We start from the raw sequence: 57,671 nt of genomic DNA, 5'->3' as shown, positions 1-57,671 counted from the left end.
TGTTCATTGGGAGAATGGCTGGTTTGTGGTAGGTGGGGGTACGAATGGTGTTGAATTCAATTTTCTGCTGATCTTCTGTTTTATGAATCTTGTGTTCCCGGAAATCCGTTTGAAAATCTTTCAAAGTTAAATTATAATGTGTGGGTTATTTTAAACCACAAAGTCACAAAAGTTTTTGAACACTTAAGTATTTTTAAGTTATAAGTAAACTGTTGATAAGTGCACTGAAGTTTTATGAAAATCTATGATTTTCTTATGGTTGAACCATTAAGGAGGAATTAAGGAGATAAGAATATTAAGAAGGAGCTTCGCTTTAAGTAACTGCTTAAACAAGTCTTTGATTTTTTCCTTAAATCTTCTTAAAACCTTCATTATTCTTAATGGTTTAAAAAATATTGTTTAAACACAAAGTCACAAAAGTTTTTTGAACACTTAAGTATTTTTAAGTGATAAACAAACCGTTAATAAGTGCACTGAAGTTTTATGAAAATCTATGATTTTCTTATGGTTAAACCATTAAGGAGGAATTAAGGAGATAAGAATATTAAGAAGGAGCTTCGCTTTAAGTAACTGCTTAAAAAAGTCTTTGATTTTTTCCTTAAATCTTCTTAAAACCTTCATTATTCTTAATGGTTTAAAAAATTATGGTTTACCGTAAAAGTTAAAGATTAATATAGCATTGGTAGAATGCCTGACACAAAACACGTAGTTTATAGACTCGTGATTGATTTTTGTAGCCTTTATATTTTTATATTTGGCTGAGCGATATTACTTTGTATTTTTAATGATTATAAGCTTGAAATCTAACAGAACATCTAAGCTACAGGTTCATTTGCTTTTCTGGATATTGTATTATCTGCTGGAAGCTTATCTCGATTTTTACTGGTCCCGATATCAGTTTCCGGATTTCAAATGGCAAATACGGCTTCAGAACACCCTGATTCTGGAGCTTGGCTATTTTCTGATCAAAATGCCGCTTGCCTATTCTTTATTGCATGTGTATGAGAAAGTCCATACCCGGAATTTCTTCAAATATCTTCTCTATGCTCTGATTGTGGTAATTGCCGTGCTGGGTCACCGTCTTTTTACCCATTATATTATTTACCCCTATATTTATGAAGCTACAGAGACTCTGGATGGTAAGCATCCTTCGGGATTTATCAATGGCTTTGTGGCATTCAACTCTTTTATGGATCTTATTTTTATGGTAGGGCTTGTCTTTGGCGTAGAGATTACCAGACAGAAAAATCTTTTGAAAGACCAGATATCCCAGCTGAAATCTGAAAAACTGGATCAGGAACTGACAATGCTGAAAGCGCAGATCAATCCGCACTTTCTTTTCAATACCCTGAATAATATTTATGGTATGGCCTTAAAAAAAGCAGATGAAACTCCCGATGTTATCCTCCAGCTTTCAAAAATAATGCGGTATAATATCTACGAAGCGGCAGAAAAAAGAATTTCTATAGAAAAAGATATTGAAAATATTAAAGATTTTATACAGATCCAGAAGATCAGGCACCATCATCTTACGGTAGACCTTACAATACATCTGGATAATCCTTCACAGGAAATTTCACCTCTTATACTGATACAGTTTGTAGAAAATGCTTTTAAACATGGGGTTTCTGAGAGTCTGGGAGAAACATATATTAATATTGATATTCAGCTTAGAAACGGTATTCTTACCTATTTCATTGAAAATTCAAAAGAGGAAAAGCCTAATGAACATTCCACCAAAATAGGACTGAAAAATATCCGCAGGCAGCTTGAGCTTCTTTATCCTAAACATCTCCTTTCTGTTGAAGATAAGAGCGATCGTTATATTGTAAAACTAATCATAGGTTTCCATGGGACAATCAGCCACTAAAAAATACAACTGTCTTATTGTAGAAGACGAACCCATTGCCGCAGAAATTCTGGAAAATTTCATATCCAGAGATCCGGAACTGAATCTGGTAGGAAAATGTGCAGATGCAGTATATGCCAGCAGCCTCTTGAATAGACATCAGGTAGATCTGATGTTTCTGGATCTTCATCTTCCGGTTGTAAAAGGTTTTGATTTTTTAAGAAAGTTAAAGAATCCGCCGTTCGTTATTGTAACCACGGCCTATCATCAGTATGCTGTAGAGGGATATGAGCTGGATATTGCAGATTATCTGATGAAACCTATCCCTTATGACCGGTTTACCACTGCAATTGGAAAATTCAAACACTTAATGGATGCAGAAGATGCATTGCTTGAAGTAGCTGACCGGGAATATATCTTCATCAACAGCGGAAAAAAACAGATCAAAATTATTCTCCAGGATATTTTCTATATTGAAAGTTTAAGGGAGTACATTAATATTCATACGAAAACAGAAACCCTTACGTTTAAAATGCCCATCAGCAAAATAGAAGAAAATTTAAATCCGAAGCTGTTTGCCCGTATTCATAAATCTTATATTATTTCTCTGTCAAAAATTGAGATGAAATCTGCAAGCCTCATTCAAATCAATGGAAAAAAACTTCCGATCGGGAGAACTTATAAACCTTCTTTGGAACTTTAAATAAATTTTGTAAATAATTATTGTACAATACATTAAATACAATCATCAAAACCTGTAGGTAAAGGGTGTGTATATTTTACCACCCCGTCAAATCTTCGATTTTCCATCCCTCCGGCGGAGGTGAATTTTGCTGCCTCGGATGCAATATTGCGATAATAAAAAGAGCAATTTCTCATTTGAATAAGATAGGTATGTTCTATCGTTGATTGTTAACGCATTGCTCATCACTGATTGCTTATTACTCATATTTTAGTAGACGTTATTCCGCCGTTGATATATGCCTTTCATGATAATCTTCACCAATTATTGAATTTTGATCATATAACAAGAAAAAATCAATAATTATGAAATATCAGTTAAAGCTTTTAAGTGCGGGAGTCGCTTTTTTTATAGGAAGCGAAACCTATTTCAGCCAGGCAAAGCAGGATACCCTTAAAACACAGAATATAGAAGGGATCGTGGTTACCGCACTCGGAATTAAAAGAGAGAAAAGATCATTGGGCTATTCAACACAGGAAGTCAAAGGTGAGGACATCAACCGGACTCCTACAACTAATTTCCTGAATAACCTTTCCGGAAAAGTGGCAGGACTTGAGATCAGACAATCTACTAATTTCGGAGGTTCCGTAGATGCTGTTTCCAGAGGGTACAAATCTATTCTGGGGGATAATCAGGCACTTTTTATAGTAGACGGTGTTCCCATTATCAACCGGAATATCAATACTACAAGCCAACTGAACGGATTTTCAGGTTATGATTACGGAAGCCCTGTCTCCGATATCAACCCGAATGATATTGAAACGGTGAATGTACTGAAGGGTGCTGCCGCAACAGCTTTATACGGTTCAAGAGCTCAAAACGGAGCCATTATCATCACAACCAAAAAGGGCAAGAAAAATACCCAGGGAATCGGGCTGGAATATAGCGGAAGTATTTCGGTTTCCACCATTGACCGCTCTACATTTCCTGAATATCAGACCCAATACGGACAAGGATATGCCGGAAACCTGTTTCAGGAATACAATAATGCTCCTTTTGTTCATACGTTTCAGGATGCTTCCTATGGAGCTCCTTATGATCCCAATCTCATGGTCTGCCAGTATGATGCATTCATCCCGGACTCTCAAAATTTCGGAAAAAAGACGCCTTGGGTAATGGCGAAAAACGGTCCGATCACTTTTTTTGAAAAAGCCTTTAACCGTACGAATAATATTGCATTAAATGGCGGAAATGACCGTACAAACTTCAGATTAAGCTATTCCAACACGTATGCAACGGATATCATGCCCAATTCTTCTCTGAGCAAAAATAACTTCGGGGGTAATGCTTCTTATAAAATTACAGATAATCTTACAGCTACTATTTTTGCCAATTATATTGTACAGAGCACCAAAGGAAGAAATACTACAGGATATGGAGATAACATTATGGGAAACTTCCGCCAATGGTGGGCAACCAATGTAGACCTTCAGTATCAGAAATACCTGTATGATACCTTCAGTAAAAATTATACCTGGAATATCAAATCTCCGGTCAACCTTTCTCCCGCCTATTGGGATAACCCTTATTTTACACGTTATCAGAATTACCAGAATGATAAAAGGGAGCGTTTTGCAGGTAATTTCAGCCTCAGCTATGATCTTTCAAAGAAAATTAATATTCTGGGAAGGGTAGGTATTGACGGCTATAGCATGATCCTGGAAGAAAGAAGGGCTGTGGGGTCAGTTCCTGCTTTTTTCAGTTCCAATATCATAGAACAGCCTTCAGGGTATGCCGTGACTAATCTTCGCTTTACGGAAACCAATTATGACCTGATTGCCACCTATAAAGATAATATTACTGATGATCTCAGTATTCAGGCATTGGCAGGGGCTAATATCAATGCACAGTCAAGTTATTCCAATGCACAGACTACAACAGGAGGGCTTTATATTCCAGGGCTTTACACCATATCCAACTCTGTAGCAAGTCCGGCAAGACCTATTATTACGGATACTTCAAAGTACATTTACGGGGTCTTTATTCAGGCTTCTTTAGGCTATCAGAATACCTATTATCTGGAAGGAACTTTCAGAAGAGATCAATCCACAGCATTACCAAAAGCAAATAATGCCTATTATTATCCTTCTGTTTCTGCGAGTGTCGTATTTTCCAATTTGCTGAAGCAGCAATGGCTGAGCTTTGGGAAATTACGGGCAGCTTATGCGGAAGTAGGCTCAGATACGGCAGCAGACCAGCTGAGAAACAGATTTATTGTACAGACTTCCTTCGGAAACAATCCTGTTTATTCCTATAATACCACTTTGAGAAATGCCGATCTTCTTCCCCAAAAACTGAAAAATTTTGAGCTAGGAACCAATATGCAGTTTTTTAAAAACAGAGTCGGGATCGATCTTTCCTGGTTCAGAAATATCGCATTTGACCAGATACTTCCTCTGCCGGTTTCCCTGTCAACAGGTTCCGGGGCCAAAATTCAGAATACAGGAGAGCTTACCACTAAAGGTATCGAATTATCACTGAATCTGACCCCGTTGAAATTCAAAGATTTCAGCTGGGATCTGCTTCTCAACTGGTCTAATCCTAAAACCAGAGTAACTGCTTTACGGGAAGGAATTGAAAACATCACCATCGGTGCATTACAGGGCGGAATCAGCATCAATGCCTCACTCAACGAAGATTATGGAAGCATCTGGGGATCAGATTATGTTTATGATCCTAATGGAAACAAGATCGTGGGCAGAAACGGTGCATATCTACATACGGATGATTCCAATCATAACTTCGGAAGTTTTCAGCCGGATTTTATTGCCGGACTGAACAATTCTTTTACCTATAAAAACTTCAATCTAAGCTTCCAGATCGACTGGAAAAAAGGTGGAAAAATATTTTCCCTGGACCAATACTATGGTAGTGGTACCGGTCTTTATCCTGAAACGGTAGGATTGAATGACCTCGGAAACCCTGTCAGGAATACGCTGGCTAATGGCGGAGGTGTAATTTTACCGGGAGTGATGCAGGATCCCAATAATCCAGGACATTATATTCCCAACACGATTCGTCTGGACCGTTCCATATCCAGTCAGTATTTGGGTACAGATCCTCCGACAGCTGCATTTATCTACGATGCAAGCTTTATAAAGCTCCGTCAGGTCTCCGTTTCTTATACTTTCAACAAAAATTTCTTAAAAAACTCAGGAATTCAGGGGCTTACCGTAGGGTTTACAGGAAGTAACCTATGGATCATCCATAAAAATCTTCCTTATTCTGATCCTGAGGCGGGAATTTCTTCGGGAAGCATCCAGGGATATCAGTCTGGTGTAATGCCTTCCACAAGGAATTTTGCATTCAATCTGAAAGTTAATTTTTAAAAACTATTACAATGAAAAATACATTTATATTAGGCTCTTTCTTAACGATATTAATGGCAGGATGTACAACAGACGACGTCAATACGGATCCGCATGTTGCTTATTCTATGAGTCCGGAACCCCTGATCACCTATGCAGAAAAAGAGCTGAGTGATTATATGACCACTCCCAGTGTGAACGAAAACAATTTTCGCCTTATCATGCAGTACTGGCAGGAAACCACCTATGTAAACGAAAGTAATTATAATTTTACGGAAAGAAACGTGTCCAATACTGTATGGGCTGATAATTATGTAAATGTCCTTAATAATCTTAATAAAGCCAAGGAACTGATAGAACAGTACCAGCCTGTTCCTTCAGAATTGGGGGCATGGCCTGCTAAGAAAAAAAATCAGCTTGCCATCATAGATATCCTTTCAGTATATACTTTTCAGACGCTGGTAGATACATTTGGTGATATTCCTTACAGCCAGGCTCTCAACCAGGAACAGTTTCCGCTGCCTGTGTACGATGATGATACCAAGATCTATGAACACCTCATCAGCCGTCTGAAAACGGATATTAATAATCTGGAGGAAGGAAAAGGAGCCTTTGGGGCCGGGGATATTATCTATGGAGGTGATGTCGTAAAATGGAAGAAATTCGGAAACTCGCTTCTCCTGAAGCTGGGAATTGCAGTTTCTGATGTTAATCCTACACTGGCACAATCTACAATTAATGCAGCCATTACCGGTGGAATAATCACTGATGAGTCTCAGAACGGAGTTTTCAGGTATCTTCCTGAAATATTCAATCTGAGTCCGATATTTGAAAACCTGGTGGTTACAGGACGTGATGACTTTTTCGGAGGTAAACCTTTTGTGGATTTTCTTAATAACACCACAGATCCCAGGGTGGCAAAATATTTTCAGGATGTAAACGGGGAGTATATCGGACAGGTCATTGGGACGGGCGGAAGTTTTTTAGATTTTTCTGCAGCAGGGGTTTTTGCTTATACCCCAACCACTCCCGGCAATCTTATCACGCATACTGAAGTGGCTTTTTATCTGGCTGAAGCTGCTGCCAGGTTTGGAATTGGCGGAAATCCTGAAACCTTATATCAGAATGCGGTTCAGGCTTCCTTCAGAGAATGGGGACTTACAGCTCAGGAAGCCCAGGATTATCTTACCATGAACCCCTATAATGCTGCCAACTGGAAGAAATCGATCGGGGAGCAGGCCTGGGTTGCCATGTATAACCATCCTGTCGTTTCCTGGAACTTTTACCGCAGGTTAGATTATCCGGCGTTACAGGCGCCTCCTACAGCCATTGCCAATGCTGACGGAAAGGTCCCTGTGAGACTTCAATATCCAACCTTAGAGGCAACAACCAACGGGAGCAATTATGCCAAAGCATCCACAGCGATTGGAGGTGACAGGCTGACTACCAGAGTTTTCTGGGACATCCACTAAATATTTTTTTTATTTTTTCATATCAATAATTTTGTACGACTTTTATTGTGTAACTGCTTCTGTTAAAAGAAGCAGTTTTTATTATAATCATCCATTGGTATCATTATTTCAAAAGTCAATTCAAAAAATCCTTACCAATCAATTCATAGATCACAGATCTTCATTGATAGATATTTTTTCCTGATCTCTACCTATTTCTTCAAATTTGAAATATAAATCATCAACAGCTGAATCATGAAAGGAAACAGAATTTTGAAAAAAGCAGCGATATTCTTTTTATTATGGATGACAGGGAATACGGCTTTTAGCTGTAAGGACAACAAAACCGGAGATTCATCTCCATCTGTAAGCTATAAAGACCAGAAAGAATCAGGGACACCAGAACATATTGTTGAAACCAAAGCAGAACTGGTGGGCAATTATTAAAAACTAAAGTAATAATTAGAAATATAAATGTGGTTGGTTGAATATTCTCGCATTGAATATGATCTGGCTTAATGAGTATCTGCTCTTAAGCCATTTTTGTTTTTATTTCAGAAAGCATTGTTCAGGCTTTATTAGGTTTACTCACATATTTATTACCCTTCACAAAGAAACGCCAGGGCAGGAGAGCGTCTTCTTGTGCATAAGAAACCCCTATACGGGGACCTGCTATAATTTCATCAGGATCATACCGAATTCCGTGATCTTCTATCCAGATTTCATTTCCTGTCAGATCTTTTTTATTAAAGTTTCTATCGATTCCCAAAGCTTTTGCCGCGGAACCCGGACCTGAAGAAATAGCAGCTCTGGAAGCCGGCATACTGCGTCTGAACTCCATTGTTTCTTTACCAATCAATGGTTCTACAGCTCTGATCAGTACCGCATGAGGCTCATCTTCCACTGAAGTTACCACATTAAAGAGATGATGAATTCCATAGCATAAATACACATAAGATACCCCGCCATGACTGTATAATGTTTCCGTACGGTCTGTCCGTCTGCCTCCATACGCATGCGAAGCCTTATCCTTTACTCCAAAATAAGCTTCTGTTTCTACAATAATCCCGGCAGTAACGGCACCATTAATTTCTGTAAAAAGGACTTTTCCCAAAAGGTCCTGAGCCAGAAAAAGAACATCCTGATCAGCATAATAGGAGAGCGGCAGTTTCAAAATGAATCGTTTTAACAGTTATTCAATCAAAATTAATGATATTTTATTTAAAATAAAGGGAGAACAAAGGGAATGAGCACAAAAGATACCACAAAAAGCACGTTTTCAACTATAAGTGATGTATTTGGCATATCCATTGTTATTTTTATGACAACATCATTCACACCACTATAAAAATATAGGTTTTGACACTTTTTATTCCCTGGAGCAATCCGGGGAGTTTTTTTATTAATATCAGATGTATTTTAATTCAACAATTTCGAAGATCCAATAAAAAAGCCTCACATTACTGCGAGACTTTGGTTCTTTATTTTATCTTCCTCCCGGAGGACAGTGTTCTTTTAAGTATTTTGTAAACAGGGTAGCCAGATGCAGTGATGTTCCTTCTCCTTCACTAATAGAATGCGTCCGGTTAGGGTATGACATCAGCTGGAACTGTTTGTTGTACTTTACCAGCTCATTAATGTATACTTCCGTATTCTGATAATGTACATTATCGTCTCCCGTACCATGCACCAGCAGCAGGTTTCCTTTCAGGTTTTTAGCATAGGCAAGAGGAGAGCCGTTGACAAAATCTTCCCTGTTTTCCTGTGGAAGTCCCATATACCTTTCCTGATAGATATTGTCATAGAACAGTTGATTGGCCACGGGAGCAATCGCAATCCCGGTCTGGTAAATATCAGGGTATTGTCCTAAAAGATTAAGGGTGGAAGAACCTCCGCCGCTCCATCCCCATACAGCAACTCTGGATGTATCTGCATACGGCCATTTTGCAAATAAAGCTTTCGCTCCCATTGCCTGATCCCGAATATTAAGCTGTCCTATTTTACGATAGACCGATTTTCTCCATTCACGTCCTTTGGGAGCAGGAGTTCCCCGGTTTTCCAGAGAAACATAAAGATATCCGTCTTCAGCCATATCACCTGTATATAAATAATTCCAGCCTGTGTAGAAACTATCGGTCACGGTTTGTGATCCCGGTTCGCCATATACAGTGAAGACAACAGGATACTTTTTACCGGGATCAAAATTTTTAGGTTTTACCACCCATCCGTCTAATGTGACCCCATCCTGCGTTGTGATCTGGAAAAACTCTGCTTTAGGTTTTGCAGGATCAGCTTTGACCGTTCTTTTTGCTGCAACCAGTTCTTTATGATCAGGAAGTGATACAATGGCTCCTGCTGAGAGTGAATGTACACTGCTGTTATTAAACACTGCAATTTTGCCATTGGGTGATATTGTATACTGATTAGAGCCTGAATATGCTTGAGGCGTTAATCTCTGCGCTTTTCCTCCTTTCATACTTACTTTATATAAATATTTCTGAGCGGCATTATCAGGCGAAGCTAAAAAGTAAATCTGTTTGTTCGGAATATCAAAAAATTCAGGTTTTATAACATCAAAAGCGTCTTTGGTGATCAATGTTTCCTTTCCATTCATATCTATTTTATAAATATGTCTCCATCCGTCTTTCTCAGAAAGCCATAAGAATTCTTTTCCATTGTCAATCCAATCCCAGCCACTCGGATCATTGCTGTTCCATCGGGATTTGATGTCAATCCATGCAGCATCTGTTTCCGTATGGATGGTTTTACTCTTCCCGGAAGCAGCATCAGCAATGATAATTTTACTTTGATTCTGTTTTCTGTTCAGCTGCTGCAAAATAACGGATTGAGAATCCAGCACCCATTCCATTCTGGGAATATAATTTTGTACTTCATCACCTGCAATATCTGCTTTCTTTGAAGACTTAGCCGCCAGATCGTAAAACCAGATGCTGCATCCCGACGGATTTTCGCCTACTTTCGGATATTCTACAGGAACGGTAAATGAATACAGGCTATCCGTATTATTAATCATCAGAAAATTCTTTGTACTGCGGGCATCCAGCTTCCAGTAGGCAATTTTGCTTCCATCGGGAGACCATCTGAAACCATCCTGAGTACCAAATTCTTCTTCATAAGCCCAGTCAAAAGTACCATTGATCATTCTGTCTGTTCCATCAGAGGTAACCGGGGTAACCTGATTGTTGGCAAGATCTTCAATATAGATATTATGCTTCGATACGTAAGCCACTTTTTTGCTGTCCGGAGAAAACTTCGTAAACATTAGTGAAGCAGCAGGTAAACTTTTTCCAAGCTGGGAGAGTTTTTTTGTGTTTTTGTCAAAAATCCAGTAGTCCCCACGGGTGTTGTCACGCCATACTTTTTGAGTATTGGTAAAGAGCAGTAAGCTTTTCCCATCAGGAGCTATCTGAAAGCTTTGTACCTTTAACGGATTAGTGCTACCGGCAGGAATCAGTTCATTGGTGCTTAAAAAAGTCTGGTTTTTCCCGGGGTTCAATACATCAACAATCTCAATACCATTTTTGGTGAATGAGTAATAAGCATTGCCATCGGAAGTCCATTGTATCTTTTGTGCTGCCAATGGAGACAGGCACAGAAAATATAATGCAATGGCTGTTAGTTTTTTTATGTTCTTCATATATACTATTTGAATTAAGCCAGATGTTCAGCTCTGTAATTTTCAATTTCTTTAACGGTCTTGATCAGTCCGTTCCCGAGAAGCCTGTAGCTATCATCAGTAATAAGGAAATCATCTTCTACACGGATTCCTCCGAAATTTCGGTATTCATTTACTTTATCATAATTAATAAAGTCTGCGTTTTTATTTTCCGACTGCCAGATGTCAATCAGTTCCGGAATTATGTAAATACCTGGTTCAACGGTTACTACAAATCCGGATTCAAGGGCTTTTCCTAAACGTAAAGATTTCAGTCCGAATGTTTTCGTGTCTTTAGGTTCTTCCTCCGTGTAACCGATATACTGCTCGCCGAGATCTTCCATATCATGTACATCAAGTCCCATCATATGCCCGAGCCCACACTGAAAGAATAGGGTATGAGCATGATTCTTAACCGCATCTTCAGGATTTCCTTTCATCAATCCGAGATCAATAAGCCCTTCTACCAGATGCTGTGATGCTTTCAGGTGAATATCTTTGAATCGTATTCCCGGCTTCAAAAGGTTTTGCGCCTGATTAAAAGCATTTAAAACTACTTCATACATGTCCTTTTGCTTCGTTGTAAAAGTCTTGCTTACAGGGAACGTCCTCGTAAGATCGCCTGCATATCCCATAGCAGTTTCCGCACCGGAATCATTCAGGAAAAGATCGCCTTCTTTCATGGTATTGAGACGATAATGATTATGCAGAATTCCTCCGTTGATCGTCACAATCGGAGGATAAGACATCTGGCATTCTTTGTTGGCCGCAAGATATTGGATCGCATTCGCAATTTCATATTCTTTCATTCCTGGTTTTGCGGTACGCATTGCTAATAAATGCATTTCATTGGACACATTCACTGCCTGTTCAATCTGTACAATTTCCTGAGCTTCTTTGATGGAACGCTGTTTTACAACAGCTTTAATCATTTCTACAGAAGGTTGCAGTTCTGTAATTTTAATCCCAAGAAGGTCTCCCAGTACAATTTTATTGGAAGACTGATAGGGAGGAAGATAATGTACTTTTCTTCCTGAAGCCTTTGCTTTTACAATATATTGAGAAAGCTCTTCATAAGGTAAAGTTTCCTGTACTCCGGATTTCAGACTTTTCTCTTTCAAGGTTTCCTGTCTACCCATCCATACAATATCATCGATACTTAGTTCATCTCCGAAAACAATGGTCTTATTTTCATCAATATCAATAATCGCTGCAATGCGGGGTTCCTGAATTCCGAAATAGTATAAATAGGTACTGTCCTGACGGAAATAATAAGGATTGTGTTCAAAGTTCACAGGATTCTCTATATTTCCAAGAAATAATAAGATTCCGTTAGACACATTTCTTTGTAATACTGACCTTCTGTCTTGATAAGTTTGTGCTGAAAACATATATTATGAATACTTTTTATTTTAAAAGTTTAAAGTTACGATTTTGTACTATTTATAGCTATTTATTCATTAAAATTAAGAATATGTAAAATTTGTATTTTAATATGATATTCAATGTTCATATTTTGCTTAACTTCAGCAATATTTTAACCTTGGTAATCTAATAACCCGGTAAAGCATTCATATTATGATGAAGAGTCTCCAGTTTTCTGTCCCTGCTGATACCAATAAAAGCATCCGCATTCAGGAAGATATAATGCCTAATTTCTATCCTTATTTTCACCGTCATACAGAAACACAGATCATGTGGATTCTTAAAGGGCACGGAACACTGGCCATAGAACAGAATCTCTTTACTTTTGAGGCTGGTGATATTTTCTATCTCGGAGCCAATCAATCCCATGTTTTCAGGGGTAATTTTGAGAAAAACGAAAAGCAGAAGGTTCATGCCATCTCTATTTTCTTTGATCCTCACAAAAAGATTGCTGCATTTTTCGATTTACCTGAATTTGAGGAACTTAAAAATTTCATCGGTCATTCGGAAGTAGGTTTCCAGGTAGCAGCCAAGCTTAAAAAAAGTATAGCAGAAGATATTGCTGCGCTGCAAAAAACAAAAGGAGTAGATCAGATTATCGATTTTATCAGGATTTTAAATCATCTTATGCAAAACAGACATCTTCATATTCCATTATCTTCAGAAAAGAAGCTTCCGGATCATATTTCTGATACGGACCAAAGAATTATAGATGCCCAGAATTTTATTAAGAAAAATTTTGCCCAACATAAACTTACCCTTGACCTTATTGCCAAAGAAGCCTGCATGACACCTCAGGCTTTTTGCCGGTCTTTTAAAAAACGTACCCGCATTACTTATATTGAATACCTCAATGAACTTCGTGTACAACGGGCCTGCAGACTATTAACTGCCAGTAATATGTACAGTATTTCATCTGTTGCTTTTAACAGCGGTTTCAATAGCCTTACCAATTTTAACCGGGTCTTCAAATCCATTATGAAATATTCACCTAAGGAATATCTGAAGCATTATAAAGAGGCTACCATAGAGCAATAAAAAAACAACATGTTAAAATACGGTTAGAACCTATTAAAATATTAACATTTACCGTTTTGAAATTCTGCTAGTTTTGAATAAATATTATTTGATATGAGTACAAAACTAAACTGGGAAGGTATTTTTCCTGCTGTATTAACGCCTTTTACAAAAGAGGGTGAGATAGACTTTGAAATGTTTGCTGTCAATACAGAAGCCCAGATTAAAGCAGGAGTTCATGGAATTATCCTTGCAGGAACATTAGGAGAAGCCAGTGCTTTGGAAACAGAAGAAAAATTTGAACTGCTGAAATATGCAAAAAAGATAACACAAGGTAGAATTCCTGTTATTCTTAATCTTTCTGAAAACACCACCAGAAATGCAGTGAACTTCGCCAAGAAAGCAAAAGAATTTGGGGCAGACGGCCTGATGCTTCTTCCTCCTATGCGTTACAAAGCCGATAACCATGAGGTTGTTGAATATTTTAAAGCCGTGGCTTCCGCTACCGATCTTCCTATCCTTATTTATAACAATCCTGTAGATTATGGAATATATGTTTCCCTTGAAATGTTTGAGGAGCTTATTGAATATCCAACGATTCAGGCTGTAAAAGAATCAACAAGAGACCTGGCGAACGTAACCAGAATGATCAACCGTTTCGGAAAAAGGATCAAAATTCTTGGTGGGGTAGATACGATTTGTCTGGAAACCCTGATGCTTGGAGCAGACGGTCTTGTGGCAGGTCTTGTAGATGCATTTCCTAATGAAACCATGGCGATGTACAACCATGTGAAAGCCAATGAATATGATAAAGCAGTAGCAATTTACAGATGGTTTATGCCATTGCTGGAGCTGGATATTCACCCTAAGCTTATCCAATATATTAAACTCGCCGCAACAGCAGAAGGGATAAGCAATCCGTATGTCAGAGCTCCACGTCTTGAACTTCATGGAAAGGAAGCTGAAAAAATTCAAAAAATCATTGAAGAAGGCAGAGCTAATCGTCCGGCACTATTAATTCCAGAAATACAGCTATGATGGAAGAAACATCAACACAAAATATTGATCAAAGAATCCAGAAGGCTACTGACGCCTTTCAGTTTCTTAAAAGCACGACCGTCACTGAACGGGCAGAATTTATGAATGCTATCGCTGATCAGATTGAATCTTTGGGAGAAGAACTTTTAGCTGTTACTCATGCCGAAACTTCATTGCCTTTAGCCAGACTAATTGGTGAAAAAGCCAGAACTGTAGGACAATGGAGAAGCTATGCTAAAGCTGTTGCTTCCGGGACATATACAGAAGCCCGAATTGATCTTGCCCAGCCTGAAAAACAAAAAGGAGATCTCAGAAAATACAATGTAGGCATCGGACCTGTAGTGATTTTCGGAGCCAGTAATTTTCCTTTTGCATTTTCTACTGCGGGAGGAGATACTGCCAGTGCCATCGGGGCAGGCTGCCCTGTCATTATAAAAGCACATCCGGCACATCCTAAGACTTCACAAATGATGGCGGATGCTATCACCGCAGTTGTGAATGCATTTGGATGGCCTGAAGGGATCTTTAGCCATATTACCGGAACATCCTATGAGATCGGAACTTATCTGACCCAGCATCCTGATATCCGGGCTGTAGCATTTACCGGTTCTTTCCAGGGCGGAAAAGCTTTGTTTGATATAGCAAACCGTCGTGAAAACCCTATTCCTGTATTTGCGGAAATGGGAAGCATTAATCCTGTATTTGCTTTTCAAAACCTCCTTGAAACCAAGGCAGAAATATTAGCCAAAGAATATAGTACTTCTTTAACGTTAGGAGCAGGACAATTCTGTACCAATCCGGGAGTGTTTATTGCTTTGAAAGGAAAACCTCTTGACCGTTTTATCAAGGCATTAAAAGAGGAAATTCAAAACATGGCTCCTGCTAAAATGCTTCACAAAGGGATATTTGAAAGTTTTGAAAAAAACAGAAATAGGGCAACACAACAGACAGATGTTGAAATAATTGCTTCATCAGAAGCAGATAATAATCAGGGAAGTGCTTCAGTGATAAAGACAAATGCCGAAACCTTCCTCAATAATCCTGTATTGAGTGAAGAAGTCTTTGGCCCGTTTGGTATTGTTGTAGCGTGTGAAACAGACGAAGAGATAACGAAGATCACCCAGCAGTTAAAAGGGCAGCTAACCATCACCATTGCCGCTACCCATGAAGAGGTAAGGGATAATACGATGCTGATCAATCTTCTGAGAGATAAATGCGGAAGATTATTATTCAACGGAATGCCTACAGGAGTTGAAGTTGTGTATGCTATGCAGCATGGAGGGCCGTTTCCTTCCACTACAGACTCCCGTTTTACTTCTGTGGGACCGGATGCTGTTAAACGCTTTGTCCGTCCTATTTCTTTTCAGAATTGGCCGGATGAATTTTTACCGGAAGAGCTAAAGAATGACAACCCATTACAAATCAGCAGAATAGTAGATGGAGCAGTCAATTCAGGATCATTAAAATTACAGACAATATGAACAGAACATTTTTTTGTATAGATTCTCACACCTGTGGATGTCCTGTACGCCTTGTTGCAGGAGGAGCACCCATTTTAAAAGGAAATTCCATGATGGAACGCCGTCTTCATTTCATGAAAGAATACGACTGGATAAGAAAGGGATTAATGTTTGAGCCCCGTGGTCATGATATGATGAGCGGAAGTATTCTGTATCCTCCTGCTGATGAAAATAATGATATCGGAGTTTTATATATAGAAACCAGCGGATGTCTTCCTATGTGCGGACACGGAACAATCGGAACCGTTACCATTGCCATTGAAGAAGGCCTTGTTGTTCCTAAAATTCCCGGGAAATTACGACTTGAAACTCCTGCAGGTCTTATTCTCATTGATTACGTACAGGAAGGAAAAAAAGTAAAATCAGTAAAACTCACCAACATAAAGTCTTTTCTGTATGCAGAAAACCTGGAAGTTGAATGTCCGGATCTTGGATTAATAAGGGCTGACGTAGCTTATGGCGGAAACTTTTATGCCATTATCGATCCTCAGGAAAATTTCAGAGATATTTCTGATTTTACGGCCAGCCAGCTCATCCATTATGGAAAGATTATCCGAAAATTACTCAATGAAAAATATGAATTCTTCCATCCTGAAATTGAACATATTAGCGGATTAAGTCATATTCAATGGACAGGCAATCCTACAGATCCTAAAGCCAGTGGAAGAAATGCAGTGTTAGTAGGAGAAAATGCTCTGGATCGTTCTCCATGCGGCACAGGAACTTCTGCAAGAATGGCTCAATGGTATGCTAAGGGAAAACTGAAGAAAGGAGAAGAATTCATTCATGAAAGCTATATCGGTTCCCAGTTTATCGGCAGAATTGAAGAGACCGCTACTTTAGATGGAAGGCCCGCAATTATTCCGTCAGTAGAAGGCTGGGCAAGAATTACCGGGTACAATCAGATTATTATTGATGATGAAGATCCTTACTGGCAGGGTTTTCAGGTAATGTAAACAAGCGTATGGCACAGAATAAAGGAAAAGCACTGATCATCGGTGCAGGAATAGCAGGATTAAGCTCAGCGTATTATCTTTTACAGAAAGGCTGGCAGGTGGAAATTCTGGAACAGAATGATCTTACCAACAATTGTTCTTATGGAAATGCAGGAATGATTGTACCCAGCCATTTTACCCCATTGGCAGCACCGGGCGTAGTTGCTCAGGGAATCCGTTGGATGTTCGACAGTAAAAGTCCGTTTTATGTAAAACCTTCACTCAATTCCAGGCTGGTATCCTGGGGATTGAAGTTTTTGAAACATTCCAACCAGAAACATGTTGATCATTCTGCTGCTGCCATCCGGGATCTTAATCTTGCTAGCAGCAAATTGTATAATGAAATTGCCAAAAAAGATGAATTTGATTTTGAGCTCAATCAAAATGGCATCCTAATGCTCTATAAAACAGAGAAAGTAGCAGAAGAGGAAACCGAACTGGCTTACAAAGCCATCAATATGGGATTACCTGTTGATATTCTCGATCGATCAGAAATTCAGGAACTGGAACCCAATGCCCGGCTGGACGTAATGGGTGGAGTGAATTATAAATGCGATGGTCATATGAATCCCATGAAACTGATGAAACAAATGATCTCTTATCTTAAAAATAATGGTGTCATTTTTCATACTCATCATCAGGTAACAGGCTTTAAAACTTTTGGAAATACTATTAAAACAGTTATTGCCAATGGTAAAGAATTTACGGCAGACCAATATATCATGACGGGAGGCTCATTCTTGCCGGAACTTGCTCAAAAAGCAGGGATTAAAATTCAATTAATGCCCGGGAAAGGATATTCATTCATGCACCAACCGGAAAATCCTCTCAATACATTAGAACATGCCGCCTTATTGCTTGAGGCTAGAGTAGCAGTAACTCCTATGAACGGGCAGATCCGTTTTGGCGGAACGATGGAGCTGGCCTCCCATAAGGATAAAATTAATATGAAAAGGGTGGAAGGAATCGTTCAGTCCATTCCTAAATATTTACCCGATTTTCAGGTTGAAACACCCAAAGAATCTGAAATTTGGTTTGGATACAGACCCTGCGCTCCGGACGGTCTTCCGTATTTAGGCAGGTCTTCCCAATTAAAGAATCTCATTATTGCTGGTGGCGGCGGAATGATGGGATTAAGTCTCGGCCCTGTTTTCGGGAAAACGGTCTCCGAAATTGCCAATGACCAAAAGCCAACGGTTGAGATCAAGATATTCAACCCTGAAAGATTTAGTTAAAAAACACCACACACCACATAAAGTTAAGCACAAAACAATTTGATTATTCAAATAATTTATTAACAACCAAATCCAAAAATTTATGAAAAAATTTAAATTACTAGCACTTGTTTCCCTATTTCCAATAATAGGTTTTGCACAAGAAAAAAGACCTCATGAGTGTAAAGCTGATGAAATGATGAAAAAACATTTTGAGCGGCATCCTGAATCTAAGGCTGAATATGAAAATTTTGAGAAATATACTCAAGATTTCATAAAAAAAATGGGTTCAGACAAAAGATCATTGAGTAACAGTATCAAAAACCCAACCTACATCATCCCTGTGGTTTTCCATGTATACGGAGAATCTCAAAGTGATGTAAAAGTAAATTACCAAAAAGTAGTTGACTTACTGGAACAAATCAACTTAAATTTCAATGGAATTAACACTGATTCAAATACTGTAGATCCTGACTTCCAATCCATTAGAAGTTCATTAAGCATTGAATTCCGTTTAGCTAAAATTGACCCCACCGGAAAAGCAACCAGCGGAGTGGTATTTCATCCTTTCAAAGGTGGATATGGCAATGGTGGCGGGTATGATGCACAAATTGGTGCAGATGCCTGGGATAATACAAAGTATATGAATGTGTATATCCAAAATGATCTTTATGCTGATAAAGACCTATATAACTCAGGAGTTGCCTGGTATCCGGATTCATACATGACTTCAGTAAATACAGCCAGAGTTGTTTATAATGGACGTTATATATTCAATGCTGCAGGAACAGTAGCTTCAAATGAGTTTTCTGATACATTCACTCACGAATTTGGGCACTGGCTCAATCTTCAACACACGTTCAATGTTCTTTGTTCAACCGGAAATCCTGGTAATGATGGTGATGGAGTTGCAGACACCCCTGTAGAAAATAATTCTTCCGGATTAGGATGTACAGCTGGCAACAATTGTCTTGGACAGAAAGTAAACGTTGAAAACTATATGGGATACAACGGATCTGCCGGTTGTTATAAAATGTTTACCATTGGGCAGGTCAACAGAATGATAGCCGCATTGAATCATCCTTCAAGAACAAATTTATGGCAGCCTGCCAATTTAGCAGCAACCGGAGTTGCCAATACTCCGCCCAGGTTAACACTTAGCAACAGTACATTTACAGAAAACTTAAACAATAATGGAGCAGTGTCATTAGATGGAACAGTAGCCTCTGCTCCTACATCAACAATTACATTAAATTCAGCAACATTTGCTGTACCAAATGGAACAACTCTTGTTTCGGGAACCCATTTCACATCTTCATTACCAGCAGGACTAGCTGCAAGTATAGTAGTTACAAGCCCTACTACTGCTACACTTACCATAAATGGCGCGGCAACCAGTCATCCAAAAAGTCAGGTCCTGAATTCATCAATTACGTTCCTGAATCCAGCTATAACAGGTGGAGCAGCTTCATTAGGATCAACAACAGCTTTAGCATTAACTTTCTCTTATAAAGATCCTTATAAAATAGTGACCGGAACTCCATTAGAAAGCTATGCCAATCCAACAGCAACAACAGTAACAACCAACTCCGGAGCAACTTGGAAATATTTTATCATTAACCCGGAACTTAGTGATGATGCAGGATATGGCGCCTGGTATTATGCTGCCAATCAGTTAAAATTGGAAACTTATTGGAAAGGATTAGTTTGCGAAACAGGAACCAGAAATATCAGTTTAATTCCAGCCTGTACTACCATCACTAATGCAAATAATATAGGGTATCCACTTGGTACTCCCGGACAACTGGATGTGTATACTCCTACCTATACTACCTGGTCCGGAAAAACAGCTTATGTTGGTTTTAGAAATCAATTCGATGGCTACAGCATTAACGGTTATTTCAAACTGAGTGTGGGGGCAAATGGTTCAAATTATTCTGTAACTGAGTTTGCATACAACACACAACCATTTGGCAGCATCACAACGCCTTGTAATATACTGTCCAATAAAGATATTCCGACAACAGGCCCGGAAACTTCTGTTTATCCTAATCCGGCTTCTGATGTTTTGAATATTAAAACAAAAGGAGAAATTAAATCAGTTACTGTTTATGATTTGTCCGGAAGAAAGATTAATGCTCCGGTTACTGGCCATAAAGTTGATCTTAAAAACTGCCAGAACGGAACTTATTTAATTGATATTGAAACTTCTTTAGGGAAATCCTCTCAGAAATTCATTAAAAAATAGGATCAAACAGTATATCGCTAGAAATTTGTCAAACATCCATATTTTACCTGTATTTTTGATATGGTACAGGATTAAGATGAGCTCAATGAGCTCATCTTCTTTTTTCAGCAATGATCGGTTTATTTTAAGCCCATTTTTTATATTAAATGGGTATTAAGTCATAATTTCAGATTTATTTACCTAATTTTATTCATGTATTAAACATTTACATTCTATTCATTCCTATGAAATATAAAAATGACACGATCATTATCCGTGAATTTACGCCCGAAGAGTTTCCTTTGTTCTCCAATCTTTTTGACAATGAAAACGTTACTCGCTATCTGCCTTACAAAACTCATGAGGAGTATAAAGAAATGTTTGATAAAGCATTGGCAGACTACAAAGAAGGACCATTCAGTAGATGGGGGATATTCAACATCCAAACTGATGATTTTGTGGGAATGTGCCTTGCCAGAGTATTTTTGGACAATCCGGAACAGATAGAAATAGGGTATACCTTAGACGAAAATTATTGGGGAAAAGGACTTGGTACAGAAGTCTGTAAAGCACTTATTGACTATTGTTCCTCACTTAATCATAAGAAAAATATCGTGGCAGTAACCGATCTGGATAATATTGGGTCTCAAAAAGTACTTTTAAAAAGCGGTTTCAGTAGAGTTGAAAATCTTGAGCGAGAAGACAGAGAACTGGCTTATTTTATATTACAGAAGGAGTAAACTTGTGTCTCAAATTACAAACGAAGGTCTTGCAATTCCCCTCCTGTAGAGGGGTGGCGAAAATTCAAAGAATTTTTGACGGGGTGGTTCACAGCATCCACATCAAAAACTTCTTCATCACAAAACATTTCATTTATCAGATAATTTATCATAACTTGCAGGAATTATGATGTCGAAACGTTGCAAATATGCGCTTAAAGCAATGGTCAGATTAGCAAGGAATTATAACCAGGGCTTTCTGCCAACTTCCGTTATTGCACAGGACGAAAACATTCCCAAGAAATTTCTGGAACAGATTCTTCTAGAGCTTAAAAGAGCCAAACTTGTCAACAGCAAACAGGGTAAAGTAGGAGGGTATTATCTTTTAAAATCACCCGATGAGGTGTCATTAGCAGATATTTACCGTATTTTTGATGGGCCTATTGCCCTTACCCCATGTGTGTCTTTAAATTTCTATGAAGCCTGTGACGACTGTGTAGATGAAGCAGTCTGTTATCTGAGAAAAGAACTGATGATTGTTCGTGAAAAGACCAGAAAAAGCATGATGGAAGCCACTCTTACTAAATTTATTACAAAGAAATAAAAAAAATTTTATTTAAATTCTACTATTTTGATAGGAGTTATAGAATTTTGTATATATTTGCAAGACTTAAATCTCAATTCAAAATGAATAACAGTCTGGAAAATGAATTCGAAAAACTTGTGAAAGAGGCTGATGAAGCTTCTTTTCAAACCAATGCACTGCAAATACTGACTGAAAGATTCCCTGGTAAAGTGATCTTTTCAACCAGTTTCAGTTACGAAGATCAGGTCATCACTCATCTGATTAAAGATTTAAATATTGAAATATTCACCCTGGATACGGGAAGACTTTTCGAGCAGACCTACGAAACCTGGACTTCAACAAAGGCTTTCTTTAAAAAGAATATCAAAGCCTATTATCCGGATATGGAAGAGCTCAGAGAATTTGTTACAGAAAATGGTCCGGATTCATTCTATCAATCTGTAGAAAAAAGGAAAGCATGCTGTACCATCCGAAAGGTTCATCCTTTAAGAAAAGCACTGGAAGGCTATGAAGTCTGGATCACAGGTCTGAGATCTGAACACTCTGCCAACAGACAGAATATGCCTCAATTAGAATGGGATCCGGATAATAAGATCATCAAATTTCATCCCATCCTTCACTGGACGACGGAACAGGTGACAGCGTATGTTAAAGATCATCATTTACCTTACAATCACCTTCATAAAAAAGGATTTGTAAGCATAGGATGTGAGCCCTGTACCAGAGCGATCAAAGAAGGAGAAGATTTCAGAGCAGGCCGTTGGTGGTGGGAAGATGCCAACAAAAAAGAATGCGGTCTGCATATTCATCAATAAAAAAAGAAAAAAATGTCAATATATCAGTTAAATTATTTAGATCAGTTAGAAGCCGAATCTATTTATATATTAAGAGAAGTAGCAGGTCAGTTTGAACGTCCGGCCTTATTATTCAGTGGAGGAAAAGACAGTATTGTACTCGCTCACCTAGCAAGAAAAGCATTTCTTCATGGGAAAATCCCTTTTACATTTGTACATGTAGATACCGGACACAATTTCCCTGAGGTATTGGAATTCCGTGATCAGCTGGTAGATCAGCTGAATGTGAATCTCGTAGCAAGAAAAGTTGAGGATACCATAAAAAGTAAAAAGTTAACCGAATCTAAAGGAAAATTCCCAAGCAGAAACTGGCTTCAGACCTACACTTTATTAGACACCATAGAAGAATTTGAATTTGATGCCTGCATCGGAGGAGCCAGAAGAGACGAGGAGAAAGCCCGTGCAAAGGAAAGAATATTCTCTGTACGTGACGAATTCGGACAATGGGATCCTAAACTTCAGCGTCCAGAACTTTGGAACATTTTCAACGGAAAAATCCATAAAGGAGAAAATGTAAGGATATTCCCGATCAGCAACTGGACAGAGCTTGATATCTGGAATTATATCCGCAAAGAAAAAATTGCATTGCCATCCATTTATTTCTCGCATGAAAGGGAGGTGGTAGACCTTAACGGACAATGGCTGGCGAATTCACCTTATGTGCTTTTAGAACCGGGAGATATTATTGCCACCAAAAAAATACGCTACAGAACGGTAGGAGACATGACCTGTACCGCAGCCGTAGAATCCAGCGCAGCTACAATAGATGCCGTAATCGAAGAAATTGTTGCCACCAGAATTTCCGAAAGAGGAGAAACCCGTATCGATGACAGGGTAACGGAAGCGGCCATGGAAGACAGGAAAAAAGGAGGCTATTTTTAGATAAGCAATCAGCATTGAGTAATAAGTAATCGGATACACCGTATTTACTACTTAAACATCAAAATATTACTCATTGCCCATTACTCATTATTTATAACAAAAATCGGATGGATATATTAAGATTTATAACAGCAGGAAGTGTAGATGACGGTAAAAGTACCCTTATCGGAAGACTGCTTTACGATAGCAAAAGTATTTTACAGGACCAGTTGGAAGTCCTTGAAAAACATTCTAAAAATAAAAATGAAGACGGAGTAGACCTTGCCCTTTTAACGGATGGTCTGCGTGCAGAAAGAGAGCAGGGAATCACCATTGATGTTGCCTACCGCTATTTTTCAACCGCAAAAAGAAAATTTATCATTGCTGATGCTCCGGGCCATGTACAATATACCCGGAATATGATTACCGGAGCATCCAATTCCGAACTGATGGTCATTCTTGTCGATGCAAGAAAAGGAGTGATTGAGCAGACCAGGAGACATTCTATCATCGCTTCATTATTAAAACTAAAAAAAGTAGCCGTAGCCATCAACAAAATGGATATGGTAGATTATTCGGAGGAAGTCTTTGAAACCATAAAGTCTGACTATGCCAAAATAGCAGAAAATCTTGGACTGAATGACGTAAGCTATTTCCCAATCTCAGCACTGAAAGGAGATAATATCGTCACCACATCATCCAGAACAGAATGGTATCAGGGAAAATCACTTCTGGAATATCTTGAGGAGGTAACTTTACACGAAGAAAAAAATAATGGAAGCCGTTTTCAGGTGCAGTATGTCATTCGCCCTCAGACAGAAGATCTGCATGATTACAGAGGGTATGCAGGGCAGATTCTGAGCGGTACATTCAAAAAAGGAGATGAGATTCAGATTCTTCCGGCAGGTTTAACCAGTGAGATCTCTAAAATTGAAATCCATGGCGTAGAAAAAGAAGAAGCGTTCGAAGGTCAGCCGGCTGTTATTCATATCACACACGATCTGGATATCAGCAGAGGAGATCTCTTTGCAACCGGAGAAGAGCTTCCGGCCGTAGAAAAAGATCTGGAAGTTCTTCTGTGCTGGCTTGATCAGAAACCGCTTCAGCCCGGCAATAAATACCTGCTGCAGCAAAACAGCAGACTGGTAAAAGCCATTGTGAAAGAGGTAGACTATAAGATCAATGTCAATACGCTTAACCGTGAACCTATAGAAAGTGAAATCAAACTGAATGAAATTGTAAAAGTTACGCTGCGAACGGCACAACCTTTGGTCTATGACAGTTTTATCAATAATAAAACAACAGGGTCTGCAATTTTGGTAGATGAAACTTCTAATTCAACTGTTGCAGCCTGTATAATTCAATAGAAAAAATGGCAATTTCCGATAATTTAATTGAAAAAATTCATCAAAGCAAAAGTAACAATACCCACGGATTCTTTGATAAAGTGAAGACTAAGAAATGGGTAAAAGACCTCTATGAAGTTCTTTTTCTTCCACAGAATGACAATACGGAAGATCACCTGAAGAAAAGTTTTGAAACCCTGCAGGAAACATTTTCCACCCTTATTGATGCTGTAGCAGAAACCCAGGAAGATACTGAAGAACAGGTGAACCGGTTTTTCAAAGCCTTACCCGTTCTCTATGATCAATTGGTGCTGGATGCAAAATCAATCCTGGAATTTGATCCGGCTGCAGAATCTCTGGAAGAAGTATATCTTGCCTATCCCGGGTTTTTTGCCACGTATGTATACCGTATTTCGCATCAGCTTTGGGAGCAGAAGGTAAGAATACTGCCCCGTGTCATTTCAGAATATGCTCACAGTAAAACGGGAATTGATATTCATCCGGGAGCCACCATTGGAAAATCTTTTTTCATTGATCATGGAACAGGAATTGTGATCGGAGAAACAACCATTATCGGAAACAATGTCAAAATCTATCAGGGAGTAACCCTCGGAGCTTTAAATGTTTCCAAAGAAAAGGCCAACCAGAAAAGACATCCTAATATTGAAGATGATGTGATTATCTATTCGGGAGCAACTATTTTAGGAGGAAATACAACAATAGGCAAAGAAAGTGTCATAGGAGGAAATGTATGGATCACTCAGGATGTTCCGGCCAATTCTCTGGTTTACCATAAAAGTGAAATAAAAATAAAAGATAACAGCTCCCTGCCGGAATCTTTAACCTTCGTTATTTAAAATAGTAAAAAAATAAAAATTATATTGATATGAAATTTCAGAATGCATTAGAAACAATCGGAAATACTCCCATTGTAAAGATCAATACATTGTTCAGTTCAGATCATGAAGTCTGGATCAAGCTTGAAAAAAACAATCCCGGCGGAAGCATTAAAGACAGAATTGCACTGGCAATGATTGAGGATGCAGAAGCAAAAGGACTTTTAAATAAAGACAGTACCATCATAGAGCCTACCAGCGGAAATACAGGAATAGGACTGGCATTGGTTGCTGCAGTAAAAGGATACAAGCTTATTCTGGTAATGCCGGAAAGCATGAGTATTGAACGTAGGAAGATCATGGAAGCTTACGGAGCTGAATTTGTTCTTACTCCAAGAGAAAAAGGAATGAAAGGAGCTATTGAAAAGGCCAGTGAATTAGCTGAAGAAACACCCAATTCGTGGATTCCGAGACAGTTTGACAACCCTGCCAATGTACAAGTACATGTAGAAACCACTGCTCAGGAAATTTTAAATGATTTCCCGGACGGACTGGATTACATCATCACAGGAGTAGGAACCGGAGGCCATATCACAGGAATTGCAAAAACGGTAAAAGAAAAATATCCCAACGTAAAAGTATTTGCCGTAGAACCGGAGCTATCTCCCGTACTAAGCGGAGGAAGCCCTGCACCGCACCCGTTACAGGGATTGGGAGCCGGATTTGTTCCTTCTATACTGGACATCACCCTTTTAGACGGAGTTGTCACAGTAGGAAAGGACGAAGCCTATCAATATGCCATCGATGCTGCAAAAAAAGAAGGCCTTTTTGTAGGAGTTTCTACAGGAGCAGCTTTGGCAGCCATTGCAAAACATTTACCTGAAATACCATCTAACGCTAAAATCCTTACCATCAATTATGATACCGGAGAAAGGTATCTTTCTGTAGAAGGACTCTTCTAAATCCTTAACTAACAAAGACTTCAATGAAAACAAATATAAAATCACCAAAGGTTTACCTTATCGGTGCAGGGCCCGGCAACCCTGAACTGATTACCGTAAAAGCAGTAAAAGCCATCTCTCAAGCAGATGTCATCTTATGTGACCGCCTTGTAAGTCCTGAGATTCTGGAAACTTACGCCAATGACAATACAGAAGTGATCTACGTAGGCAAAGAATGCAGCAAAAATGCATCTACTCCCCAATCTCATATCAATACCTTAATGGTGGAGTATGCCCGTCAGAATAAAACCATTGTAAGGCTCAAAGGAGGTGATGTTTCCATATTCTCCAATATTCTGGATGAACTGCAGGCTTTAAAGCATAATCATATTCCTTATGAGATCATTCCGGGAATTACAGCAGCTTTAGGAGCAGCAGCTTTTGCAGGGATGCCTTTAACAGCAAGAGGATATTCAACTTCTGTACGGTTTCTCACCTATTATAAGTCAGAAATCCTTGATGAAAATTACTGGAAAGAACTTGCTGTAACCGGTGATACCCTTGTTTTCTATATGTCGAAAGGAAATCTTACGGCTCTTGTAGAGAAGTTCAATGAACTTGGAGTCTCTGCCGACAAAAAAATAGCAGTGATCGAACAGGCTACAACTCCTTATCAGAAAGTGTATACCTCTTCTTTTGATGATTTTAATAGCCGTTTTGGCAACAAAAACTTCGCCTCACCATCATTGGTCGTGATTGGCAGGGTGGTCAATTTGCATGAAGAGTTTTCATGGCTGGAAAATGCTGAGCAGGAAGGTCTTTATTTTAAATCGGTAGAAAACGGAAGTCTCATCCCAACCACTCAAAATTTCTTTGAATATGCTGTCTGAAACTAAATTAAATGTATTAAAACAAATATCCGGTGATCTTTCCCGTGATGAAGCGATATGGGCGAGCGGATATTTAGCAGGTATTGCCGGAGGAACATTATCAACGGCGACACTTCCGCCTCAGCAACAGGATATTCCTGTACAGAATGCCGTGAAAAAAATAACCCTGGCATACGGCACGGAAACCGGGAACAGTAAAAAACTTGCTACAGCCCTTGCAGGTATCGTGAAGAAAAAAGGACTGCAGGTAAAACTGGCTGATCTTTCCCAATACAAACCCAAAGATTTGGCGAAAGAAGAGTTCTTTTTTGTAGTCATCAGCACTCAGGGAGAAGGTGAGCCGCCAGCTTTAGCCAAAAAGTTCTACGATTATATTTATGAAAATGAAATTAATCTCAGCGGATTAAAATATGGAGTACTGGCTTTGGGAGACAGCAGTTATCCTCTGTTCTGCCAAACTGGAGAAGATGTAGATTCACGCTTTGAAATATTGGGAGCCCAGCGTATCATTCCATTAAAGAAATGTGATATTGATTACGAGCAGGAAGCTTCTCATTGGATAGAACATGTATTCGAAACGGTTAATAAAAATGCTGCTCAGAGTACAAAAAATGTTTCAGCTCAAAAGGTTTCTACCGGAAGAAAAAAAATTCAGGGAAAAGTTTCGGCGATCATCAACCTGAATGATATTACTTCTGAAAAAGAAACCTACCATATAGAAATTGAAACGGAAGATAGCATTGTCTATCAACCTGGTGCGGCTTTAGGTATCATCCCGTTCAATTCAAAAACTGTAGTGGATGAAATTATTACATTGACAGGTATTGATCCGAAGAAACACATTGAAACGGCAAAAATTACGGGCAGCGTAGAAGATCTTTTATACAAACATCTTAACATCAGCTATCTGCTAAAGTCCGTAGTGGCACAATATGCCAGAATAACAGGACATTCCATACCGGAAGTTCGTTTAAGTCTGCTTGATCTTCTGAGAATTTATCCGGTTAAAAATGCTGAAGAATTTGAAGAAGTCCTTCAGATTCTGACAGGTCAGGCTCCCCGGCTGTATTCCATATCTTCTTCTCCGGAAGCTCATGGAGATACAGAAATTCATATCACAGTAGCTAAGTCGGAGTTCTTTATTGATCATCAGAAGCATAACGGATTGTGCAGTGGCCTTCTTAGTGAATTCAAAGAAGGAGAAGAGATAGAGTTCTACATTCAGGAAGCAGCACATTTTAAATTGCCGGAACCCGATAAAGATATTATTATGATCGGGCCCGGAACAGGGATCGCTCCTTTCAGATCATTCCTCTGGGAACGTGATGCCATAGGAGCAGAAGGCAGAAACTGGCTCTTCTTCGGAGACCGGAATTTTGTCTCAGATTTCCTTTATCAGGCGGAACTTCAGGATTTTCTTAAAACCGGCAGTCTGGCGCATCTGGACCTTGCTTTTTCCAGGGATACGGCAGAAAAAATATATGTTCAGCACAGACTGGAGCAAAAAGCTCAGGAAATTTTCCACTGGCTTGAAGGAGGAGCAACTCTATATGTATGCGGAACTAAAGAGCCCATGAGCCGGGATGTGGAAAAAACACTCCTGGATATTATTCAGAAGGAAGGAAAACGCAGTAAAGAAGAAGCCGTTCATTATCTGGAAGACCTGGAACTCAGTGGCAGATATGCGAAAGATGTGTATTAAACAATATCAGATTTGTAAAAATTAAAAAAGAAAAAAATTTATGAGCAATAAAGATAGCCTTTCCCCGGTAGAAAGGATTAAAACCAGTAGTAACGGGCTCAGAGGATCTTTAAAAGAGAGCCTTACTGATAATTTTACCGGAGCCATAAGGGAAGATGATCAGACTCTGATTAAATTTCATGGAATGTACCAACAGGACGACAGAGACCGAAGGGAAGAGCGTGTCTCTAAAAAACTGGAATGGCTGTATTCTTATATGATCAGACTGAGGCTTCCCGGTGGCTTTTTAACTCCGGAACAATGGGTAGGATTGAATGAAACCGCTGAAGATTATTCTATGGGAACCATAAAGATTACCACCAGACAGACGATTCAGCTGCATGGAATCTTAAAATCTCATTTAAAACCCACCATTCAGAGTTTCAATCTTCAGCATCTTGATTCCATTGCGGCTTGTGGGGATGTCAACAGAAATGTGACCTGTACCGCCAATCCTTCCGAATCGCCATTACATCAGCAGGCATATGAGCTGGCAGGCAAGATAAGTGAAATGTGTCTTCCAAAAACCCAGTCTTATTATGATATCTGGATAGATGATGAAAAAATTGTTGACAGAAAGGCTGAAGAAGATCCTTTATATCAGGACAGATACCTTCCGAGAAAACTGAAAATAGGAATCGCAATTCCTCCCAATAATGATGTAGATGTCTTCATCAATGATATCGCTTTGATCGCCATTATTGAAAACAATCAGATCGTCGGTTACAATATTGCAGCAGGAGGAGGATTAGGGGCCACTCACGGTAATGAAGCCACTTACGCACGTCTTGCATCCATTCTTGGGTTTGTAGATACCGAAGAAAAAGTATTGAAGGCGGTCTATGAGATCATTACGGTTCAAAGAGATTTCGGAAACAGAAGTGACCGAAAATTATCAAGATTAAAATACACGATTGATAAACTTGGTATCGATCAGTACAGAGCCGAAGTGGAAAAAAGAACCGGGTTCAGCTTTGAGCCGGCCAGAGAGTTTAAATTTGAACAAAGAAAAGACCGTTACGGGTGGATCAGGAATCATGAAGGGAAATGGTTTTATACCCTGTTCGTAGAGCACGGAAGAGTTCTTAATACTCAGGAATATCCATTGAAAGCCGGATTACTCAAGATTGCCCAGACTGGTAAAGCCAATTTTCGTTTTACCTGTAATCAGAACCTTATTCTGGCTGATATTGATGAAAAAGATAAACCTGAAATTGAACATATTTTAAAAGAATACGGAATTTCGGATTATACCAATACAGCAAGTGCTTTGCGTAAAAACTCTGTAGCCTGTGTGGCTTTAAATACGTGTTCACTGGCCCTGGCTGAAGCACAGCGCTATCTGCCTTCACTGGTTACCAGAATAGAGCCTATCCTTGAAAAATACGGACTTATACAGGAAGATATTACCATCCGTATGACCGGCTGCCCTAATGGCTGCGGAAGATCTCCTAATGCTGAAATCGGGTTTGTGGGAACTGCCTATGGGAAATACAACCTGCACATCGGTGGCGACAGATTAGGGATGCGTCTTAATACAAAATATAAAGAAAATCTTGGCGAAGAAGAGATTCTTGCCACTCTGGATGAGCTTTTCGGGATTTATGTACAAAAAAGACTGACAGAGGAAACTTTTGGTGATTTTTCATACCGTTACTTACATACCTTAAATTAATTATATGGCTAATTTTCATTATGATCTGAAAAAAAACAAAAAAACTCAACCCCTTCTTTTAGGCAAACGAATGTGCATGTGTTGTTAATTCTCAGATAACAATACATACAAAGCTGTTTGAAATTTTTGACCCATTATGGAAGTTGAGTAAACTGTCATTGCAAACCGAAAGTGAAGCAATCTCAGCTATTCTATTAACGGCTTAAACCACCCCGTCAAAAATTCTTTGAATTTTCGCCACCCCTCCATAGGAGGGGAATTTTAAGCCTCTCAACTGTAATACTAAACAATATTGAAAACTTTCATTATAGAAGTTCAGACAGCTTCATTCTCAACCTTAAAATGAAGATAAATGAAAAACAAAAAACAGGGGAAACTTTTACCAAAAACAGGCATTATCGCCTTTACTTTTCTATTTTTTAACCTGGCAGAAGCCCAGCAGCAGCTTATAGAATTAAGCGGAATCATCAAAAACACAGGAACCCGGAAAGGTCTGGATTCTGTAAAAGTACAGATCGAAAATACGGAAGATACCTCATTCACAGACCCGCTTGGAAATTTTAAAATAAGAACAAGGGTAACCATTCCGTTCCGGCTTGTTATCAATAAAGACGGGTATACTCCACAAACCGTTGAAGTTCTTTCTCCTTCCAGTAAAATAACCGTTGGGCTGAATCCTCAGAATACTATTATTGATGCAGTGGTCATTTCAGCATCCAGAACTCCTGAAAAAATATTAAGATCTCCTATAGCCATTGAAAAGATTGATATCAGAACGATCAGGGAAAGCCCGGCCGCTTCCTTTTATGAAACTCTGGAAAATGTAAAAGGATTACAGCTGCTCACTTCCAGCCTTACTTTAAAGATTCCGAATTCCAGGGGATTCAATTCGCCTAATAATTTCAGGTTTATGCAGCTGGTAGATGGGGTAGATGTACAGTCTGCAACGCTGGGAGTTCCATTAGGAAATGCCATAGGACCTACAGAGCTCGATATTCAGTCTATGGAAGTCACTCCGGGTGCCGCTTCTGCCCTCTATGGAATGAATGCCATCAACGGCCTGGCAAGTCTTCAGACCAAAGATCCGTTTACTTCTCAGGGATTAAGTGTTTATTTCCGGGGAGGAGTCAATCATGTGGATAATATCAACCATAAAATAAGTTCATTGGGAGAAAGTGCCCTCAGGTTTGCCAAGGTTATTCATAAAAACTGGGCTGTAAAGATCAATGCATCTTACTTCAGCGGGACAGACTGGCTTTCCAATAATCTTACCGACCAGAATCCCAATTCACTCGTTACCGCCAATCCGAATTTTTCATTACAGAACAATCCGGCCGAGGATCTATGGAATAAATACGGTGATGAAAGGAACAACAGGGTTGCTGTAAAAGTAGACTATAACGGGAAACCCACCACGTTTAATGTTTCCAGGACCGGTTATCTGGAAAAAGATCTTGTAAGCCCGGAAGTTAAAAATATTAAGTTTGATGCGGGATTATACTATCGTTTCGGAGATCAGTGGAAAGCCTCCTACGTTTACCGTTACGGATTATTGGACGGAACATTTCAGAGAGGGAATAAAATTCGTTTACAAAACGCTACGGTGCAAAACCATAAGGTAGAGCTTACAGGAAAGGAACTTACTTTCAGGGCATATGTTTCTATTGAAAACACCGGAGATTCCTACAACTTGAAACCATTGGCAGATAATCTGGATCTGACGAATCTATCAAATGCCAACTGGAGAAATATATTTCAGGCCACATTACAGAACAATATCAATGCAGGAGTAAATCTTAATGATGCTTTTATTATTGCCCGCCGGGAAGCCGATAAAAATAGGGTAGTACCCGGAACAGCTGCCTTTGAGCAACTCAAAAATACCATTATCGGAATCAATAACTGGGATTCTGCCAATGCAGGAATTGCAGGGGCTCCGGCAACAGGAGGAGCTAAGCTTGAACAGAAATCACGTTTTTACCAGACTGAATTAACGTATGACTTCAGCAGATTTGTAAAAATATTCAATCTCCTTGCCGGAATCGATTACCGTTTGTACAGCATTACCCCTGACGGTAATAATTTTGTTGATTTTAACAGACCTGTCAATGAAAGAAATATTCCTTTACCCAACGGTACATTTGGCAAAGATGTGATTTACCAGAAATATGGAGCTTTTGCCCAGATTACAAAGCTTTTCTTTGATGATAAATTAAAGTTAAACGCTGCTTTGCGTATCGACAGAAATCCGGAGTTTGAAGCCAAGCTGAATCCGAGGATAAGCATTGTATATTCTCCTGTAAATCAACATAATTTCAGAGCCTCTTTTCAAAACGGGTACCGTTTTCCTTCATTATTTGAAGCCCTTTCATTCGTGAATAACGGAAATGTAAGAAGAGTAGGCGGACTTTCAAAAGTGAACGACGGACTAGGATATCTGGAAAATTCATATACCTTAGCATCCATCGACAGGTTTACCGCCGCCGTGAATGCTGATATGGACGGAGGAAAAAGCCAGAGCCAGGCAGCCCAGGATAATAAACAGCTTTTAGCCGTTGCCAGTCTTCAGAAACTACAGCCGGAAAAGATCAATTCATTTGAAATAGGGTATAAATCAGTTTTCTTTAATAATAAACTGGTACTGGACTGGGATTTCTACTACAATATCTATGAAGGTTTCCTCGGACAGGTAGAAGTTGCTGTACCGAAAAACAGCCAGGTAGGAAGTAATACAGCCATTCTCGCTATGCTTGACAGAAGTAAGCAGGACCGCTACAGAGTATATACCAACAGTAACAGCACCTACAAAAGCTATGGAACTTCATTGGGTGTACGGTATAATGTGACAGGAAACTATAATATCAATACCAATGTTTCTTATAATGATCTTGCTTCCAGCAATACTTCAGATCTGTTCATTACCGCATTCAATACTCCAAAATGGATGGTGAATGTGAGTGTAGGAAACAGGGAAATCTTCAAAAATATAGGATTCACATTAGTGGCAAGATGGCAGAGTGGTTTTATGTGGGAAAGCCCTTTAGCTTCGGGAGCAATTCCAGCTTATTATACTATTGATGCACAGGCTACCTGGAAGCTTCCGGAGATTCATGCCAATATAAAGGTGGGGGCAACCAATCTTCTCAACAGACGTTACTTCCAGTATGCAGCAGGGCCTGAAATCGGAGGTTTATATTATCTCGCTTTTACGTATGACTTAAAATTATGACCAGGATGAGTAATTCATTATACCCCGTATTTTTAAAACTGGAAACTCTTTCTCTGCTTATCATCGGAGGGGGCAAAGTGGCACTCGAAAAATTAGAATCCGTACTTGGCAATTCTCCGGAAACCTCTATAAAACTGGTCGCCAGAGAGATTATTCCAGAAATAAGGGAGCTTCAAAATCAATTTCCGGATATCAAACTCTATGAAAGAGCTTATCATGATCATGATTTTAACGATATCGACCTGGCTATTATAGCCGTTAATGATATTGAATTGGCAACAGAGATCCGGACAAAAGCACAGCAGAGGAATGTACTGGTAAATATTGCAGATAAACCTGATTTATGTGATTTTTATTTAGGATCTGTTGTAAAAAAAGGAAGCCTTAAAATTGCTATCTCTACCAACGGAAAATCTCCTACCATTGCCAAACGGTTAAGAGAGACATTCACAGAAGCCATCCCGGACGAAATGGATCTTGTTCTGGACAATATGCAGAACATCCGCCAACAGCTGAAAGGAGATTTCGATTATAAGGTCAGAGAACTGAATAAAATCACCACACAATACCTGTCTGACGGAACGCCTTCTCCAAAACCGGATCTGGAGATCGAAAAGCTGATCAATATTACTAAAACAGCCCAGAGAAGAGCCAATATTTACCTGGCAATCATAGGATTGATGATTTTCTTCGGAATATTCGGGCTTGTAGTGTACCAGTTCAATCTTTCCGGTGACATTCAGCAGTTTCTCAGTAAAGACGGTCATATTTTTTACTGGATGCTGTTTGCCGGTTTTATGGCAGAAATTGTAGCCGGATCAATGGGAATGGGCTATGGCGTTATCTGTACAACCATCCTGCTCTTGCTGAATGTACCGCCTCCGGTTGTGAGTGCAAGCATTCATTCCGCAGAATCTTTCACCACTGCAGCCGGAGGATTCAGTCATTATAAACTGGGAAATGTTAATAAGAAAATGGTTTGGGTTTTGTTTCCGCTCGCTATCGTTGGTTCTATTATCGGAGCCTTAACTTTATCACATTACGGAGAACATTATGCCCATATTGTAAAACCTGTTATTGCATGTTATACGCTATATCTTGGACTCAATATCCTTAAAAATGCATTCAAAGACAAAAAAAGGAATGCTGTAAAAAGCAAGCGCAGGACCAACCTGAGAGTATTGGGATTCATCGGAGGCTTCATAGATTCCTTTGCAGGCGGTGGCTGGGGGCCATTGGTAACGGGAACACTGATCAAAGAGGGAAGGATTCCCCGGTATGTGGTAGGCAGCTCAACAGTGGCTAAGTTTTTACTGACTGTCACCAGTGCCGTCACCTTTATCTTCACCATCGGAATCCACCATTGGAATATTGTATTAGGTCTTCTGCTGGGAGGTGTTTTTACAGCGCCGTTTTCTGCGATGCTTACCTCAAAACTTCCCACCAGAAAGATGTTTGTGGTAGTTGGAATAGTGGTGATCCTGATGAGTATGGTTACTATTGTCAAATCGCTGTTTTTATAAATGGTTTAACCACAAAAATCACAAAAGTTTTTTGAACACTTAAGTTATTTAAAGTGAAAAGCTTTGCGCACAGAAGTCCCACGTAAGTTTGAAATCTCTGTTTTTTTTTATTGTATATTACTTCTGTTGTACTTTTATCATTCAGTTAGGAATCTAAATTCGGCTATAAAAATATAGTTTAACCACAAAGTCACAAAAGTTTTTGAACACTTAAGTATTTTAAGTGACATGCAGACCGTTGATAAGCGCACAGAAGTTTCATGAAAATCTTTGATTTTCATCTTAAGTGTACTGAAATTATGCAGGATCATTTTTAAACTTCTTAAGTGAACTAAAGTGTTTTAAAAAATCACAAAAATCCTGAACAATTAAGTTATTTGAAGTGACAAGCTTTGCGTATAGAAAGTACACTTAAGGTTTGAAAATCTCTGATTTTCTTCTTTTAAACCATTAAGAAGTGGTTAAGAAGATAAGAATATTAAGACAGAATTTCGCTTTAAGAATTACAACTTAAAAAATCTTTGATTTTCATCTTAACTTACCTTAATACCTTAACTCTTCTTAATGGTTTAAAAATATAGTTAACTGCATTTGAAAATCTTGATTTTACCTTCAATTTCTTAATGGAAAAAATGTCTAACTTTAATCCTATGAAAACAAGTGCCGGTATTTTACTGTTTAAGAAAGAAAAAAATGATTTTTATTATTTTCTGGTACATCCCGGCGGACCATTCTGGAAAAATAAAGATGAAGGAGCATGGTCTATTCCGAAAGGAGAAATACTTCCCCATGAGGATCCCTTAGAGCGTGCCCTCACCGAATTTCAGGAAGAAACCGGAACAGCCTTAACGGAAGGGATATTTACCGAATTGCAGCCTGTCAAACAGAAAGGAGGAAAAACAGTTTATGCATGGGCTCGGGAAGGAGATCTTGAAACTTCCGGTCTTTACAGCAATACTTTTTCTATGGAATGGCCTCCTAAATCCGGGAAAATGATTGACGTTCCGGAAGTAGATCAATGGGAATGGTTTATCTCCGCAGAAGCCAGAAAAAAGATCAACGCTGCACAGCTTGCCCTGATCATGGAACTGGAAGAACGATTGAATAAATGAGGTTGTTATTTTAATTAATTCCTCATATTTAGCGTATAAATACTGAATCAGATGCCATGAAAAGTGCTTACTTTTAATCCGTAACACTTAAAACCAGAACCATGAAAAAATTAAACAGAAAATCTTTGAAAAACATTACTGGAGAACTCGGGATAGAATTGAACCTTCCTCTTCCTGTAGGAGTCTGCCTGGGGAACCTTATTTCTTTATGCCCTCCGCATTCACATTGTAGAGCAGATGAAAGATGTTATCCGGATGTTGCGGGGCCTTGTATCAATGGGCTGTGTCCTGCAGGTTATTCCTGCCGTAACGGAGAATGTGTCAGATAAAATTATTGAATTTAAAATGCCTTTATCAGTATTTGATAAAGGCATTTTTATTTTGTATTATTTACGGTCAATTTATAATTTCACTTTGATACCGATCACTTGTAAGGCATTTGATGTCAGGTAAATATCATCAAAAACAGTAAGCGATTCCACATCGTCAAACCCAGCCGGCAACAGGTCGGTTTTATTGAAGGACAATTCTATGGAAGGATCATACGAAGCCACAATCCTAACCTTTGAATAGCCATTGTAATCTACTTTAAAGCCTTCAAACATACAATGCTGTTCAGCTTTCTGATATTCTGCATATTCTTCAAAACCGGCTGTAGTAGTACTTTTTCCGTCATTATGTTCAAGCGATTTCCATGAAATGTAATTCTTAGGCTCTTTCAATACGTTTCCGTTTTCATCTACAGGAACAAACATCCCCAGATGAAGGGATTGTTTCAGAAAATTCGCATAGTTCTTCATCAAACTTAATATCTGAAGATCGGCATATCCTTCGTTCGAATAATATTCAATAACGAAAGTAGTCATCGGTATCAGCTTGTGTGAAGCATCAGTCGGCATAATTGGTCTTTGTCTTTTTTTGGGCGAAAATAATATTTTTATTTGCTTTACCCAACGGAATAGCATGATTTGGATGGAATTTATACAGATTCTGAATAACAATAACTCCGGAATATCTGTTATTTTCCTGCAGTTTTGAAGGGCAGTAATGTAATTTTAAATCATACCGATCTTATTTTTTATTACATTTAGAAAATACAATTTCAAATCACATAGCATGACAAATTCTGAAGACTTTTTATCTGTTTTGGAGTCTGATACTGAAGTGTTTGGTACCGAAATAGCAGAGCAGGTAGCCGATAAGCTGGAAAAAGGTTTCTTTCTGGGATACCGCCATCGTGATTATTGCGGTATGGCCATGAGCTACAGCACAGAACAGCATTTCCTTTATGGCGAATTATATGACGGAATAGAGTTTTCGTTTCCTCAGGTATTTAAAAGCAGAAATTCATTTGTAAAATGGCTTTCTTCACAGTCCACGGCATCTCTGGCCCGGCTGGATGCTGATGAATTTTATCAGGGGAATCAGATCATTACGAGAAAACGCCTTTTGGAATTTATCAATGAACGATCACCGGTTTAACGAGAATAGATCTGAATATTCTTCCAATTATTAAATTATTATCATGAAAAAGCTCAATATTCGTTTTGTTAAAAACATTGAAAGAAAGTTTAGGTTTCCCGTATCTTTTAAGCCTATGAATAGCTCTTTTATCTGTTTATTGATGGTTTTTATTTCCTGTAAACCTGATCCTGCCGCTGTAACCAAAACTTCCCAAAAGTCTGCAAAAACTACAGATTCTCTTTGCTGGAAAGATTTCCGATATGGTGAACTTCCTCCCGTAGGAGCTTATGATGCTATTGACAGCCTGGTCAAAAAATGGGGTTTATGCTATGAACGCATTGAAGCCGGATGTGAAATTACAGACAGCATGAAAAACCTGAAGAAGCAGTATCAGGCTTCAAATGAGCTGTATTTTGAAAGCCTTGAAAAGAAACTGGGAAAGAACTGGAAACAGGATTTTGATAAAGAACTTCATACATTAGACAGCATCAACTGGATCAGGATTAAACGGGAAATGGATTCTCTGAACCGGAACCAGACCCACTAAATTTTATTTGCGGTTTGTTTATATGATAAAGAAGCGGTGCCTGAAGCATTTAATTTAAAAACATTATCTTTACGTACACCAAAAAATTATTAATATGTCATTCATTACACCAGAAGGAGCCAGGAAGGCTCAGTTAGATTCATCAGAAAGGAAACCTGTGGCCAATGCGCTGCTTGCAGGATCAGAAAACATTTCAAAATACAACAGCGGAGTATGTCATGATGTAGTAGCCTATGCACTTTATATGTATGGTGCAAAAATAAGTCCTTCAGAGCTTGCCGTGTCTGTAGGACAGGGATGGCTAAACAAGTTTAATTATTTCGGAGGCGATAAATGGGACGGATATTCCATTATCCCAAAAGGAAAAGCTATCGGCTTCTACAGACTTGTTGATAAAACATTCTTCCATTCAGCCATTACTACAGGGCATATGAATGATATCCGTTCTGTAAACGGATTCTCTCTGGGATCTGCATGGTCTGTGCCTGTGGATATGAAATGGGTTTTAGGAAAGAAAAATGAAGATGGAACCTTCAACTATGACGGAACCAAAATAGAAGTCTATATCTCGCCTTTATAGCAGATATAAAAAAATAAAACCTCCTTAGATTTGTAAGGAGGTTTTTTTATTGTCAAAAGGCATATTGTCTCATCATGCTGATATTATATTCTCTTAGCAGCCATATTCTACATAAACTATTGCCTGATCTTTAAGGCTAAAACTTATTCCTATATCACTCAGGAAATAATCTGAAAAAGTAATGTCAGTTACAATGGTTTCATCATTCTCAATATAAATAGATACATCCATTATGTCCAATCCGTCAAACCATCGTTTTCCAACGTTCTCCATTTTATTATCAAAATCGGACCTGTTATAAAAATCAATCAGGTCATTCTCTATTTTCCCTAACCATTCTATCTGGGATATAAGTTTGTATACCCAATCTGATTCAATAGATTTTTGTAATGTATTACTTACGAAAATAGCAAGATTATGGTCATTATTTTCAAGATTCTTATTGGCTACAACAATGTACTTTACTGTGTCTGATATTGTAATTTTAAAATAATCGTCCTCACCTTGCCCGGGAATTAGAATATCATCCCAATATAACTGGGTCGCAGGTTTAACAAGTTTTGCCTCCCGTAAATCCTTATAAAGTTTTACATTGTATATATTCTTCTCAAGATCTGAAAGCAATTTTTCTAATTGGGCAGCTTCATTCTTGTTGGCCGGTATCTCTCCTGATTTTATCACTTCAATAGCAGCAGACCGGTTTCCTACAAGGGTATAAAGCTGTGCAAGGATATAATCTTCTTCAAAATTCCTGTTTTGTTTTTGTAAAAGATAAATCAGATCGTAAAGTTGCTCTACAGATTGTTCAGAAGCATTTGATTTTTTAAATTCAGCTTTAGCAGTATTGAAAATCTGAGTTATATTTTCCATTTTAAATGTTTAATAGTGATAAAATGCAAGAATAAAGTAATAAGTAGCTTTGAACCCATTATAATTATCGAAATACACTTGTTGGTTGGCCAAAGTCTAAGCATTACTGCATTTCGGGCAGATACCACTGATGATAAAATTATATTCCTCAGCAATAAAGTGTTCCGGTAGGCTAATTTCCGGGATTGCATTTTCAATACATGTTACTGAATGACATTTTTTGCAATTGAAATGAACATGGTTATGAAAATGTTCTTCATGGGTACATTTTCCGCTGCATTTTGCAAAGTTCACCACACCGTCTACGTTGACTATTTTATGAATAGCTCCTTCATTTTCAAGCCTTTCCAGTACACGGTAAATAGTCACTCTATTGCAAAGTTCTCCAAGCTTCTTCTGAATATCAGAGTGGGTAAGTGCTACGTCTGAGTCATTGATCAGGTTTAAAATTTCCGTTTTTGCATGCGTATTTCTGACTTGTTTCATATTTTAATGCAACAAAGTTGCGTTATTTAGTTTTTTATATTTACTTTTGCAACAAAGTTACAATAAGAAAATTAAATCCCTGCGTTTATGAAATCAAAAATTCTTGATGCTGTAGGAATCTCCGCTGCTGTTTTATGCCTGATTCATTGCATTGTATTTCCATTATTGCTTATTATTCCTCTTGGAATATCACACAACCCCTATATTGACCTGGCTTTTCTGATCATTGGAGCCATTGTTGTTATCAATGTCACTAAAAAAACAAAAAACCGGAAACTGAAGCTGTTATTTTGGCTGTCTATTACCCTGATATTCATTTCTGTGATGACAGATCTGATCTTTGATTTCCATCTTCCCCTGATCTATGCTGGAGCTGCAGGACTCATTACAGGACATATCATCAATTTTAAAAATCATCAACATTAAATCTATGACTCAAAAACTGCCTGTAACGGTACTCAGTGGCTTTCTGGGAGCCGGAAAAACCACTCTGCTGAACCATATCCTTCACAATAAACAAGGCTTGAAAGTAGCCGTCATAGTGAATGATATGAGCGAAATCAATATTGATGCACGTCTGATAGAAAACCAGAATACACTTTCAAGAACGGAAGAAAAACTGGTAGAAATGAGTAATGGCTGCATCTGCTGTACCCTTAGGGAAGACCTCATGACAGAAGTGGAACGCCTAGCGCTTGAAAACCGTTTTGACTATCTGCTGATCGAAAGTACCGGGATCAGCGAACCTGTTCCTGTAGCCCAAACCTTCACCTACATTGATGAGGAAAGCGGAATTGATCTTTCCCGTTTCAGCTATATAGATACCATGGTAACGGTGGTGGACTGTTTTAATTTTATGAAAGATTTTGGTTCGAATGAGTTGCTTGCAGACCGCCACCTTACTGATATGGAAGGAGATTACCGAACCATTGTTAACCTTCTGACTGACCAGATTGAGTTTGCCAATGTTATCGTTCTCAATAAGACAGATCTGATTGATGCTGAAACACTGGGTTTTCTAAAAGCTGCTGTCAAAAAACTGAATCCTGATGCCATCATTCTTCAGTCAGAGTTTGGAAAGGTTGATCTGCAAAAGATTTTAAATACAAAACTTTTCGATTTTGATAAAGCCCAGACTTCTGCCGGCTGGCAAAAGGAGCTTCAGGCCGGTCATCATACTCCTGAAACAGAAGAATATGGAATCAGCTCACTGGTGTTCAGAGAGCAGAGGCCTTTTCATCCTATGAGGCTATGGAATTTCCTTAATCATCAGTATCCTGAGGGAATTATCAGAGCGAAAGGTTTATTCTGGCTGGCTTCAAGACCGGATGATGCCCTGAATTTTTCTCAGGCCGGGGGATCTTTCCGTTTGGAAAAAGCAGGAGTCTGGTGGTGCAGTATGCCAATGAGCCATAGGATGCATTATGCTTCATTTGCAGAAAACCAGGAATTCATAGAGAACATATGGGATAAAAATTGGGGAGATAGAGTCAATGAGCTTGTCTTTATCGGACAAAATCTTGATAAGGATCAGATGCTAGCCGATCTCCAGGATTGTCTTATCAATGAGCGGGAAAAAGAACTGTTTGATAAAAAACAAAGTTTTGAAGATCCTTTTCCCAAAAATATTTAAAATGAGCTTTTTATTTATGTGAAAGACATATAATGATGAAAGCTATCCATAGATAATTACACACATTTTTTTCATACACATATTTTACATTTTTAACAGGTTTGAGACAAGGCGGATATTTTTTCCGTCTTGTTTTTTTCTGAAAGCTTACAGTGTATTGCTTTTCAACGCCTGAAAGACATATTCTTTATAATTGGTTCCAATCGGAAGTTCCTGTTTTCCGATTTCTATATCATTAACTGTAAATGCGGTTATTTTTCTTTGATTAATAATAAAAGATCTGTGAATACGTAAAAAACGATAAGGTTTCAGCTCCTGTTCCATATCACTGATCTTGTATTTGGTGACTATTTTTTGATGGGTACAGTGAATGGTTATATAGTCTTTAAAACTTTCCACATATAAAATATCTTCAATATAGAGTTTATGGAATTTTCCACCGGATCTGATATAAATATACTGTTCGTCAACAGATGCTGCCGGTTGTAAGGGCTGTACCTGAACGGTTCTCAAATAACGGTCTATAGCTTTGAAAAAACGGTCAAAAGTAATAGGTTTCAAAAGATAATCCACAATATCCAGATCATATCCTTCTAAGGCATATTCACGGTAAGCTGTGGTAATCACTACCGCCGGAGGATTTTTGAGTGTTTTTAAAAAATCAATCCCGGAGATTTTGGGCATTTTAATATCCAGGAAAACAAGGTCTATGGTTTCCGTTCTCAATACTTCCAGTGCTTTGATGGCATTGTTGCAGGTAGCGGTTACTTCAAACATATCCAGTTTTTCCAGGTGACCTTTCAACAGCTGGATAGCCAAAGGTTCATCATCCACTAAAAGACATCTTATTTTCATCATCTAAGCTTTATTAATTCTAAGGTCCGTTATTGACAGTAAAGTTACAAAAGTACTTTCATGAATAAAGGTTTTAAATTCATGGTTCCCAGGATAAACAAGTTCCAGCTGTTTATATATATTATCCAGGCCGATTTTATCATTTGAATCATCATGCTCTTTAGCGGTAAATGTATTGGACACCCTGAAATGAAAATTTCCTTTATTCAGCAGAAGCTTGATATCAATAACCGGATTTCCGATATCTTCACCGGCGCCATGTTTAAAAGCATTTTCTACAATAGACAGCAGAATGAGAGGCACAATATCCAGATCTTCATCAATATGATGCTTAAAATTGATCATCAGACGTTCATCATATCTTAATTTTTCAAGCTCAATATAGTTTTCCAGCAGTTTGATTTCTGTGGAAACCGGAACAAAACTGCCGTTGCAACGATATAATACATGGTCTAAAATTTCTGACAACCCGGCGATCGAAGGTGATGTTACAGGAGAGTTGGCCAATGACAATGCATAAATATTATTCAGGGTATTGAATAAAAAATGAGGATTGAGCTGGGCCTTCAGAGCAGTAAGCTCTGCTTTGGTCTTTTCTTTCTCCAGCCACAATGTCCGCTGCTTTACGATGTACTGATCTTTCACCAGTTTAATGAATCCAAAAATCCAGGCCAGCGAAAAGTTCTGAAGGAAATAGATAACTACCAGCTTTCTGATGTCTGTAAGGATTTCCACTACAGATTCCTGCTCAAATGGTGGTTTTCTTATAAGCGGCTCCATGACGTGCACTACCATAATCCTTGAAAAAGCGCTGATTGCATAACTCCCGATTATAAACCACAGCATGACAACAATATAATGATCACCCTTCAGCAACTTTGGAATAATGATATACGCCACAAAATAGGAAGCCATCATATAGAAAGACAGATAAAATGTATTCTCAATGAGCATATCCCGAAGGCTGGTTCCTTCCTGATACTGAGGAACAATAAACACCACCAGCCAAAACAGGAGATGGCTGGAAACACGGTAAACCGTACTGTAACGTATTGCTTTTTCTAAAATCGACATTTCGCATCAAATATACCATTTCATTGAAATAATAATCACAGGTAAAGATGAATACTCTGAATATAAATACCAATACATCAAAACTGAAGACGAAACAGGTTTACATCGTTACAGAAACCATCAGCATGCCAATGAAAGCTATCCGGCATCACAAATAATTTTGAAAACAATAATACTACATCTTCGCAGCATGAAATTCTTAAAATAATGAAAGCTAAAAAGATTACAATAATGATTATCCTGATGTTTTGTATCCTGCAAAATACAGTAACCGCTCAGGTCATTAAAACAGTCATAATTAAAGGCAGGGTACTGAACCGGCAAACTCATTTACCGTTGGAAAATGCTTTAATAAGCCTGTCTTCAGTTCAGAATCCTGACAAGAAGCAAAGCAGTAAGACCAATAAAAGTGGAGCGTTTGAAATGCAGACGGAAGCAGGTGAGTGGAATATCTCCATAGATTTCAGTACTTTCAAACCTGTTACATTGAACAACCAATCAGTAACGAAAGATCTTGATCTTGGAGATCTCTTTTTAAATGAAAATTATCAGCTCCTAGAAACAGTAACGGTTTCCGGAGAAAAATCCGGTCTCTCCCTGAATCTCGATAAAAAGGTATTCTATACAGGAAAAGATCTTCTGGCTAAAGGTGGAAGTGCCAATGACGTCTTAAACAATGTTCCGTCAGTAAACGTAGATGTGAATGGAGCTGTGAGCCTGAGAGGAAATTCAGGAGTAAGGATACTGATCGATGGTAAACCTTCTGTAATCTCCCTGAATAACGGCCTGGAACAAATCCCGGCCAGCCAGATAGAAAAAATAGAAGTAATCACCAATCCTTCCGCAAAATATGAAGCTCAGGGCAATGCAGGAATCATCAATATCATATTAAAGAAGAATACTTTATCAGGCTTAAACAGCTCTATACAGGCCGGAGTAGGAGATCCCGCCAACTATAACGGAAATATAAATTTCAGCTATAAAAAAGAAAAATTCAATCTGTTCGGTAATATAGGAACCCGCTTCAGAAATCTTCACATTAAAGAAGACAGAAATCAGACCACTCTGAAGAATGGTGTGAAAAATCTGCTCCTCCAGAACAATGTGACCAACAGGCGTGACCAGGCTTATAATTTCTATGTAGGCGGGGATTATTACATCAATGATAAAAATACACTGACCGGAAGTTTCTACCACAGCACCCTGATCATCAACAATCACATTGATTATCAATACAATTACTTTAACCAGTTGAATGTGCAGGACAGCCTGATCCATCGTTATGAGCATTACAGGGAACCCAAAAAGTACAACCAGCTGGAACTGAATTATGTGAAAAACTTTGAGCAAAAAGGAAAAACCTGGACCACAAGCCTACGCTATGATTTCTGGAATGATGATGAAAACCAAAACATTAATCAGTACAGATTATTGCCTTCCCAGGTGTCAGCACCTAAACTGGTTACCCGAAATATAGAAAGCAGCAATGATATTTTCGTTCAGAGTGATTATGTATATGAAAAAAATAACAGTAAACTTGAAGCAGGAATAAGAGGAGATTTCCGGGCCATAAAAAGTGATTATCAGACTGTATCAGACGATATTTTATTACAGCAGTATAATAATAAATTAAATTACAACGAAAATTTAGTAGGAGCTTATATGCAATGGGGGAATAAAATTAATAAATGGAGCTATTTATTAGGATTACGTTCAGAATTTTCCATCATCAGAATTTCTGACCGGGCCGGTATTTTCACCAATAATAAACAGTACATAGATTTTTTTCCTACTGCTCATTTAGGATATGCATTAAAGGAAAATACGATTTTACAGCTCAGCTACAGCCGGAGAATAGACAGGCCCGGGTTCTGGCAGCTTAACCCTTTCGGAGGACTTTCAGACCTGCGCAACCTTACCATTGGAAATCCGGATCTTAATCCCACTTATACCCATTCATTAGAATTTTCAGTGCTCAGTAAAATCAATAAATTTACGATTACTCCTTCTGTTTATTACAAAAACACCGCCAATTACTTCCAGTATGTCCTGCAGCAGACGGAAGACGGAAATTTTCTGCGCACACCGGTCAATCTGGATCATGAAGAAAGATACGGGCTGGAAGTATCCTCTACATACAAACCATTCGGTTGGTGGAATCTGGCACTGAATTTCAATTATTACGGCTTCAGACAGCAAGGAAAGTTTGAAGGGAAGGAATATGGATCGAAGGACGAAATGTGGACAGCACAGCTCAATTCAAGGATGAAACTACCCAAAAATCTTGCTATAGAGTCTGTATTTACTTACAGAAGCAGCTTTCAGGATATACAGTCTGTAAATAAACCGGTATATAAATTGAATGTAGCCGTGAGCAAAGATCTGTTTAAAGAGAAAATGACTCTTAGTATTGCCTTTAACAATATATTTAATTCTCTGATTGAAAGACAGGAACTTAATACACCTGATTATCAGCTGCAGTCCACAGCATATGGAGTAGGGAGAATCATCAACCTGACTGCCAGCTATCGTTTCAATAGAAAAAAGGGAGATAAGGATCGTTTACCGGAAGAAAATTAAAGTATTATAAGAAACGGATCATCAACTTATTCTACAAGGACATTGTTATTTTCCGTATCTGATTTACCTGAAACCTGCAAGGCGGAATGATAGTGTCTGCCTTGCTTTTTTTGATTTATAGAAGATTTTAAATTTCTCCCATTACAAACATATTTTCCATAGTAGGAGTTTTACTTCCGCCTTCTTTTTCGAGTGTGATGGCAAAAGCCTGCGCTTTCGAAATATTAGCCAGAGCAATTCTGCTGTCTTTATCTTCAGTGTACATTCCTGCGCTTACAGGCTGGCCGTCTTCAATAGCCCAGAGCTGATACTGCATTCCTTCAGGAGCTTTAGGAAGTTTTTCCGCATTCAGATATACTTCTTTTGTTTTTTTGTTCCAGAAAACCATGGCTTTGGCTTCTGTATGTTTTTCTACACCCTTTAGTATCACCATCTGCATATCAGGATTGGAAAACATATTAATTTTCCGGTTCATTTTTTCCATAGCCTGATCCTGTTGTTTTTTATCAGCTGCCATTAAAGCTATTTCTTTTTGATTGTCAGATTGGGTATTCATCCAGTATACGTTTCCGGCAACACTTACAAGAAACAGTACAGATGCAGCTATTGCATACGTTTTCCAGGATGTGTTTTTCTGTATTTTCTCCTGTTGTATATTTTCCTTATGTTGTTTTGGTTCAGGAATATCTGCTGAAAGAGCAGGAGGAACTTCTTCAACAACCTGCTCCTGCTGAATTCTGTTCCAGATTTTAGATTTCAAATCCCTCGGAGGAGTTACAGCCTGTGCTGTTGCGAGGTCTTCCAAAGTTTTCTGTGTCTCCTCAAAAGCTGCTTTTACCTCAGCATTATTTTTCATCACACACTCCAAAATCCCTGCCTCTTCAGGAGAAGCATGGCCAAGAATATAAGATTCTATAATTCCGGATGATATGTATTCTTTAGTGTTCAATTTATTGATAGTCTTTTAGCAAATCTTTTAATTTCATCAGTGCATTCCGCATTTTCGTTTTTACCGTTCCCAGCGGTATTTTCAGTTTTTCGGATATTTCATTCTGGGTATATCCCTGATAATAAGCAAGATTCAGAAGCTCCTGTTTATCTTCTTCCAGACTTTCAAGCACATTATCAAATCCAATATAATCGGATGTATTATTGACCGTTGAAAGTTCTGCAGTATTATATACGAAATCCGGTAGTGATTGGTTTTTAAGCTCATTCTGAAAACTTTTGGATTTTAAATAATCAATTGCCGTATTTCTTGCAATATTGATCATCCATGTGTAAAACCTTCCTTTGGAAGCGTCATACTGATGAATAGAGTTCCATATTTTAACAAAAACATCCTGAATAACTTCCTCAGTATATTCTTTAGACTGAACGATCCGGAGAATGATCCCGTACAACGCACCGGAATAGTGGTCATACAGATAATGAAAACCAGTTTCGTTTTTTTCTTTTAGCAAAACGATAAGTTCGTCTTCCGAATAGGTTGTTTTAATAGCTTTTATTTTTCAGGTCAAATGTAATAAAATAAATCATATACCCATCAAAATCCGAAATATCTTTTATTTCGTATATGTTTTCCTGAAAATTACTGAAAAATATTCAATATGAAAATTAGATTTCAGGAGTTAAATTTTATTTTTCAATAAAAATAATACACTACAAATCAGATAGTTATAATTTATTTTGTTTTTTTTCAATCTAAAATAAAACCAGCCTCGTAAATGATTTTAAAAACACATTCAATATAATTAACTAAAAATCAACGCAATGAACACACATTCAAGAATCACAGTTTTAGCAATGATAGTTTTATCATTTGCTTTCAGCGGGAAGGTAACTGCACAAACGATGAAAGAAAAGACAGTAATGGTAGGAGGAGCTCCAATGTATCCATCCAAAAATATTATTGAAAACGCCATAAATTCTAAAGACCACAAAACACTTGTAGCAGCGGTAAAGGCTGCAGGTCTGGTAGAAACATTACAGGGAGCGGGTCCTTTTACTGTATTGGCACCTACAGACGCTGCTTTTGCAAAACTTCCAAAAGGAACAGTTGAAAACCTGGTAAAGCCTGAAAATAAGGCAATACTCACTAGCATATTAACGTACCATGTACTTCCCGGAAGATACAGTGCTAAAGAAATCTGGGCTGCTGTAAAAGCTGGAAACGGAAAAAGCATGATGAAAACAGTACAGGGCGAAGAACTTATTTTCTGGACTAAAGGAAAAGACCTCTACATAAAAGATGCTAAGGGAAACAGTGCCAAAGTAACTATTGCAGACGTAAACCAGTCTAATGGAGTGATCCATGTCATCGATACGGTTTTAATGCCTTAATAATTGATCAGGATAAACAGTATACTGAAATATGCTTTTTATCTTATTTCCTATTAATCCGAACACTAAAAAAAATAATCATATGAAAAGAACAGTTCAGGTATCTAATGCGGGAGCAAACCTTGATACCAGCAGAAGAAATTTTCTAAAATTAAGCGGAGTAGGGCTAGCCATCGCAGGCCTTACCATAATAGGCTGTGATGACAACGATGACTTTCAGATGATGGAAGAATCAAAATATGATCTTGGAACAGGAGATGTGGGTATTTTAAATTATGCCTATGCACTGGAGCAACTGGAAGCAGACTTTTACACGAAAGTAGTTAATAACTTCTATACAGGAATTTCCAGCATTGAAAAAGAAGTTTTTACAGACCTTTATCATCATGAAGTAATACACAGGGATTTCTTTAAAGTAGCCATCAGCGGTGCTACAGACCATGTCCTTCCCAAGCTGGAATTTCAGTACCCGAATGTGAATTTTAATGACCGGAATTCAGTACTGGCTACTGCAAAAGCATTAGAAGATACAGGAGTGGCAGCTTATAACGGCGCCGGAAAATATATTTCCAATCCAACTTATCTGGTTATTGCCGGTAAAATAGTTTCGGTTGAAGCCAGACATGCTTCTGCAATCAGGAATCTGATCAATCCCGGATCTGCAGATTTTTCAGGAGATGATGTAATAGATGCTAACGGGCTTGACCTTGCAAAAGAACCGAAAGATATTGTAATGGCTGCCGGAGCATTCATTAAAACACCTTTTACCTGGAAAGAAAGAGGTATCATCTAATCATTCACCCTTAAAACTCATATTATGAATATTCTTCGATTACTGGATAAGCTTTCCCATGATAAATTTTTCACAACGGAGGCATCAAGACTTGAAACTCTTACGAATATCTCATTATTCGGAAAAAAAGCAGCAGTAGCAGCAGTACCACTTGGATTAGGAACATTGATGGCAACTCCAGCCAAAGCAGAAACCACGATAACAGCAACCACAGGTGCTGCCTTAAAAAGTACACTTACAGATGCTTTACAGCTGGCACTGGTTCTGGAATATCTGGAAAATGAATATTATGCTATAGGATTATCCACACCAGGACTTATTCCCAATGGTGACAGAACGGTCTTCATGCAGATCTCCAAACATGAATCAGCCCATGTCAGCTTTCTGAAAAGTACACTGACTTCTTTAGGAACCACTCCGGGAAGTAAGCCTACTTTCGACTTTACCGCCAATGGTAGTTTTACTCCTTTTACAGATTATAATCAGTTTCTCACTCTTGCGCAGGCTTTTGAAGACACCGGGGTACGGGCTTATAAAGGGCAGGCAGGAAATGTAATGTCGAATAAAGTCGTACTTCAGGCAGCCCTTCAGATTCATTCTGTTGAAGCCAGACATGCTTCACAGGTAAGAAGAATGAGAGCCAATAAAGGATGGATTGAACTAGCTAACGGGGGAAATATGCCGTCAGCAACCAATCCTGTGTATGCCGGAGAAGACAATGTGAACCAGGCAGGGTATAATACAGGAACTTTATTTGGAACAGCAGCAGGTTCTGCAGCTTATGATGAAATTTTAACAGGAAGTGATGCACAGGCTATTGCTTCCCTTTTCATAGTTTAGTTGTGATATGGATGATGGTGAAGTGGTGAGTCCATTTCCGGATTTGCCGGAAATGGACTTTTTTCAAAATAATCTTCAGGCATTAAAAAAACACACAATCCGACATTCATCAGTCATATGGAATAATTATTGCCGGAATCCACATACCAGGACCAATTTATTTACCATGAAAATAGCCACTTACAACGTTAATGGAATCAACGGCCGGCTTCCGGTTTTACTGCAATGGCTCAAAGAAGCAGCTCCGGATATCGTCTGTCTTCAGGAACTGAAAGCTCCACAGGAACGTTTTCCTTTAAAAGAAATCAATGCTGCCGGTTATCAGGCCATCTGGAATGGACAGAAAAGCTGGAACGGGGTAGCCATTCTCTCAAAAAATCTGGAAATTACGGAAGTACAACGGTCACTTCCAGGTGATTCTGAAGACCTTCAGAGCCGGTATATAGAAGCAATTATCGATCAAATGGTGATCTGCTGTCTGTACCTTCCCAACGGCAATCCTTATCCGGGACCAAAATTTGATTATAAACTCTCATGGATCAAACGATTTAAAAGACGGACCAATCAGTTGATCAGCATGGAGCTTCCGGCTATTCTGATCGGTGATTTTAATATCATTCCGGAACCGAAGGATGTCTACAAACCTGAACGCTGGGAGAATGACGCACTGTACAGAAAAGAAGTAAGGAAAGCCTTTAGAGAATTGCAGAAAAAAGGCTGGCTGGATTCTATCCGGGCCCTTTATCCTGAGGAACAGATCTATACATTCTGGGATTACTTATATAAAGCTTATGACCGCAATGCAGGAATGAGGCTTGATCATATTTTATTGAGTCCTTATCTCAGCCCACGATTAGAATCAGGTGGAGTAGATGTGCATGTACGGGGATGGGAAAAAAGCAGCGATCATGCTCCCGTATGGATTGAATTAAAAAAATAAAGGACTGATATATTTTACCAGCCCTTATAATAAATTATAGATACAAATAACTAAGCTTTCTTTCTGCGGCCTGAAACCTTGCGGTCCAGATCCTTGATGTCCTGTCTCAATTCACGGAACATTTCTTTAAAATTATAGCTTTCATAATCTCCCGGTTCAAAATCTTCCGGGAAAATTCCAGAAGCATACTGCCAGATTTCCACCACTTCTTCGAAAGGGATGTCATAAGGCTCATAGAAGGAATTGTCTGCACTTACACAGATTGCATTCTCTTTTTGTTCTTTGAAACGTTTATAGGTAATCCCATCATTTAAAGTAACGAATACATAGGTTTTACCGGGTTTCAGTTCACTGATTCCCTCTACATATTTTCCTACAATATAAGAACCGTTTCTGAACGGCGGCATAGAATCTCCATCTGCCGGGAAAGCTCTGTATTTCCCATTGGTAAGGAAAGGAAGAGCAATTCTTTGAAGCCCTTCAATATATTCTACATCACTATAGCCTTCCAGATATCCCATAGATGCTTTCTGGGGAATAATTTCTATGGTATCATTCCCATGATTGTCTACAGCAACCGGAAGGACGATCCTGTTATCCGGAAGCTTCAGCATCTCATCCATCGGGTATTTCTCAATATCTACCGACAGCAGAAGGTCAATACTTACATGGAAATATTTGGAGATCCTGATCAGCAGCTCAATGGGTGGCTCAGAGATCCCGTTCTCATATTTAGAATACCGTACCCGGGAAATTGTAAGTTCATCAGCTACGTTTTGTTGGGAGAGTTTTCTCCTTGCTCTTAAGAAGCGTATATTATTTGAAAAAATTGACATTGATAAAAGTATGTCAGCAAAAATACAAAATTTGATTTTCGTGATCAATGATCAGAGCAGGTTTTACCTTAATAAATGGATAAATTGATCCGATATTTTTAAATTTTCAGAATTTAACCCATTTTCCGGTGTAAATTTTTGTGGCGCTGAAGCCTTTTTATAGCCTTTATGATTATTTTTTGAAGGCATTGAAGATTAATCATATAAAAACAATATTTGATGTAAAATATTAACTCCAATTTTGACAAATTGAGTTATATTTTTTAACATTTAGAAAATCAAACAGATATACACAATAATGATATTTTCATAAAAACACCTTTATATTAATGAAATATTAAATTATAAAAATATTTGATTATTTTATTCGAAATAATATGTAGTTATTATAATTATTCATATATTCGTGATGTAATAATCATATAAAATTATAGTTATGAAAAACTTAAAAAAATTAGACAGAAACGAGCTAAAAACTATTTCAGGTGAAGGACTTCTTGATCCAATCGGAGGATTGATCGGAGGACTAGGTGGAGTAGTTGGCGGTGTATTAGGTGGTGTAGGAACAATCGTTGGCGGTGTTGTTAACGGTGTAGGTTCTACAGTAGGTGGAGTAGTTGGCGGTGTAGGTACCGTTGTAGGAAACGCTCTTTGCCAGACACAGTGTGTAATCAACGGTGTGATCCACATCAGATTACTAGAGTGTGGTACTACTTGCTAGTCGGCAGTCCCATTAAAAGTTAAAAAAGTATACCGCTCTTTTCAGAGCGGTTTTTTTGTGGAATGATAATTAATTTCATTTCCTATCAAAAATGCCGGAGTGAAAATTCCGGCATTTATTATTTATCTTTAATTGTAAGGCTATAGTCTGAATACTGTAACAGTATACGCTTTGCCAATATTTCCATTATTGGTAATCCTATAAGTATCAGCTGCAGTCTTTACCAGAGTGTAGTCAAACTGGGTAGCATTTCCTCCATCTGCACAACCAGTAACGTTGGGAAACTTAACACCCCAGCTTACCGATGCACCTGCACCTCCTGAAGAACTGGTAACGATTCCTACTTTATCTCTTGCTACCGAACTTTGGTATCCCAATGACATATCAGAGTAAATATAGGTGGAAATCATTGTTCTTCCACATGAATTACCTGCTCTGATAATCAGCATTCCGGACGGAATATTAATATTAGAAGGTATTGTCACGGTAGCGCTGCCCCCGGCAGGTATACCTACACTGGTTACAGTGTAACTGTATTTAGCAGAAACAACATCTCCGGTGATTTCATCTCTTACAAGGATATTATGATCTGCAGGCACCTGGTGCAGTAAATTCTGAATGCTCAGTGGCTGGTTGTTGGCTTCTATATCCAGTTTTCTCTGGGGATTGGTTTTCCCCACTCCCACATTTCCAGCCGATGATGCTACAAAGTCATTGAGCTGCTGTGCCGCTGAAGGATTGCCTGAGGCAGGATTATCTTTCCCGGCATCTACATGAAATACTCCCTGTACACTCGTTGTATTAATCCCCAACTGGGCATAACCGGCAGTAAAGAGAAATCCGTAAAGTATTATAAATAATTTCTTCATAATTTAATTTTTTAACCGATCATTATAGCAATGATCCTTTAAACATCAGGAGATTACAGACGGAAAATAGTTAATGAATAAGTTCGTTCTACATTCCCGTTATTCACAATCAGATAGCTGCTTGCCGTAGGTTTGGATACTGTATAATCAAACTGAGTACTATTGCCTGTACCACAGGTAGCCATGCCTGCAAACTTAACTGACCACACTCCGGAACCGCCACCACCACCGGGGATAGGTGCAATAGAGGAGGAGCCTACAACACTTCCTGCAATAGCTGTAGCATATCCCAAAGAAATGTCTGAATAAATAAAATTCGTAATCATATTCACTCCACAGGTGTTATTGGACTTGATTACCAGCATTCCATTAGGAATAGTTGCACTGGAAGGAATGGTAACAGTGCCGTTGGTTCCGGCAGGTATTGTAATACTTGTTGTATAGACATATCTCGCTGCCACCACATCACCATTCACGTTATTAATGGTCAGAAAGTCCTGGTCATTAGAAATTTGCTCCGGAAGGTTAGTAATTCTTAAACTCGCATTATTGGCGTTAATGTCTAGTTTCTTTTGAGGAGTTATAGTACCGATCCCAACATTTCCAGCTGAAGTGACAACAAAATCATTCAGCTGCTGCGCTGCCGTAGGGGCACCCGTTGCAGCATTATCTTTAGCCCCGTCTACATGAAGTATAGTCTGGGGATTAGTGGTGTTAATGCCAACCTGAGCAAAACTCAGAGCAGAGATTAATAGACCAAAAGCCGAAATTCTTTTTTTCATAATTTTTTATTTAAGGAGATTTTAATTTGTGTTTAGATAGAATCTGTGTTTGAGGCAGGTTACAGATGATTTATTCTGTTGCCATTATTCAAGTATGTAAGGGATTCTTAGTGCTTTACGGGACAGATTTGCCCAGATGTATCCCAGTCCTGGGACAGAAATAATATTTTTCCATTGTGTAATTTTAATGCAAATCTATTGATTTATTAAAATTTAACCAAATAATTGTCGATCAAATTATAAAATATTATACAAATAGAAAATATGTCATATTGATTTTAATTTATAAAGCTTATTAATTCTATAATCCTAAGTAATAATGATATATGAGTATAATCATGATCGTATTGAGAAACTGATGTACAATATCATCAAATTAAAATCTAGTTCATAACAGATTTAACCTGAAGGAGAAAGAAATTTATTTCTGAAAATCGGAAATATAGAATAATCATTAAAACAGGATTGACTGCTAACTTTACAGTAGGATGTAGTTTTAAAATGTTCTTGATCAGAAACAGAAAGTAAGAAACATATTCAATTTAACATAATATAAATTATAGGAAAAATAATAATCAATTATGGAGTATACCTAATCGCTCAGAATCCGTTATTTACCATATTTTCCTTCCAGATATGTTTTAACGACTTCCTGGAATTCTTCTTTGGTCATAAACCGATCTAAAAATTTCTCCAGGCTTCCTTCGTTTTCAATCTCCTGAAAATACACTTCATGGTCTGTACTATAAACAGTCGGATTAGACGGATCAGGATCTGACAGGCATATAAAAAAATGATCCGGATAGCCATAGAAATAAAATAAACATATAAATTCCATCTCAGTGCCTTCCACAACTTCACGGATTTCATGTTCTTCTACAAGCCCGTCAAGCTCTTCATAATCGTCTGTATTTTCTTTAAATGGCGTGAAAATCCAATTCCTGAAAAAATATTGCCCGTACGGCAACTCATGATCAGAAAAATAATGCTCCAGCAGATTCTCATAAAACTTGCCGGAATCTTTCTCATATACATCTTTATGTGACTCATAAAATGCATCAATCCCGTATACATCCCAATCTTTATCATAAAGATGATGATCAAACCTGATGCTCTGCCAGTTTTCTGCAAAGCTTTTATCATTACTTACGGCATCTGTATTTCCTCCTAAAATATTGATTCTCTTTATAATCTGCTCATTCATTCTTACTTTTTTAATATCCTTTTAGTGAATTATTTCCCATTCCACAGCTGATCTGTAATTTCTTCCCGGCTGAATTCAAAATAGTTTCCGTTTTTATCTTTATGGCTCTGAAACAACTTAATATCATATGCTAATCCATTCATTTTCAGGAATTTTGGATAAAAATCACTTCCAAAACATATATAATTGTAAAACAGCGATTTAAATGCTCCATTCTCAGCATCCAAAATTTCAAAAGTCTTTAAACGTCTCACAATTTCAGCCACTTCATCTTTTGTAAGATTGTTTACGATTTCCGGTTCAGGCAGACTAATGCTAAATGCAAGGTTTTCTGCTCCGTCACCTTCCCACCATTCCCAAAGGTTAAACTGAGATATATCTTTCCCGGTTATGCTATGAAGCCTGTCTTCCAGCTTTTTATATTCAACAGAATCCTCATCACCATGCTCATCGCACCACTCTGTATAGTCTAAAATAAGCTTTAATACTTCCGGATACCGCTTTTCTGCTGTTTCAAAATCGGGTTCTATTTCATCTCTTAATTTCATTATGAATTCAGTCTCAATATATTATGTTAAATCATTTGACAAATATCTCAGGTACTTTTCCCATTTATTTCTTTCTGTCCATTAAAAATACAAAATCTTGTCACATGGCAATGTTTATCCTTCTAAAAGGAATTAATTTTACTTTAACCAAAAAATAGAATTATATGAAACCCAAAATGATCTGGGCCAATCTGGCAGTTACCAACCTGGAACGCACCCAAAAGTTTTATGAAGCCATAGGATGTATTCCCAACAATCCTCACACTTCTAGCGAGTTAGTAAGTTTTTTCTTCGGAGATAATAATTTTGTGATCCATTTCTTTCTGAAAAATATCCTTGAAAAAAATGTGAAAAATGTGGCCTTCGGAGATTCTCAAACGTCGAATGAAATCATATTTACCCTTTCTGCAGAAAACAATGATCAGGTAGATCAATGGGCTGCAGAAATTAAAAATGCCGGAGGAACACTAGTTTCAGAACCTGAAAGTTTTGGCAACAATTATTATGGTTTTGTCTTTGCCGACCCGGATGGACATAAATTTAATGTCTTTAAGATGTAAAAATCCTGAAATTTGATTAAAGTGCATTTTTGCCCATAAATCCACGTTAATTTCAAACAGATAGTATAGGTTGAGGATGGGAAAATACGGCTTTTTTGGGCTTTTATCAATTTTTTGAACTCTAAAGTCTTTTTTTGATTTTTTTATAAGATTTTTAAATGGAAACATTAGATTTTTGAACCATTAAGAAGAAATTAAGTTGTTAAGTTTATTAAGGGAAATATCTAAGATATTCTTAAGGGTAATGCTTCATTCAAATTGATTTGAACCTTAACTGAATTTAAAATCTTTGAATAAAAAAGCAAAAATACTTTGCTTATCATAAAGAGTTTCGGGGGGAGGGTGGCCCCGCGACGAAAAAAAAACAACAC

The 57,671-nt window shown here is 38.3% G+C and carries 53 protein-coding genes (1 of these 53 cut by a window edge); 38 read left to right on the top strand and 15 right to left on the bottom strand.

The annotated features are described in order from the left end of the window. From ACTJJF_RS05010 to ACTJJF_RS04985, 6 genes are all read left to right on the top strand, one after another. On the top strand, nt 1-130 hold the end of the coding sequence (locus ACTJJF_RS05010; protein ID WP_440698899.1) for a DoxX family protein. Its footprint begins 257 nt before the window's first position; the window shows 130 of its 387 coding nt (coding positions 258-387); its start codon lies beyond the left edge, outside the window; the stop codon is at nt 128-130. A gap of 666 nt (nt 131-796) precedes the next feature. After that, the gene (locus ACTJJF_RS05005; protein ID WP_440698898.1) at nt 797-1,870 is read left to right on the top strand and encodes a sensor histidine kinase; all 1,074 of its coding nucleotides are present in this window, start codon (nt 797-799) and stop codon (nt 1,868-1,870) included. After that, the gene (locus tag ACTJJF_RS05000) at nt 1,851-2,552 is read left to right on the top strand and encodes a LytR/AlgR family response regulator transcription factor (protein WP_312304976.1); all 702 of its coding nucleotides are present in this window, start codon (nt 1,851-1,853) and stop codon (nt 2,550-2,552) included. The genes ACTJJF_RS05005 and ACTJJF_RS05000 overlap by 20 nt, the downstream gene beginning before the upstream one ends. Nucleotides 2,553-2,896: 344 nt before the next feature. After that, nucleotides 2,897-5,920, top strand: a complete 3,024-nt coding sequence (locus ACTJJF_RS04995; protein WP_440698897.1) for a SusC/RagA family TonB-linked outer membrane protein — start codon at nt 2,897-2,899, stop codon at nt 5,918-5,920. Between the two features lie 11 nt (nt 5,921-5,931). Next, a complete protein-coding gene (locus ACTJJF_RS04990; protein ID WP_440698896.1) occupies nt 5,932-7,371 on the top strand; it encodes a SusD/RagB family nutrient-binding outer membrane lipoprotein in 1,440 nt (479 codons plus the stop codon). Between the two features lie 234 nt (nt 7,372-7,605). Then, nucleotides 7,606-7,797, top strand: coding sequence for a hypothetical protein (locus ACTJJF_RS04985; RefSeq protein WP_440698895.1), 192 nt, complete (start codon nt 7,606-7,608; stop codon nt 7,795-7,797). A gap of 121 nt (nt 7,798-7,918) precedes the next feature. Here ACTJJF_RS04985 and ACTJJF_RS04980 read toward each other — a convergent pair whose 3' ends face one another. The 3 genes from ACTJJF_RS04980 to ACTJJF_RS04970 all read right to left on the bottom strand — a co-directional run bounded on the left by ACTJJF_RS04980 (nt 7,919) and on the right by ACTJJF_RS04970 (nt 12,417). Beyond that, complete coding sequence (locus tag ACTJJF_RS04980) at nt 7,919-8,524, bottom strand: DNA-3-methyladenine glycosylase (RefSeq protein WP_440698894.1); 606 nt, start codon at nt 8,522-8,524, stop codon at nt 7,919-7,921. A 312-nt stretch (nt 8,525-8,836) separates the two neighbouring features. Then, a complete protein-coding gene (locus ACTJJF_RS04975; RefSeq protein WP_440698893.1) occupies nt 8,837-11,008 on the bottom strand; it encodes a DPP IV N-terminal domain-containing protein in 2,172 nt (723 codons plus the stop codon). A gap of 14 nt (nt 11,009-11,022) precedes the next feature. Then, nucleotides 11,023-12,417 carry an aminopeptidase P family protein gene (locus ACTJJF_RS04970; RefSeq protein WP_440698892.1) on the bottom strand — a complete coding sequence of 465 codons (1,395 nt, stop codon included), beginning with the start codon at nt 12,415-12,417 and terminating at the stop codon, nt 11,023-11,025. Between the two features lie 187 nt (nt 12,418-12,604). Between ACTJJF_RS04970 and ACTJJF_RS04965 the strand changes: the two genes are divergently transcribed. The 20 genes from ACTJJF_RS04965 to ACTJJF_RS04870 all read left to right on the top strand — a co-directional run bounded on the left by ACTJJF_RS04965 (nt 12,605) and on the right by ACTJJF_RS04870 (nt 37,104). Continuing rightward, nucleotides 12,605-13,489: an AraC family transcriptional regulator gene (locus ACTJJF_RS04965; RefSeq protein WP_312304948.1), complete on the top strand. Its 885-nt coding sequence runs from the start codon at nt 12,605-12,607 to the stop codon at nt 13,487-13,489. A gap of 93 nt (nt 13,490-13,582) precedes the next feature. Next, nucleotides 13,583-14,506 carry a dihydrodipicolinate synthase family protein gene (locus ACTJJF_RS04960; protein WP_440698891.1) on the top strand — a complete coding sequence of 308 codons (924 nt, stop codon included), beginning with the start codon at nt 13,583-13,585 and terminating at the stop codon, nt 14,504-14,506. Beyond that, nucleotides 14,503-15,987: an aldehyde dehydrogenase (NADP(+)) gene (locus ACTJJF_RS04955; protein ID WP_440698890.1), complete on the top strand. Its 1,485-nt coding sequence runs from the start codon at nt 14,503-14,505 to the stop codon at nt 15,985-15,987. The genes ACTJJF_RS04960 and ACTJJF_RS04955 overlap by 4 nt, the downstream gene beginning before the upstream one ends. Further along, nucleotides 15,984-16,982, top strand: a complete 999-nt coding sequence (locus ACTJJF_RS04950; protein ID WP_440698889.1) for a 4-hydroxyproline epimerase — start codon at nt 15,984-15,986, stop codon at nt 16,980-16,982. The genes ACTJJF_RS04955 and ACTJJF_RS04950 overlap by 4 nt, the downstream gene beginning before the upstream one ends. Before the next feature lie 8 nt (nt 16,983-16,990). Then, nucleotides 16,991-18,256 (top strand): NAD(P)/FAD-dependent oxidoreductase, encoded by a 1,266-nt coding sequence (locus ACTJJF_RS04945; RefSeq protein WP_440698888.1) that lies wholly within the window; start codon nt 16,991-16,993, stop codon nt 18,254-18,256. 82 nt (nt 18,257-18,338) lie between these two features. Next, nucleotides 18,339-20,483, top strand: a complete 2,145-nt coding sequence (locus tag ACTJJF_RS04940) for a M43 family zinc metalloprotease (protein WP_440698887.1) — start codon at nt 18,339-18,341, stop codon at nt 20,481-20,483. A gap of 224 nt (nt 20,484-20,707) precedes the next feature. After that, entirely contained in the window at nt 20,708-21,202 is a 495-nt protein-coding gene (locus ACTJJF_RS04935; RefSeq protein ID WP_440698886.1) for a GNAT family N-acetyltransferase, read from the top strand. Between the two features lie 166 nt (nt 21,203-21,368). After that, complete coding sequence (locus ACTJJF_RS04930) at nt 21,369-21,785, top strand: RrF2 family transcriptional regulator (RefSeq protein ID WP_440698885.1); 417 nt, start codon at nt 21,369-21,371, stop codon at nt 21,783-21,785. 83 nt (nt 21,786-21,868) lie between these two features. Further along, the gene (locus tag ACTJJF_RS04925; protein ID WP_440698884.1) at nt 21,869-22,582 is read left to right on the top strand and encodes a phosphoadenylyl-sulfate reductase; all 714 of its coding nucleotides are present in this window, start codon (nt 21,869-21,871) and stop codon (nt 22,580-22,582) included. 12 nt (nt 22,583-22,594) lie between these two features. Further along, on the top strand, nt 22,595-23,503 hold the full coding sequence (gene cysD, locus ACTJJF_RS04920) for a sulfate adenylyltransferase subunit CysD (RefSeq protein ID WP_440698883.1): 909 nt from the start codon (nt 22,595-22,597) through the stop codon (nt 23,501-23,503). Nucleotides 23,504-23,610: 107 nt separating this feature from the next. Then, nucleotides 23,611-24,849 carry a sulfate adenylyltransferase subunit 1 gene (locus ACTJJF_RS04915; protein WP_440698882.1) on the top strand — a complete coding sequence of 413 codons (1,239 nt, stop codon included), beginning with the start codon at nt 23,611-23,613 and terminating at the stop codon, nt 24,847-24,849. 5 nt (nt 24,850-24,854) lie between these two features. Continuing rightward, entirely contained in the window at nt 24,855-25,685 is an 831-nt protein-coding gene (gene epsC, locus ACTJJF_RS04910; protein WP_440698881.1) for a serine O-acetyltransferase EpsC, read from the top strand. Between the two features lie 29 nt (nt 25,686-25,714). Then, a complete protein-coding gene (gene cysK / locus ACTJJF_RS04905; RefSeq protein WP_440698880.1) occupies nt 25,715-26,626 on the top strand; it encodes a cysteine synthase A in 912 nt (303 codons plus the stop codon). A gap of 23 nt (nt 26,627-26,649) precedes the next feature. Then, on the top strand, nt 26,650-27,495 hold the full coding sequence (gene cobA, locus ACTJJF_RS04900; protein WP_440698879.1) for a uroporphyrinogen-III C-methyltransferase: 846 nt from the start codon (nt 26,650-26,652) through the stop codon (nt 27,493-27,495). Further along, complete coding sequence (locus ACTJJF_RS04895) at nt 27,485-29,197, top strand: diflavin oxidoreductase (protein ID WP_440698878.1); 1,713 nt, start codon at nt 27,485-27,487, stop codon at nt 29,195-29,197. Before cobA ends, ACTJJF_RS04895 begins: the two co-directional genes overlap by 11 nt. Before the next feature lie 40 nt (nt 29,198-29,237). Then, nucleotides 29,238-30,911: an assimilatory sulfite reductase (NADPH) hemoprotein subunit gene (gene cysI / locus ACTJJF_RS04890; RefSeq protein WP_440698877.1), complete on the top strand. Its 1,674-nt coding sequence runs from the start codon at nt 29,238-29,240 to the stop codon at nt 30,909-30,911. 352 nt (nt 30,912-31,263) lie between these two features. Then, a complete protein-coding gene (locus tag ACTJJF_RS04885; RefSeq protein WP_440698876.1) occupies nt 31,264-34,140 on the top strand; it encodes a TonB-dependent receptor in 2,877 nt (958 codons plus the stop codon). A 5-nt stretch (nt 34,141-34,145) separates the two neighbouring features. Then, the gene (locus tag ACTJJF_RS04880; RefSeq protein ID WP_440698875.1) at nt 34,146-35,663 is read left to right on the top strand and encodes a TSUP family transporter; all 1,518 of its coding nucleotides are present in this window, start codon (nt 34,146-34,148) and stop codon (nt 35,661-35,663) included. A 632-nt stretch (nt 35,664-36,295) separates the two neighbouring features. Next, nucleotides 36,296-36,775: an NUDIX hydrolase gene (locus tag ACTJJF_RS04875; RefSeq protein WP_440698874.1), complete on the top strand. Its 480-nt coding sequence runs from the start codon at nt 36,296-36,298 to the stop codon at nt 36,773-36,775. A gap of 101 nt (nt 36,776-36,876) precedes the next feature. Further along, complete coding sequence (locus ACTJJF_RS04870) at nt 36,877-37,104, top strand: hypothetical protein (RefSeq protein WP_312304895.1); 228 nt, start codon at nt 36,877-36,879, stop codon at nt 37,102-37,104. A 72-nt stretch (nt 37,105-37,176) separates the two neighbouring features. Here ACTJJF_RS04870 and ACTJJF_RS04865 read toward each other — a convergent pair whose 3' ends face one another. Beyond that, nucleotides 37,177-37,674: a hypothetical protein gene (locus ACTJJF_RS04865; protein ID WP_440698873.1), complete on the bottom strand. Its 498-nt coding sequence runs from the start codon at nt 37,672-37,674 to the stop codon at nt 37,177-37,179. 217 nt (nt 37,675-37,891) lie between these two features. On the opposite strand from ACTJJF_RS04865, the gene ACTJJF_RS04860 reads away from it, so the two are divergent. The 3 genes from ACTJJF_RS04860 to ACTJJF_RS04850 all read left to right on the top strand — a co-directional run bounded on the left by ACTJJF_RS04860 (nt 37,892) and on the right by ACTJJF_RS04850 (nt 39,366). Next, the gene (locus ACTJJF_RS04860; RefSeq protein WP_440698872.1) at nt 37,892-38,257 is read left to right on the top strand and encodes a hypothetical protein; all 366 of its coding nucleotides are present in this window, start codon (nt 37,892-37,894) and stop codon (nt 38,255-38,257) included. A 43-nt stretch (nt 38,258-38,300) separates the two neighbouring features. Further along, a complete protein-coding gene (locus ACTJJF_RS04855; protein WP_440698871.1) occupies nt 38,301-38,786 on the top strand; it encodes a hypothetical protein in 486 nt (161 codons plus the stop codon). A gap of 94 nt (nt 38,787-38,880) precedes the next feature. Beyond that, nucleotides 38,881-39,366 (top strand): hypothetical protein, encoded by a 486-nt coding sequence (locus ACTJJF_RS04850; RefSeq protein WP_312304885.1) that lies wholly within the window; start codon nt 38,881-38,883, stop codon nt 39,364-39,366. Between the two features lie 93 nt (nt 39,367-39,459). Here the strand turns inward: ACTJJF_RS04850 and ACTJJF_RS04845 are convergent, their stop codons facing one another. Together ACTJJF_RS04845 and ACTJJF_RS04840 are read right to left on the bottom strand one after the other, a co-directional pair. Further along, nucleotides 39,460-40,236: a hypothetical protein gene (locus ACTJJF_RS04845; RefSeq protein WP_440698870.1), complete on the bottom strand. Its 777-nt coding sequence runs from the start codon at nt 40,234-40,236 to the stop codon at nt 39,460-39,462. 96 nt (nt 40,237-40,332) lie between these two features. Continuing rightward, nucleotides 40,333-40,722 carry a Fur family transcriptional regulator gene (locus tag ACTJJF_RS04840; RefSeq protein ID WP_440698869.1) on the bottom strand — a complete coding sequence of 130 codons (390 nt, stop codon included), beginning with the start codon at nt 40,720-40,722 and terminating at the stop codon, nt 40,333-40,335. 87 nt (nt 40,723-40,809) lie between these two features. Between ACTJJF_RS04840 and ACTJJF_RS04835 the strand changes: the two genes are divergently transcribed. Both ACTJJF_RS04835 and ACTJJF_RS04830 read left to right on the top strand, forming a co-directional pair. After that, a complete protein-coding gene (locus ACTJJF_RS04835) occupies nt 40,810-41,148 on the top strand; it encodes a MerC domain-containing protein (protein ID WP_312304878.1) in 339 nt (112 codons plus the stop codon). Nucleotides 41,149-41,152: 4 nt separating this feature from the next. After that, nucleotides 41,153-42,355 carry a GTP-binding protein gene (locus ACTJJF_RS04830; RefSeq protein WP_440698868.1) on the top strand — a complete coding sequence of 401 codons (1,203 nt, stop codon included), beginning with the start codon at nt 41,153-41,155 and terminating at the stop codon, nt 42,353-42,355. A 147-nt stretch (nt 42,356-42,502) separates the two neighbouring features. On the opposite strand, the gene ACTJJF_RS04825 is transcribed toward ACTJJF_RS04830, so the two are convergent. Both ACTJJF_RS04825 and ACTJJF_RS04820 read right to left on the bottom strand, forming a co-directional pair. Beyond that, complete coding sequence (locus tag ACTJJF_RS04825) at nt 42,503-43,213, bottom strand: LytR/AlgR family response regulator transcription factor (protein WP_312304875.1); 711 nt, start codon at nt 43,211-43,213, stop codon at nt 42,503-42,505. Next, entirely contained in the window at nt 43,214-44,284 is a 1,071-nt protein-coding gene (locus tag ACTJJF_RS04820) for a sensor histidine kinase (RefSeq protein WP_440698867.1), read from the bottom strand. A 207-nt stretch (nt 44,285-44,491) separates the two neighbouring features. On the opposite strand from ACTJJF_RS04820, the gene ACTJJF_RS04815 reads away from it, so the two are divergent. Next, nucleotides 44,492-46,864: a TonB-dependent receptor domain-containing protein gene (locus ACTJJF_RS04815; protein ID WP_440698866.1), complete on the top strand. Its 2,373-nt coding sequence runs from the start codon at nt 44,492-44,494 to the stop codon at nt 46,862-46,864. A gap of 127 nt (nt 46,865-46,991) precedes the next feature. Here ACTJJF_RS04815 and ACTJJF_RS04810 read toward each other — a convergent pair whose 3' ends face one another. Together ACTJJF_RS04810 and ACTJJF_RS04805 are read right to left on the bottom strand one after the other, a co-directional pair. After that, nucleotides 46,992-47,813, bottom strand: coding sequence for an anti-sigma factor (locus ACTJJF_RS04810; protein ID WP_440698865.1), 822 nt, complete (start codon nt 47,811-47,813; stop codon nt 46,992-46,994). 1 nt (nt 47,814) lies between these two features. Next, the gene (locus tag ACTJJF_RS04805; RefSeq protein ID WP_440698864.1) at nt 47,815-48,327 is read right to left on the bottom strand and encodes an RNA polymerase sigma factor; all 513 of its coding nucleotides are present in this window, start codon (nt 48,325-48,327) and stop codon (nt 47,815-47,817) included. Nucleotides 48,328-48,637: 310 nt separating this feature from the next. On the opposite strand from ACTJJF_RS04805, the gene ACTJJF_RS04800 reads away from it, so the two are divergent. From ACTJJF_RS04800 to xth, 4 genes are all read left to right on the top strand, one after another. Next, nucleotides 48,638-49,207 carry a fasciclin domain-containing protein gene (locus ACTJJF_RS04800; RefSeq protein ID WP_440698863.1) on the top strand — a complete coding sequence of 190 codons (570 nt, stop codon included), beginning with the start codon at nt 48,638-48,640 and terminating at the stop codon, nt 49,205-49,207. Between the two features lie 82 nt (nt 49,208-49,289). Next, nucleotides 49,290-50,000 (top strand): ferritin-like domain-containing protein, encoded by a 711-nt coding sequence (locus ACTJJF_RS04795; RefSeq protein WP_312304863.1) that lies wholly within the window; start codon nt 49,290-49,292, stop codon nt 49,998-50,000. Between the two features lie 24 nt (nt 50,001-50,024). Continuing rightward, complete coding sequence (locus ACTJJF_RS04790) at nt 50,025-50,840, top strand: ferritin-like domain-containing protein (RefSeq protein WP_440698862.1); 816 nt, start codon at nt 50,025-50,027, stop codon at nt 50,838-50,840. 166 nt (nt 50,841-51,006) lie between these two features. Next, complete coding sequence (gene xth, locus ACTJJF_RS04785; RefSeq protein ID WP_440698861.1) at nt 51,007-51,780, top strand: exodeoxyribonuclease III; 774 nt, start codon at nt 51,007-51,009, stop codon at nt 51,778-51,780. Between the two features lie 50 nt (nt 51,781-51,830). On the opposite strand, the gene ACTJJF_RS04780 is transcribed toward xth, so the two are convergent. Beyond that, nucleotides 51,831-52,616 (bottom strand): XRE family transcriptional regulator, encoded by a 786-nt coding sequence (locus ACTJJF_RS04780; protein WP_440698860.1) that lies wholly within the window; start codon nt 52,614-52,616, stop codon nt 51,831-51,833. 436 nt (nt 52,617-53,052) lie between these two features. On the opposite strand from ACTJJF_RS04780, the gene ACTJJF_RS04775 reads away from it, so the two are divergent. After that, complete coding sequence (locus ACTJJF_RS04775; RefSeq protein ID WP_312306007.1) at nt 53,053-53,337, top strand: bacteriocin-like protein; 285 nt, start codon at nt 53,053-53,055, stop codon at nt 53,335-53,337. Nucleotides 53,338-53,477: 140 nt separating this feature from the next. Here ACTJJF_RS04775 and ACTJJF_RS04770 read toward each other — a convergent pair whose 3' ends face one another. From ACTJJF_RS04770 to ACTJJF_RS04755, 4 genes are all read right to left on the bottom strand, one after another. Further along, nucleotides 53,478-54,206, bottom strand: a complete 729-nt coding sequence (locus ACTJJF_RS04770; RefSeq protein WP_440698859.1) for a hypothetical protein — start codon at nt 54,204-54,206, stop codon at nt 53,478-53,480. A gap of 53 nt (nt 54,207-54,259) precedes the next feature. Continuing rightward, nucleotides 54,260-54,988, bottom strand: coding sequence for a hypothetical protein (locus ACTJJF_RS04765; protein WP_440698858.1), 729 nt, complete (start codon nt 54,986-54,988; stop codon nt 54,260-54,262). Between the two features lie 610 nt (nt 54,989-55,598). Next, on the bottom strand, nt 55,599-56,192 hold the full coding sequence (locus ACTJJF_RS04760) for a hypothetical protein (RefSeq protein ID WP_440698857.1): 594 nt from the start codon (nt 56,190-56,192) through the stop codon (nt 55,599-55,601). Between the two features lie 29 nt (nt 56,193-56,221). After that, nucleotides 56,222-56,740: a hypothetical protein gene (locus tag ACTJJF_RS04755; protein ID WP_440698856.1), complete on the bottom strand. Its 519-nt coding sequence runs from the start codon at nt 56,738-56,740 to the stop codon at nt 56,222-56,224. A gap of 164 nt (nt 56,741-56,904) precedes the next feature. On the opposite strand from ACTJJF_RS04755, the gene ACTJJF_RS04750 reads away from it, so the two are divergent. Next, nucleotides 56,905-57,300, top strand: coding sequence for a VOC family protein (locus tag ACTJJF_RS04750; protein WP_440698855.1), 396 nt, complete (start codon nt 56,905-56,907; stop codon nt 57,298-57,300). Nucleotides 57,301-57,671: the final 371 nt, after the last annotated feature.

The organism is Chryseobacterium sp. 22458, assembly GCF_052044975.1.
Taxonomy (GTDB): Bacteria; Bacteroidota; Bacteroidia; order Flavobacteriales; family Weeksellaceae; genus Chryseobacterium.
The sequence above is the reverse complement of the archived record's forward strand: the minus strand, read 5'-3'. Positions and strand labels throughout refer to the sequence as shown.

What these genes read in the sequence shown, in the direction of transcription:
- ACTJJF_RS05000 (WP_312304976.1), top strand. Translation starts at nt 1,851, where the DNA reads ATGGGACAATCAGCCACTAAAAAATACAACTGTCTTATTGTAGAAGAC.
- ACTJJF_RS04995 (WP_440698897.1), top strand. Translation starts at nt 2,897, where the DNA reads ATGAAATATCAGTTAAAGCTTTTAAGTGCGGGAGTCGCTTTTTTTATA.
- ACTJJF_RS04990 (WP_440698896.1), top strand. Translation starts at nt 5,932, where the DNA reads ATGAAAAATACATTTATATTAGGCTCTTTCTTAACGATATTAATGGCA.
- ACTJJF_RS04985 (WP_440698895.1), top strand. Translation starts at nt 7,606, where the DNA reads ATGAAAGGAAACAGAATTTTGAAAAAAGCAGCGATATTCTTTTTATTA.
- ACTJJF_RS04975 (WP_440698893.1), bottom strand. Translation starts at nt 11,008, where the DNA reads ATGAAGAACATAAAAAAACTAACAGCCATTGCATTATATTTTCTGTGC.
- ACTJJF_RS04970 (WP_440698892.1), bottom strand. Translation starts at nt 12,417, where the DNA reads ATGTTTTCAGCACAAACTTATCAAGACAGAAGGTCAGTATTACAAAGA.
- ACTJJF_RS04965 (WP_312304948.1), top strand. Translation starts at nt 12,605, where the DNA reads ATGATGAAGAGTCTCCAGTTTTCTGTCCCTGCTGATACCAATAAAAGC.
- ACTJJF_RS04960 (WP_440698891.1), top strand. Translation starts at nt 13,583, where the DNA reads ATGAGTACAAAACTAAACTGGGAAGGTATTTTTCCTGCTGTATTAACG.
- ACTJJF_RS04955 (WP_440698890.1), top strand. Translation starts at nt 14,503, where the DNA reads ATGATGGAAGAAACATCAACACAAAATATTGATCAAAGAATCCAGAAG.
- ACTJJF_RS04950 (WP_440698889.1), top strand. Translation starts at nt 15,984, where the DNA reads ATGAACAGAACATTTTTTTGTATAGATTCTCACACCTGTGGATGTCCT.
- ACTJJF_RS04945 (WP_440698888.1), top strand. Translation starts at nt 16,991, where the DNA reads ATGGCACAGAATAAAGGAAAAGCACTGATCATCGGTGCAGGAATAGCA.
- ACTJJF_RS04940 (WP_440698887.1), top strand. Translation starts at nt 18,339, where the DNA reads ATGAAAAAATTTAAATTACTAGCACTTGTTTCCCTATTTCCAATAATA.
- ACTJJF_RS04935 (WP_440698886.1), top strand. Translation starts at nt 20,708, where the DNA reads ATGAAATATAAAAATGACACGATCATTATCCGTGAATTTACGCCCGAA.
- ACTJJF_RS04930 (WP_440698885.1), top strand. Translation starts at nt 21,369, where the DNA reads ATGATGTCGAAACGTTGCAAATATGCGCTTAAAGCAATGGTCAGATTA.
- ACTJJF_RS04925 (WP_440698884.1), top strand. Translation starts at nt 21,869, where the DNA reads ATGAATAACAGTCTGGAAAATGAATTCGAAAAACTTGTGAAAGAGGCT.
- cysD (WP_440698883.1), top strand. Translation starts at nt 22,595, where the DNA reads ATGTCAATATATCAGTTAAATTATTTAGATCAGTTAGAAGCCGAATCT.
- ACTJJF_RS04915 (WP_440698882.1), top strand. Translation starts at nt 23,611, where the DNA reads ATGGATATATTAAGATTTATAACAGCAGGAAGTGTAGATGACGGTAAA.
- epsC (WP_440698881.1), top strand. Translation starts at nt 24,855, where the DNA reads ATGGCAATTTCCGATAATTTAATTGAAAAAATTCATCAAAGCAAAAGT.
- cysK (WP_440698880.1), top strand. Translation starts at nt 25,715, where the DNA reads ATGAAATTTCAGAATGCATTAGAAACAATCGGAAATACTCCCATTGTA.
- cobA (WP_440698879.1), top strand. Translation starts at nt 26,650, where the DNA reads ATGAAAACAAATATAAAATCACCAAAGGTTTACCTTATCGGTGCAGGG.
- ACTJJF_RS04895 (WP_440698878.1), top strand. Translation starts at nt 27,485, where the DNA reads ATGCTGTCTGAAACTAAATTAAATGTATTAAAACAAATATCCGGTGAT.
- cysI (WP_440698877.1), top strand. Translation starts at nt 29,238, where the DNA reads ATGAGCAATAAAGATAGCCTTTCCCCGGTAGAAAGGATTAAAACCAGT.
- ACTJJF_RS04885 (WP_440698876.1), top strand. Translation starts at nt 31,264, where the DNA reads ATGAAAAACAAAAAACAGGGGAAACTTTTACCAAAAACAGGCATTATC.
- ACTJJF_RS04880 (WP_440698875.1), top strand. Translation starts at nt 34,146, where the DNA reads ATGAGTAATTCATTATACCCCGTATTTTTAAAACTGGAAACTCTTTCT.
- ACTJJF_RS04875 (WP_440698874.1), top strand. Translation starts at nt 36,296, where the DNA reads ATGTCTAACTTTAATCCTATGAAAACAAGTGCCGGTATTTTACTGTTT.
- ACTJJF_RS04870 (WP_312304895.1), top strand. Translation starts at nt 36,877, where the DNA reads ATGAAAAAATTAAACAGAAAATCTTTGAAAAACATTACTGGAGAACTC.
- ACTJJF_RS04865 (WP_440698873.1), bottom strand. Translation starts at nt 37,674, where the DNA reads ATGCCGACTGATGCTTCACACAAGCTGATACCGATGACTACTTTCGTT.
- ACTJJF_RS04860 (WP_440698872.1), top strand. Translation starts at nt 37,892, where the DNA reads ATGACAAATTCTGAAGACTTTTTATCTGTTTTGGAGTCTGATACTGAA.
- ACTJJF_RS04855 (WP_440698871.1), top strand. Translation starts at nt 38,301, where the DNA reads ATGAAAAAGCTCAATATTCGTTTTGTTAAAAACATTGAAAGAAAGTTT.
- ACTJJF_RS04850 (WP_312304885.1), top strand. Translation starts at nt 38,881, where the DNA reads ATGTCATTCATTACACCAGAAGGAGCCAGGAAGGCTCAGTTAGATTCA.
- ACTJJF_RS04845 (WP_440698870.1), bottom strand. Translation starts at nt 40,236, where the DNA reads ATGGAAAATATAACTCAGATTTTCAATACTGCTAAAGCTGAATTTAAA.
- ACTJJF_RS04840 (WP_440698869.1), bottom strand. Translation starts at nt 40,722, where the DNA reads ATGAAACAAGTCAGAAATACGCATGCAAAAACGGAAATTTTAAACCTG.
- ACTJJF_RS04835 (WP_312304878.1), top strand. Translation starts at nt 40,810, where the DNA reads ATGAAATCAAAAATTCTTGATGCTGTAGGAATCTCCGCTGCTGTTTTA.
- ACTJJF_RS04830 (WP_440698868.1), top strand. Translation starts at nt 41,153, where the DNA reads ATGACTCAAAAACTGCCTGTAACGGTACTCAGTGGCTTTCTGGGAGCC.
- ACTJJF_RS04825 (WP_312304875.1), bottom strand. Translation starts at nt 43,213, where the DNA reads ATGATGAAAATAAGATGTCTTTTAGTGGATGATGAACCTTTGGCTATC.
- ACTJJF_RS04820 (WP_440698867.1), bottom strand. Translation starts at nt 44,284, where the DNA reads ATGTCGATTTTAGAAAAAGCAATACGTTACAGTACGGTTTACCGTGTT.
- ACTJJF_RS04815 (WP_440698866.1), top strand. Translation starts at nt 44,492, where the DNA reads ATGAAAGCTAAAAAGATTACAATAATGATTATCCTGATGTTTTGTATC.
- ACTJJF_RS04800 (WP_440698863.1), top strand. Translation starts at nt 48,638, where the DNA reads ATGAACACACATTCAAGAATCACAGTTTTAGCAATGATAGTTTTATCA.
- ACTJJF_RS04795 (WP_312304863.1), top strand. Translation starts at nt 49,290, where the DNA reads ATGAAAAGAACAGTTCAGGTATCTAATGCGGGAGCAAACCTTGATACC.
- ACTJJF_RS04790 (WP_440698862.1), top strand. Translation starts at nt 50,025, where the DNA reads ATGAATATTCTTCGATTACTGGATAAGCTTTCCCATGATAAATTTTTC.
- xth (WP_440698861.1), top strand. Translation starts at nt 51,007, where the DNA reads ATGAAAATAGCCACTTACAACGTTAATGGAATCAACGGCCGGCTTCCG.
- ACTJJF_RS04780 (WP_440698860.1), bottom strand. Translation starts at nt 52,616, where the DNA reads ATGTCAATTTTTTCAAATAATATACGCTTCTTAAGAGCAAGGAGAAAA.
- ACTJJF_RS04775 (WP_312306007.1), top strand. Translation starts at nt 53,053, where the DNA reads ATGAAAAACTTAAAAAAATTAGACAGAAACGAGCTAAAAACTATTTCA.
- ACTJJF_RS04770 (WP_440698859.1), bottom strand. Translation starts at nt 54,206, where the DNA reads ATGAAGAAATTATTTATAATACTTTACGGATTTCTCTTTACTGCCGGT.
- ACTJJF_RS04765 (WP_440698858.1), bottom strand. Translation starts at nt 54,988, where the DNA reads ATGAAAAAAAGAATTTCGGCTTTTGGTCTATTAATCTCTGCTCTGAGT.
- ACTJJF_RS04760 (WP_440698857.1), bottom strand. Translation starts at nt 56,192, where the DNA reads ATGAATGAGCAGATTATAAAGAGAATCAATATTTTAGGAGGAAATACA.
- ACTJJF_RS04755 (WP_440698856.1), bottom strand. Translation starts at nt 56,740, where the DNA reads ATGAAATTAAGAGATGAAATAGAACCCGATTTTGAAACAGCAGAAAAG.
- ACTJJF_RS04750 (WP_440698855.1), top strand. Translation starts at nt 56,905, where the DNA reads ATGAAACCCAAAATGATCTGGGCCAATCTGGCAGTTACCAACCTGGAA.